The sequence below is a fragment of the Modicisalibacter sp. genome (assembly GCF_055145905.1).
This window is the reverse complement of sequence record NZ_JBSREH010000025.1, coordinates 112,514-157,840: the sequence shown is the minus strand read 5'-3', so window position 1 is coordinate 157,840 and position 45,327 is coordinate 112,514. Positions and strand designations below refer to the sequence as shown.

The 45,327-nt window shown below is 65.0% G+C and carries 47 protein-coding genes and 4 tRNA genes (1 of these 51 running past the window's edge); 26 read left to right on the top strand and 25 right to left on the bottom strand.

From position 1 onward, the window contains the following. A partial coding sequence (locus ACTCB7_RS09035) for an Rpn family recombination-promoting nuclease/putative transposase (protein ID WP_463006395.1) occupies positions 1-324 on the bottom strand: 324 nt, incomplete at its 3' end. A gap of 249 nt (positions 325-573) precedes the next feature. On the opposite strand from ACTCB7_RS09035, the gene ACTCB7_RS09030 reads away from it, so the two are divergent. The 4 genes from ACTCB7_RS09030 to ACTCB7_RS09015 all read left to right on the top strand — a co-directional run bounded on the left by ACTCB7_RS09030 (position 574) and on the right by ACTCB7_RS09015 (position 5,105). Continuing rightward, entirely contained in the window at positions 574-1,233 is a 660-nt protein-coding gene (locus ACTCB7_RS09030) for a hypothetical protein (protein ID WP_463006394.1), read from the top strand. A gap of 14 nt (positions 1,234-1,247) precedes the next feature. Then, on the top strand, positions 1,248-1,793 hold the full coding sequence (locus ACTCB7_RS09025) for a FlgO family outer membrane protein (protein ID WP_463006393.1): 546 nt from the start codon (positions 1,248-1,250) through the stop codon (positions 1,791-1,793). Positions 1,794-1,921: 128 nt separating this feature from the next. After that, positions 1,922-2,296 (top strand): flagellar protein FlaG, encoded by a 375-nt coding sequence (locus ACTCB7_RS09020; protein WP_463006392.1) that lies wholly within the window; start codon positions 1,922-1,924, stop codon positions 2,294-2,296. 16 nt (positions 2,297-2,312) lie between these two features. Beyond that, on the top strand, positions 2,313-5,105 hold the full coding sequence (locus tag ACTCB7_RS09015; RefSeq protein ID WP_463006403.1) for a sensor domain-containing phosphodiesterase: 2,793 nt from the start codon (positions 2,313-2,315) through the stop codon (positions 5,103-5,105). A 109-nt stretch (positions 5,106-5,214) separates the two neighbouring features. Here ACTCB7_RS09015 and fliE read toward each other — a convergent pair whose 3' ends face one another. Further along, on the bottom strand, positions 5,215-5,544 hold the full coding sequence (gene fliE, locus ACTCB7_RS09010; RefSeq protein ID WP_463006391.1) for a flagellar hook-basal body complex protein FliE: 330 nt from the start codon (positions 5,542-5,544) through the stop codon (positions 5,215-5,217). A gap of 341 nt (positions 5,545-5,885) precedes the next feature. Here fliE and fliF point away from each other — a divergent pair, with 341 nt between their 5' ends. From fliF to fliR, 13 genes are all read left to right on the top strand, one after another. Further along, positions 5,886-7,700: a flagellar basal-body MS-ring/collar protein FliF gene (gene fliF / locus ACTCB7_RS09005; protein WP_463006390.1), complete on the top strand. Its 1,815-nt coding sequence runs from the start codon at positions 5,886-5,888 to the stop codon at positions 7,698-7,700. After that, entirely contained in the window at positions 7,697-8,692 is a 996-nt protein-coding gene (fliG, locus tag ACTCB7_RS09000) for a flagellar motor switch protein FliG (protein ID WP_463006389.1), read from the top strand. Before fliF ends, fliG begins: the two co-directional genes overlap by 4 nt. Continuing rightward, complete coding sequence (gene fliH / locus ACTCB7_RS08995; protein WP_463006388.1) at positions 8,685-9,455, top strand: flagellar assembly protein FliH; 771 nt, start codon at positions 8,685-8,687, stop codon at positions 9,453-9,455. Before fliG ends, fliH begins: the two co-directional genes overlap by 8 nt. After that, positions 9,452-10,870, top strand: a complete 1,419-nt coding sequence (gene fliI / locus ACTCB7_RS08990) for a flagellar protein export ATPase FliI (protein ID WP_463006387.1) — start codon at positions 9,452-9,454, stop codon at positions 10,868-10,870. The genes fliH and fliI overlap by 4 nt, the downstream gene beginning before the upstream one ends. Before the next feature lie 27 nt (positions 10,871-10,897). Continuing rightward, positions 10,898-11,368, top strand: a complete 471-nt coding sequence (gene fliJ, locus ACTCB7_RS08985) for a flagellar export protein FliJ (RefSeq protein WP_463006386.1) — start codon at positions 10,898-10,900, stop codon at positions 11,366-11,368. 17 nt (positions 11,369-11,385) lie between these two features. Then, the gene (locus tag ACTCB7_RS08980) at positions 11,386-12,801 is read left to right on the top strand and encodes a flagellar hook-length control protein FliK (protein ID WP_463006385.1); all 1,416 of its coding nucleotides are present in this window, start codon (positions 11,386-11,388) and stop codon (positions 12,799-12,801) included. A 156-nt stretch (positions 12,802-12,957) separates the two neighbouring features. Beyond that, positions 12,958-13,446, top strand: a complete 489-nt coding sequence (gene fliL, locus ACTCB7_RS08975) for a flagellar basal body-associated protein FliL (RefSeq protein ID WP_463006384.1) — start codon at positions 12,958-12,960, stop codon at positions 13,444-13,446. Positions 13,447-13,449: 3 nt separating this feature from the next. After that, on the top strand, positions 13,450-14,490 hold the full coding sequence (fliM, locus tag ACTCB7_RS08970; RefSeq protein ID WP_463006383.1) for a flagellar motor switch protein FliM: 1,041 nt from the start codon (positions 13,450-13,452) through the stop codon (positions 14,488-14,490). Continuing rightward, positions 14,483-14,992 carry a flagellar motor switch protein FliN gene (fliN, locus tag ACTCB7_RS08965; RefSeq protein ID WP_463006382.1) on the top strand — a complete coding sequence of 170 codons (510 nt, stop codon included), beginning with the start codon at positions 14,483-14,485 and terminating at the stop codon, positions 14,990-14,992. Before fliM ends, fliN begins: the two co-directional genes overlap by 8 nt. Then, positions 14,989-15,399, top strand: a complete 411-nt coding sequence (gene fliO, locus ACTCB7_RS08960) for a flagellar biosynthetic protein FliO (RefSeq protein WP_463006381.1) — start codon at positions 14,989-14,991, stop codon at positions 15,397-15,399. Before fliN ends, fliO begins: the two co-directional genes overlap by 4 nt. After that, the gene (gene fliP, locus ACTCB7_RS08955) at positions 15,396-16,169 is read left to right on the top strand and encodes a flagellar type III secretion system pore protein FliP (RefSeq protein WP_463006380.1); all 774 of its coding nucleotides are present in this window, start codon (positions 15,396-15,398) and stop codon (positions 16,167-16,169) included. Before fliO ends, fliP begins: the two co-directional genes overlap by 4 nt. 40 nt (positions 16,170-16,209) lie before the next feature. Then, positions 16,210-16,479: a flagellar biosynthesis protein FliQ gene (gene fliQ, locus ACTCB7_RS08950; RefSeq protein ID WP_463006379.1), complete on the top strand. Its 270-nt coding sequence runs from the start codon at positions 16,210-16,212 to the stop codon at positions 16,477-16,479. Positions 16,480-16,495: 16 nt separating this feature from the next. Continuing rightward, positions 16,496-17,281, top strand: coding sequence for a flagellar biosynthetic protein FliR (fliR, locus tag ACTCB7_RS08945; RefSeq protein WP_463006378.1), 786 nt, complete (start codon positions 16,496-16,498; stop codon positions 17,279-17,281). 98 nt (positions 17,282-17,379) lie between these two features. On the opposite strand, the gene flgL is transcribed toward fliR, so the two are convergent. The 11 genes from flgL to flgB form a co-directional block, all read right to left on the bottom strand. Continuing rightward, positions 17,380-18,600: a flagellar hook-associated protein FlgL gene (flgL, locus tag ACTCB7_RS08940; RefSeq protein WP_463006377.1), complete on the bottom strand. Its 1,221-nt coding sequence runs from the start codon at positions 18,598-18,600 to the stop codon at positions 17,380-17,382. Between the two features lie 23 nt (positions 18,601-18,623). After that, positions 18,624-20,252, bottom strand: coding sequence for a flagellar hook-associated protein FlgK (flgK, locus tag ACTCB7_RS08935; protein WP_463006376.1), 1,629 nt, complete (start codon positions 20,250-20,252; stop codon positions 18,624-18,626). 82 nt (positions 20,253-20,334) lie between these two features. Next, entirely contained in the window at positions 20,335-21,408 is a 1,074-nt protein-coding gene (flgJ, locus tag ACTCB7_RS08930; protein WP_463006375.1) for a flagellar assembly peptidoglycan hydrolase FlgJ, read from the bottom strand. Beyond that, positions 21,408-22,541, bottom strand: a complete 1,134-nt coding sequence (locus tag ACTCB7_RS08925) for a flagellar basal body P-ring protein FlgI (RefSeq protein ID WP_463006374.1) — start codon at positions 22,539-22,541, stop codon at positions 21,408-21,410. The genes flgJ and ACTCB7_RS08925 overlap by 1 nt, the downstream gene beginning before the upstream one ends. 19 nt (positions 22,542-22,560) lie before the next feature. Further along, positions 22,561-23,196: a flagellar basal body L-ring protein FlgH gene (locus ACTCB7_RS08920; protein ID WP_463006402.1), complete on the bottom strand. Its 636-nt coding sequence runs from the start codon at positions 23,194-23,196 to the stop codon at positions 22,561-22,563. An 86-nt stretch (positions 23,197-23,282) separates the two neighbouring features. Next, positions 23,283-24,065 (bottom strand): flagellar basal-body rod protein FlgG, encoded by a 783-nt coding sequence (gene flgG / locus ACTCB7_RS08915; protein WP_463006373.1) that lies wholly within the window; start codon positions 24,063-24,065, stop codon positions 23,283-23,285. A gap of 26 nt (positions 24,066-24,091) precedes the next feature. Then, on the bottom strand, positions 24,092-24,847 hold the full coding sequence (flgF, locus tag ACTCB7_RS08910; RefSeq protein ID WP_224421031.1) for a flagellar basal-body rod protein FlgF: 756 nt from the start codon (positions 24,845-24,847) through the stop codon (positions 24,092-24,094). A gap of 69 nt (positions 24,848-24,916) precedes the next feature. Further along, complete coding sequence (flgE, locus tag ACTCB7_RS08905; RefSeq protein WP_463006372.1) at positions 24,917-26,257, bottom strand: flagellar hook protein FlgE; 1,341 nt, start codon at positions 26,255-26,257, stop codon at positions 24,917-24,919. Between the two features lie 48 nt (positions 26,258-26,305). Next, a complete protein-coding gene (gene flgD / locus ACTCB7_RS08900; protein ID WP_463006371.1) occupies positions 26,306-26,992 on the bottom strand; it encodes a flagellar hook assembly protein FlgD in 687 nt (228 codons plus the stop codon). A 35-nt stretch (positions 26,993-27,027) separates the two neighbouring features. Further along, a complete protein-coding gene (gene flgC, locus ACTCB7_RS08895; RefSeq protein WP_224421028.1) occupies positions 27,028-27,435 on the bottom strand; it encodes a flagellar basal body rod protein FlgC in 408 nt (135 codons plus the stop codon). Positions 27,436-27,439: 4 nt separating this feature from the next. Further along, entirely contained in the window at positions 27,440-27,853 is a 414-nt protein-coding gene (gene flgB, locus ACTCB7_RS08890) for a flagellar basal body rod protein FlgB (RefSeq protein ID WP_463006370.1), read from the bottom strand. A gap of 159 nt (positions 27,854-28,012) precedes the next feature. Between flgB and flgA the strand changes: the two genes are divergently transcribed. From flgA to ACTCB7_RS08875, 3 genes are all read left to right on the top strand, one after another. After that, positions 28,013-28,729, top strand: a complete 717-nt coding sequence (flgA, locus tag ACTCB7_RS08885; protein WP_463006369.1) for a flagellar basal body P-ring formation chaperone FlgA — start codon at positions 28,013-28,015, stop codon at positions 28,727-28,729. Between the two features lie 109 nt (positions 28,730-28,838). Then, on the top strand, positions 28,839-29,111 hold the full coding sequence (gene flgM, locus ACTCB7_RS08880) for a flagellar biosynthesis anti-sigma factor FlgM (protein WP_463006368.1): 273 nt from the start codon (positions 28,839-28,841) through the stop codon (positions 29,109-29,111). 35 nt (positions 29,112-29,146) lie between these two features. Then, positions 29,147-29,596, top strand: coding sequence for a flagella synthesis protein FlgN (locus ACTCB7_RS08875; RefSeq protein ID WP_463006367.1), 450 nt, complete (start codon positions 29,147-29,149; stop codon positions 29,594-29,596). A gap of 65 nt (positions 29,597-29,661) precedes the next feature. On the opposite strand, the gene ACTCB7_RS08870 is transcribed toward ACTCB7_RS08875, so the two are convergent. Next, the gene (locus ACTCB7_RS08870) at positions 29,662-30,072 is read right to left on the bottom strand and encodes an SRPBCC family protein (RefSeq protein WP_224415061.1); all 411 of its coding nucleotides are present in this window, start codon (positions 30,070-30,072) and stop codon (positions 29,662-29,664) included. A 370-nt stretch (positions 30,073-30,442) separates the two neighbouring features. Between ACTCB7_RS08870 and queC the strand changes: the two genes are divergently transcribed. From queC to ACTCB7_RS08850, 4 genes are read left to right on the top strand one after another with little or no spacing between them, the layout of a single operon-like run. Then, entirely contained in the window at positions 30,443-31,135 is a 693-nt protein-coding gene (gene queC / locus ACTCB7_RS08865) for a 7-cyano-7-deazaguanine synthase QueC (protein WP_463006366.1), read from the top strand. Between the two features lie 2 nt (positions 31,136-31,137). Further along, positions 31,138-31,788, top strand: a complete 651-nt coding sequence (queE, locus tag ACTCB7_RS08860) for a 7-carboxy-7-deazaguanine synthase (protein ID WP_463006365.1) — start codon at positions 31,138-31,140, stop codon at positions 31,786-31,788. Then, positions 31,788-32,633, top strand: a complete 846-nt coding sequence (locus ACTCB7_RS08855) for a 6-carboxytetrahydropterin synthase (RefSeq protein WP_463006364.1) — start codon at positions 31,788-31,790, stop codon at positions 32,631-32,633. Before queE ends, ACTCB7_RS08855 begins: the two co-directional genes overlap by 1 nt. Continuing rightward, the gene (locus ACTCB7_RS08850) at positions 32,630-32,926 is read left to right on the top strand and encodes a YkgJ family cysteine cluster protein (RefSeq protein ID WP_463006363.1); all 297 of its coding nucleotides are present in this window, start codon (positions 32,630-32,632) and stop codon (positions 32,924-32,926) included. Before ACTCB7_RS08855 ends, ACTCB7_RS08850 begins: the two co-directional genes overlap by 4 nt. 76 nt (positions 32,927-33,002) lie before the next feature. Here the strand turns inward: ACTCB7_RS08850 and ACTCB7_RS08845 are convergent, their stop codons facing one another. From ACTCB7_RS08845 to ACTCB7_RS08795, 11 genes are all read right to left on the bottom strand, one after another. Next, positions 33,003-34,436, bottom strand: a complete 1,434-nt coding sequence (locus tag ACTCB7_RS08845) for an NAD-dependent succinate-semialdehyde dehydrogenase (protein ID WP_463006362.1) — start codon at positions 34,434-34,436, stop codon at positions 33,003-33,005. Between the two features lie 228 nt (positions 34,437-34,664). Continuing rightward, positions 34,665-36,500, bottom strand: coding sequence for a SurA N-terminal domain-containing protein (locus tag ACTCB7_RS08840; protein ID WP_463006361.1), 1,836 nt, complete (start codon positions 36,498-36,500; stop codon positions 34,665-34,667). 187 nt (positions 36,501-36,687) lie between these two features. Continuing rightward, on the bottom strand, positions 36,688-36,960 hold the full coding sequence (hupB, locus tag ACTCB7_RS08835; RefSeq protein ID WP_463006360.1) for a nucleoid-associated protein HU-beta: 273 nt from the start codon (positions 36,958-36,960) through the stop codon (positions 36,688-36,690). A gap of 178 nt (positions 36,961-37,138) precedes the next feature. Further along, positions 37,139-39,547: an endopeptidase La gene (lon, locus tag ACTCB7_RS08830; protein ID WP_463006359.1), complete on the bottom strand. Its 2,409-nt coding sequence runs from the start codon at positions 39,545-39,547 to the stop codon at positions 37,139-37,141. Positions 39,548-39,711: 164 nt separating this feature from the next. Then, positions 39,712-40,989 carry an ATP-dependent Clp protease ATP-binding subunit ClpX gene (gene clpX / locus ACTCB7_RS08825; protein WP_163649402.1) on the bottom strand — a complete coding sequence of 426 codons (1,278 nt, stop codon included), beginning with the start codon at positions 40,987-40,989 and terminating at the stop codon, positions 39,712-39,714. 67 nt (positions 40,990-41,056) lie between these two features. Next, positions 41,057-41,677 carry an ATP-dependent Clp endopeptidase proteolytic subunit ClpP gene (clpP, locus tag ACTCB7_RS08820; RefSeq protein WP_163649401.1) on the bottom strand — a complete coding sequence of 207 codons (621 nt, stop codon included), beginning with the start codon at positions 41,675-41,677 and terminating at the stop codon, positions 41,057-41,059. 112 nt (positions 41,678-41,789) lie between these two features. Further along, positions 41,790-43,142, bottom strand: coding sequence for a trigger factor (gene tig, locus ACTCB7_RS08815; RefSeq protein ID WP_463006358.1), 1,353 nt, complete (start codon positions 43,140-43,142; stop codon positions 41,790-41,792). Positions 43,143-43,392: 250 nt separating this feature from the next. After that, positions 43,393-43,467: transfer RNA gene (locus tag ACTCB7_RS08810), tRNA-His, on the bottom strand. Between the two features lie 31 nt (positions 43,468-43,498). Then, positions 43,499-43,573 (bottom strand) — tRNA-His (locus tag ACTCB7_RS08805). Positions 43,574-43,631: 58 nt separating this feature from the next. After that, positions 43,632-43,708 (bottom strand) — tRNA-Arg (locus ACTCB7_RS08800). A 75-nt stretch (positions 43,709-43,783) separates the two neighbouring features. Beyond that, a tRNA-Pro gene (locus ACTCB7_RS08795) sits at positions 43,784-43,860 on the bottom strand. Between the two features lie 198 nt (positions 43,861-44,058). On the opposite strand from ACTCB7_RS08795, the gene folD reads away from it, so the two are divergent. Continuing rightward, the gene (gene folD / locus ACTCB7_RS08790) at positions 44,059-44,928 is read left to right on the top strand and encodes a bifunctional methylenetetrahydrofolate dehydrogenase/methenyltetrahydrofolate cyclohydrolase FolD (RefSeq protein ID WP_224415067.1); all 870 of its coding nucleotides are present in this window, start codon (positions 44,059-44,061) and stop codon (positions 44,926-44,928) included. A 56-nt stretch (positions 44,929-44,984) separates the two neighbouring features. After that, positions 44,985-45,327: the 5' portion of an S-ribosylhomocysteine lyase gene (locus ACTCB7_RS08785; protein WP_463006357.1), read on the top strand. Its footprint extends 125 nt past the window's final position; 343 of the gene's 468 nt are visible here — the first part of the coding sequence; its start codon is at positions 44,985-44,987; its stop codon lies off the right edge, out of view.

The window sequence follows — 45,327 nt, the reverse complement described above, 5'->3', positions numbered from 1 at the left end:
CTTGAGCAGCTCGCTGTAGAAGCAGGCCACGTAGTGCATCAGCCGGATCGGCATGGTGCGATCCACCGACGACTGGAACTCGAGCAGGATGTACAGGAAAACCCGCTGGGTGATGCCCTGCCAGGTGATTTCCACCGACCACACCACATCCTCGAACTTCTCCTCGAACAGCGGTGTGATGTAGTTGCCGCTGTGGTTCTTGAGGGTGGTGAAATCCATCAGGCCGGCGATCTCGCCGGGTGCGAAGCCTTCGATCAGCTGCTGGACGAACTCGGGGTGGCTGAACAGCTCCTTGTAGCCGGTGTCGTGATGGTTGGTGGCCATGCGCCCTCCTGTCGCGGGCTTCACAGTCTACCAGAAATCACTGATGCACTGGCGCCGCCTCCCAGGCTTCGATGGCATATCATCACTCACTCGCTTGCTGCTGCGGCTCTCTACCAGACCAGTCTTTTCAGGAAACGTGAATATTAGGTAACGGGCAAGGTAAAGTTCACCCGCCACCCGCCGATAACCAGCCAAGGAAAACGAAAACCGGCGACCCCACGAACTCGCCCTTCACCACAAGGCTTGCCCATGTCACGCAGATGGATCCTTGCCACCCTCGGCAGCGCGCTGTTGCTGAGCGGCTGTTTCGCGGTCAACACCACGCAGGTGCCAATGGCCGACACCTACCCCTACAGCACCCAGCGCAAGATGCAGGCCGCCCACCACTGGGATGTGCTGGCCGCCAACGAGGCGCAGGGCATGCTGCGCAGTCGGGCGCTACGCGGCAAGGCGCTGTATATCGACCCCAACGGCGAGAACTCGACGTTCGCGCAGAGCTACCAGGATCTGCTGACCAGCCGGCTGGTCTCGCAGGGGGCACTGGTGCGCACCGCACCCGGCAACACCGCCCGCGTCACCTTTGAGGTGCAGACGGTCGAACACCGCGCCCGTCGCGATGCCCGCGCACCACGCGGCACCTGGACCGCCCTCTCCGCCGGCATCGCGGTGGCGACCCTGCCGATCAACCAGTGGGGGGAGCCCGCCCTGGCGCTGATCCCCGCGGCGGGGCTGGTGGACCTGTTCAGCGGCAGCTGGGAGTCGGTCAGCAACCACGAGGTGATCATCACCACCAAGGTCACCGAGGACGATCGCGTGCTCTATGCGTCGTCCAACCTGTACTACATCAACGGCGATGACGCGGGCCAGTATGCCTCTTCGCGGCCGCTGCCCGTCTCCAACACCTGGTAAAGAGGAGCATGACCATGCGACGCGCCCTGCTACTGCCCGCCCTGCTGGCCCTGCTCGTCTCGCTGACCGGCTGCGCCACCTCCGGCGGCAAGCGGATCGGCAATGCCGAGGACACCGTCGACGTGATCGCGCGGGTCCAGGCCACCGCCACCGACCTGCTGGCCAATACCCGCGGACTGGACCCGGATCAGCCGGTGGTAGTAGCCACCTTCGTCGATGTCGATGACCTGCACGAATCCTCGACCTTCGGTCGCACCCTGGCCGAGCTGTTCGCGTCGTCGCTGACCCGCGCCGGCGTCGACATCATCGAGGTCAAGATGCGCAAGAGCCTGTTCATCGAGGAGCGTACCGGCGAGCTGATGCTCTCACGCGATATCCGCCGGCTCAGCGCCTCGCACAACGCCCAGGCGATCCTGGTCGGCACCTACGGACGCGGCCGGACCACCGCTTACGTCAATGTCCGGCTGGTGCGCACCCGCGACAACCGCGTGCTCGGCGCGGCCAGCACCGCCATCCCGCTGGATCGCAATACTCGCGCGATGCTGCCGGCTCAGTGGTAGAAGAATCGTTCAGCGATCCGGCTCAAGTTCCATCGGCAACGGCCGATATGCTTAAGACGCGCTTATCCCTATATCGACAACAATGACGCAAGCGCTGCATCGCCGCGGCGCTTCCGGGGAGTTCGAGCATGAGTACACCGCTGACCGACGTGGCCGCCACCTTGGCCGGCAAGGCCTCGCCCGTGACCGATGCGACACCCCAGCAGCGTCTCGAGCGCGTGCTGGCCAACCTGGCGCCCCAGCCCGGCGCCTCGCCGGATGAGGAAAGCCAGGCGTCCGCGGCCACCCGCAGCGACCTTGCCGAACCGCTCCAGCGTGTCAACGCGGCGATGAAAAACTACGGGATCGAGTTCGACCTGCACGAGTACGAAGGCCGTATCGTCACACGCATCATCGACCGGGAAAGCGGCGACGTGATTCGCCAGATTCCCAGCGAGGAACTGCTGCGTGTCGCCTCCAGCCTGTCGGAAATGCAGGGTCGCCTGATCCATATCGAAGCATGAGGCTTTCTTGATCACCATGTGGCACCCCCGGCACGGCAACGACGACCAGCCCCCTACTCGGGATCGTATCCGCGATCCGCGACGCCTGGCCGCGCTGAGAGCGGTGCAACTGCTCGACACCGACGATGAGGAGCGCTTCGACCGGCTGACCCGCCTGGGCTGCCGCCTGCTCGAGGTGCCCATTGCACTGGTCAGTCTGGTCGATGAACGGCGCCAATGGTTCAAGTCGGCCTGTGGCACCACCCTGCGCGAAACGCCCGTCGAGCATGCTTTCTGCGGCCACACCATCAACCGGCAGGACACCCTCGTCGTCGAGGACGCCCGACAAAACGACGACTTCATCGACAACCCGATGGTTTCAGGGCCGCCTCACATTCGCTTCTATGCCGGCGCCCCCATCCACGGCCCTGACCATCAGATACTGGGCACGTTCTGTGTCGTCGACACCCAACCACGCGTATTCGGCCCCCGTCAGCGCGATATCCTCGAAAGCCTGGCCCGCCTGACCTCGCTGGAGATCGCCCGCCGGCAGGAAACCCACCGCCTTTCGGGCGGGGCGGCAGCCGGCACACCGCACCGGATTTCCGCGTCGGCCCTTCTCGGCGACCTGCTGCGTCACATCGAGCGGCGTCATATCGCCGGCGATGCGCCACGGCTGATCCTGGCCGAACTGCTCGACGACGTGCTGCGCTGCCTCCAGGGCGAGTACGGGCTGGTCGGCGTGATGCAACCCGCCGACGCCCCCGACCCCGAGACGCTGGAGATCATCGGCCTCTCGCTGGGTGAGGTCACGACCGACATGCACGACTTTTTCCTGCATGGCGGGCGCAGCCTCGACCTCACGCGACTCGACACCATGACCGGTGGCGGGTTCCGCCGGCCGATGGTCCAGTACCTGGCACCGCCGGACATGCGAGCCATGGATCATTCCCACCTGCCGGCCAGCCATCCACCGCTGCGCAACGCCCTGCTAGTGCCGTTTCTGCGCAACGAGCGCGTCATCGGCACCCTGGTCGTCGCCAATCTGGCCCATGCGCCGGACAATCCGACCCTGAGCGCCCTGGCCCCGCTGCAACAGCTTGGCGGGCGCATGGTGCGGGCCTTCCACGATGCCCGCCAGCGCGATCGCCTGCAGGCCGCGCTCGAGGAATTCCGTGCGACGCTGGATGCCACCCTGGACGTGATTCTCATCGTCGACGAGGAAAGCCGGCGCTTCAGCTACTGCAACCAGGGCGCGCTGAATCAACTCGGCTACAGCGAATCCGACCTGCTCGCCATGCACAGCGACCGGCTGAACCCGGCGCTGGCAATCGACGCCCTGCACAACCGGCTGCATTCTCTGGATGCGTCCACTCGTTCGCTGCGATTCGAGCTCAACCTGTGCTGCCGGGACGGCGGCGAGATCCCCGTGCAGGCGGTCATCCAGCGCATCGCTCACCATGCCACCGGGCGCAGCAACTACATCATCGTCGCCCGCGACCTGCGCGACAGCCTCCAGGCCCAACGCGAGATCGACTGGATCAGCCGGCACGACATCCTGACCCGGCAGCTCAACCGCTACGGTTTTCTGCACGCCCTCGCTCACGCCGGCGACGAGGTCGATGCCGACCGGCCGCTGCGCCTGGTCGCCGTGTATGGCACCGACCGCTTCAAGCGGCTCAACGAGGCCCACGGTACCCAACGGGGGGACGCCACCCTGCAGGAGCTGGCCCAGGTGCTGGACCGGCTGACCGGCGCCCAGCCCGGCGCGTTGCTGGCCCGCGTGGGTGGCGACGAGTTCGCCGTCGCGATCCGGGTGGCGGAAAGCCACGAAGCCGTCGCCCTAACCGAGCGCTGGCGCAAGACCATCGAGAATCACGCCTTCCAGGCCATCGAGGGGTTGCAGCTGACGGTCAGCACCGGACTCGCCATCGACTGGCAGGGCGACCTGTCGCCGGAGGAGCTGCTGCGACGCGCCAATGCCGCCCTGATGCGTGCCAAGCAGGGGGGGCGCAACCGCTTCCGCCAGTACCTGTCGGGCATGTTCGATGAGATCAGTCGTCATGAAACCATCGAGCGGCGGCTGGCCGGGGCCTTCGTCCGGCAGGATTTCTTTCTCACCTTCCAGCCGCAATGGGCGCTGGGGGATCTCTCGATTCCCTGTGGTGCCGAGGTGTTGCTGCGCTGGCACGACGCGGAGCTGGGCAGCATCACGCCGGACGTCTTCATTCCGGTACTCGAGGAAAGCGGCATGATGCTGGAGGTGGGCCGCTGGATCATCGAGAGCGCGCTGGACAGCGTCGCCGCGGCCCGCGATCAGCTGCCCGCCGGCTTCTTCATCAGCATCAACATCAGCGCCGTTCAGCTGATGGACGACAAGGAGCTGCCCGAGTTCATCGTGCATGCCCTCGCCGAGCGCGACCTGCCGCCTGAGGTATTGGAAGTGGAGGTGACCGAAACCGCTCTCATCCAGTCACCCAAGCGGGTCGGCAAGCAGCTCGAGCGGCTGCATCGCCGCGCGATCGCCATCGCGCTGGACGATTTCGGCACCGGCTTTTCCTCGCTTTCGCACCTCAAGCAGTTTCCCTTCGACACGGTCAAGATCGACAAGTCCTTCATCGCCGGACTGCCCAGCGCCACGGAGGACCGCGCCATCGTCGAATCCCTGCTGACGCTGTGTCACGGCTTCGGGCGACGCGTCTGCGCGGAAGGCATCGAAACGCCCGCCCAGCTCGATTTCCTCAGACGACTGCGTTGCCAGCGGGCCCAGGGCTACCTGCTCGCCAGGCCGGAACGCACGCTGCGGTTCGGCCCGCCGGCAGGCCGTTGACGCCGCCGGTACAGAGACGAGAAAAACCGCGAGCAAGCGAGGCATGGAAATGAAAAGGCCGCGCCCGGCATGGTCTGCCGGACACGGCCTTCTCGCAGGCTGGCGGCACCTACACCTGCATATTCATCACTTCCTTATACGCCGACACCATACGATTACGCACCTGAGTGCCCATCTCGAAGGCGACGCTGGCCTTCTGCATGTCGACCATGACGTCGTTGAGCGACACGCCGGGCTGACCGGCCTGAAAGGCCCGGGAGCTTGCCTTCGAGGTCTGCTGCAAATGATTGATGCGTTCGAGCGAGGACTGCAGGGCATCGGCGAACCCGCCCTGCCCGACCGTGGTGTCGACACGGCGGCCGGCCGACGGGGCTCCGGCCTGGGCGGCCAGGCTCTTCATCTGCTCGAGTGCCGATTGCATGGCAGGCGTGCTGCTCATGGAAAACCCTCTCGACGGGAAATTGATGCCGCAAGCCTATCAACCCGCCGCCTTCCGGCATGGCGGCAAATGACGGGCAAAAACCGGGCTTTTCTCGCCTTTAGGGTGACAGTGGCTCCGGATAATGACCTCCATCAAACGACCGCCCTGATTTTGCCGCCCCCCGTGCGCCACGCCCGGCGACAGCGACGACATCATTACACCGGCAAGCAGGCCGCGGGCAGAAACAGGATGCTGGAGCCGAATCCGATTATGCGACTTGCAGCGCCCCGGACACGCCGGGCCGACCATCACGCCCCCTCCCCGAGCCTGACGAGCGGAATACCGACGCGGAGGCTCGCATGAGCGACGCTGCCACGCCGTCCTCTTCCGGTACGCGCCCTGCTGCGGGGGCCGGCGCCGCCTCGTCCACGGGGTGGCTCGACAAGCTGCGCGGCAATCCGCGAATCCCGCTGATCATCGCCGCGGCCGCCGCGATCGCCCTGATCGCGGTAATGCTGTTGTGGGCCCAGAGCCCCACCTACCGTGTGCTCTACAGCAACCTGACCAACGCCGACGGCGGACGCATCGTCGGCGAGCTGGACAAGCGCGGCGTCCCCTACCGCTTCAGCGACGGCAGCGGCGCGATCATGGTCCCCGCCGACCAGGTCCACCTGCTGCGCCTGCAGCTCGCCGAGCAGGGTCTGCCCAAGGGCGGCAATGTCGGCTTCGAGCTGATGGACAACCAGGCCTTCGGCATCAGCCAGTTCGCCGAGCACGTCAACTATCAGCGCTCGCTGGAAGGCGAACTGGCCCAGTCGATTCAGGAGCTGGGGCCGGTTTCCGCGGCCCGCGTGCACCTGTCACTGGCCAAGCCATCGGTCTTCGTGCGCGAACGCGAGCCCGCCAAGGCGTCGGTGGTGCTGACCCTGGAGCCGGGCCGGGTGCTCGGCGAGGGCCAGGTCAACGCCATCGTCCACATGGTTTCCAGCAGCGTCTCCGACCTGGCGCCCGATGCGGTCACCGTGGTCGATCAGGACGGCCGCCTGCTGTCGCGCAGCGACGGCGACGCGAGCGGTCTCGACGGCACCCAGCTGGACTACATCCAGAAGGTCGAGCAGAACTATCGCCAGCGCATCGAGCGTATCCTGACGCCGATTCTCGGCGCCGATAACGTGCGCGCCCAGGTCTCCGCCGAGATCGACTTCTCCCGGCGCGAGCGCACCGCCGAGCACTACGGGCCCAACCAGCCCCCCAACGAGGCAGCGGTACGCAGCCGTCAGGTCGATGCCACCTATTCCGGCGGCAGCGAACTGGCCCAGGGCGTACCGGGCGCGCTGACCAACACCCCGCCCGGCTCGGTCGCCTCGCCGATCGACAACGGCAACAACACGCAGAACGGCAACAACGGCCAGGGCAACGGTACGCCCAATGCCGGCCAGAACCCGGCGGCCAACAACAACGCCGCCAACGCTCAGGGGCCCAACGGCCAGGCCGCGGGTAACACGCAGGGCAACAACCCGACACGCCGCCTGCAAAGCAGCGACACCATCAACTACGAGGTGGATCGCCAGGTCGATCACGTCAAGTTCGAGCGCGGCAACATCGACCGCCTGTCGGTCGCCGTGGTGGTCAATTACCGCAACGTGGTCAACGACAAGGGCGAGACGGTTCGCAAGCCGCTCAGCGACCAGGAAATGGCCAGCATCAATCGGCTGGTACGCCAGGCCGTGGGCTTCTCGGCGACCCGCGGCGATGCCGTGGAAGTGGTCAACTCGCCGTTCACCCAGCGTGACACCAGCGTGCCGCCGACGCCCTGGTGGCAGTCACCCGAGGTCATTCAACTGGCGATGACCCTGGGCCGTTACCTGCTGGTGGCACTGGCGGCGTTCTTCCTCTGGCTGCTGATCCTGCGCCCGCTGATCAAGCGCCAGACGGCACAGCCGATCGCCGAGGGTACCCAGGGCGCCGCCCTGCGCACGCCCAGCGCAGCCGAGACGGCACTGGAGTCCGGCGGCGAGACGGGCGATGACGAAACCGCGGCCGAACCGGTCCAGGCGCGCCGTCGCCGGCAGGCGTCGGCCTACGAGCAGAACCTCAAGGATGTCCGCGAGATATCCCAGGAGGATCCGCGGCTGGTAGCCATGATCATCAGAAGCTGGATGAGTGAAGAATGAGCGATATGAGCGGTGCCCGCCGCAGTGCGATCCTGCTGCTCTCGCTGGACGAGGACAGCGCGGCCGAGGTCTTCAAGTTCCTGTCCGCCAAGGAAGTCCAGGAACTCAGCATGGAGATGGCCGGACTCGGCCAGGTCTCCCACGAGGACATGATGAAGGTGCTGGCCGACTTCCACGATGAAGCCGAGCAGTTCAGCGCCATCAACCTGCACTCGAGTGACCATATCCGTTCGGTGCTGACCAAGGCGCTGGGCAGCGAACGCGCCTCGAGCCTGATCGAGGATATCCTCGAGAGCACCAGTTCCAGCTCGGGCATCGACTCGCTGAACCTGATGGAACCCTCGATGGTCGCGGAGATGATCCGCGACGAGCACCCGCAGATCATCGCCACCATTCTGGTCCATCTGGAGCGCCATCAGGCGGCGGACGTGCTGCAGCTCTTCGACGACAAGCTGCGCAACGACGTGGTACTGCGCATCGCCACCTTCAGCGGCGTGCAGCCCGCCGCCCTGCAGGAACTGACCGAGGTCCTCAGCGGCATGCTCGACGGCCAGAACCTCAAGCGCAGCAAGATGGGCGGCGTGAGAACCGCCGCCGAGATCCTCAACCTGATGAACTCCTCGCAGGAAGAGGTGGCCATCGAGAACATCCGCGCCCACAGCGAGGACCTGGCGCAGAAGATCGTCGACGAGATGTTCCTGTTCGAGAACCTGATGGACCTGGACGACCGCAGCATCCAGCTGATCCTCAAGGAAGTCGAAACCAACTCGCTGGTGGTCGCCCTCAAGGGCTCTCCGGACGCCCTGCTCGAGAAGTTCATGGCCAACATGTCGCAACGCGCCGCACAGATGCTGCAGGAAGACCTGGAAGCCCGCGGCCCCATTCGCATCTCCCAGGTCGAGGCCGAGCAAAAGGCGATCCTGCAGATCGTCCGCCGCCTGGCCGACAGCGGCGAGATCGTGCTGAGCGGTGGAGACGATACCTATGTCTGACCGGCTCACCGAGCCCGAACACGACACCGGGGACTGGCAGCGCTGGCAGATGGACGAGCTGGAATCGGCGCCCGAAGGCGCCGATCGCCAGGCTCGCGATCGCGCCCGGCGCGAGGCCATTCGTCGCCGCGCCCTGGAACACCAGGCCCGGCTCGATGCCGAACGTGAGGCGGCGCGTCGGGAGGCCTACGAGGCCGCTTACCAGGAAGGCTTCGCCAAGGGCGAGCAGGAAGGCTACGAACAGGGCCTGAAGGCGGGTCGCGATGCCGGCGATGAACAGATGCGCCAAGAGATCGAGCAGACCCTGCGCCCGCTGCAGCCGCTAGCCGAGCAGTTCCGCGCCGCACTGGACGAGCTCGACCAGACTCTGGCCGAGCACCTGGTGGATCTGGCCCTGGCCACGGGCCGGCAGCTGGCGGGCGAGGCTCTGGAGGCCCACCCGAAGGAGATACTCGACATCGTGCGCGAACTGCTGCATGTCGAGCCCACCCTGTCCGGACGCCCCCGGTTGTGGCTGCACCCGGCAGATCTGACGCTGGTCAAGGCGCACCTGGGTCACGAGTTCGAAGCCGCCGGTTGGCGGCTGCAGCCCGACGACACCATTCAGCGCGGCGGGTGTCGGGCCACCAGTGCCAGCGGCGACCTGGACGCCACGCTCGAGACACGCTGGGAGGCGATCGTCGATCAGGTGCGACGTCGACACGGCGAGTCGGGCGGCAAGCTCGATGACGAATCGCTTCCGGACAGCGAGAGCGATCCATGAGCCCGACGCCGGATACCACCAACCCCTACCAGCAGCACTGGCAGGACGCGCTGACCGGCGTGCAGCGCCGAATCGCCGGCCTGCCCGGCTACCGGGCCAGCGGTCGTATCGTGCGCGCCACCGGCCTGGTGCTCGAGGCCGTGGGGCTGCGGGTGCCGCTGGGCAGTGCCTGTCGTATCGAACTGACTCCCCACGTCGGCGCCCCCGACAGCCGGCCGCAGCCACGCTTCGCCGAGGCCGAGGTGGTGGGCTTCTCGGGCGAAAAGCTCTTTCTCATGCCGCTCGAGGAGATCAGCGGCCTGGTGCCCGGCTCCCGGGTCTTCCCGCTGGGCGAGGGTCAGGATGCCCAGAGCAGCGCCCGTCGCTTTCCACTGGGCGATCATCTGCTGGGACGCGTGCTGGATGGCAACGGCCGGCCGCTGGACGGCAAGGGTCCCCTGTTCGACGTGCCGCACGCGCCCCTGGCCACTCCGCCTTTCAATCCGCTGTCCCGTGCCCCCATCGAGACCCAGATCGACGTCGGCATTCGCGCCATCAACGGCCTGCTGAGTGTCGGCCGCGGTCAGCGCATGGGGTTGTTCGCCGGCTCGGGCGTGGGCAAGTCCGTGCTGCTGGGCATGATGGCCCGCTATACCCAGGCCGATGTCATCGTCGTGGGGCTGATCGGCGAGCGCGGTCGCGAGGTGCAGGATTTCATCAACAATATCCTCGGCGAGGAGGGACGCCGCCGCGCGGTAGTGGTGGCCGCCCCGGCCGACACCTCGCCGCTGCAGCGCCTGCAGGGCGCCGCCTACGCCACGCGCCTGGCCGAGGATTTTCGCGATGCCGGCCGCAACGTGCTGCTGATCATGGACTCGCTCACCCGGTATGCCATGGCCCAGCGCGAAATCGCCCTGGCGATCGGCGAGCCACCGGCCACCAAGGGCTATCCCCCCTCGGTGTTCGCCAAGCTGCCCAACCTGGTGGAACGTGCCGGCAACGGCCCCAAGGGCGGCGGCTCGATCACCGCCTTCTATACGGTGCTGACCGAGGGCGACGACCAGCAGGACCCGATCGCCGATTCGGCCCGCGCCATCCTCGACGGCCACATCGTGCTCTCCCGGGCCCTGGCCGAGGGCGGCCACTATCCGGCAATCGACATCGAGGCGTCGATCAGCCGCGCCATGACCGCCGTCGTCGATGACGACCAGTGGCGCCGGGCCCAGCAATTCAAGCAGATGGTCTCGCGCTACCAGCGTAACCGCGACCTGATCAGTGTCGGCGCCTACACGCCGGGCCACGACCCGCAGCTCGACCAGGCCGTCTCGCTCTACCCGCAGCTGGAGCGCTTTCTCCAGCAACGCATCGACGAACGCGCGAATATCGAGGAAACCCACCAGCTTTTGCAGGCATTGATCCAGACCGGTAACGGGTAGTCTGGGTCATCATCGAGGTGAACCATCATGTCGCAAGCGTCTCCCCTGGAAACCCTGATCTCGCTGACCCGCGAGAAACGCGATACCGCCAGCCTGCGGCTGGTGGAGCTGCGCCGTGCTCGGCAGGACGCCCAGACCCAGCTCGAGACGCTGCAACACTATCGCCAGGAATATCGCGAAAAGCTGCAGACGGCCATGCAACGCGGCATCGGTCCCGACAGCTGGCGGAATTACGAGCAGTTCCTGCGCTCGCTGGATTCTGCCATCGAGCGCGCCCGCCACTCGCTGGCCGAGCGCGAGCGCCAGCTCGGTCAGGGCCAGCAGCACTGGCAGCAGGAGCAGCGCCGGCTGTCCGCCTACGATACCCTGGAGTCTCGTCGCCAGCAGCGCGAGCAGCAGCGCGAGCAGAAGCGCGAGCAACGCCAGAACGACGAGATGGCCAACACCCTGCTGCAGCGACGCGAATCGCGGACCGCGTCCCACGAGTCCAGTCACTGAAGAGGTAATCCCCCATCATGGCTTTGTCAGCACTGACTCCCGTTGCGGGGACGCCCTCCTCCTCCCCCGCCGGCAATGGCGCCAGCGACGCATCCGCGTCCCCGGCCGGCCTGTTCGCCAGCCTGCTCGGCAAGGCCGGCAGTGCCAATGCGCCCGGCCAGCAGCGGATCGCCGGCTCGCCGGGCGTGAACACTGCCGAGCTCTCGGCAGCCCTCAAGCAGCTCGCCGCACAGCTCAAGGGCGACGATTCGGGCCCGGGCTCGCTCAAGGAAGCCCTGAACACCCTGCTGAAGCATCTGGACGATGGCTCGTCGGCCGGGCAGGTTCAGGACACATCGCTCGACACTCTGCTCAAGCGCCTGTCCGCCGATCAGGGCGACAAGCCAGCTGACGGCGAGTCACTGGTCGATCAACTGGCCGCCCTGCTCCAGCCACTGCTGGCGGAAACGGCCGACAGGAAGGCGACGCTCGATCTCTCGGCCCTCCACCAGCGCCTGCCGCGCGAGACTGCCGGTGGCGACGCCACGCTGGATGCCATCCGCCAGCGCCTGGATGCCATTGCCGGCACCCAGGGGCGCTCGCCCGATCAGGCCGACGCCTCGCTGCTCCAAACGGCCAGGAATTCGGCCGACATGCGTAACCCGGCCATGAACGCCATGCCCGCCGACACACTAATGGCCGGCCGCAACCCGGACGGAAAGGTCGACGGCAATACGTCGCCCTCGCTGTTCCAGGCACTGCAGACGGCGGCATCGGCCACCGACGGCAATGCCGCGACACCCCGGACCACAGCCGGGCTTCCATCCTCGTCCACGACCGGCGACGCCAACAGCCATTGGCAGGGCGCCCTGCTGGATGCCGCGCGGGGCGATACCACCCAGGCGCCGCTGAATACCTTCGCCAGCCAGGCCAGCGGCGCGCTCGGCGGCACGGCGGGGCATGCCGCCGGCGCGGCCGCCGCACCGGCAACCGCGACACTGAGTGCCCCCGTGGCCTCCGCCCAGTGGCAGCAGGGGCTCGGCCAGCAGCTGGTTCAGCTGCATCAGCGCGGCGGTCAGCAGGTTCAACTGCATCTTCATCCTGCCGAGCTGGGCCCGCTGTCGGTCCAGCTGAAGATCGATGATCAGCTGGCCCAGGCCCAGTTCCTGTCCCACAACCCGCAGGTCCGGGCTGCCGTCGAGCAGGCCATTCCCCAGCTGCGGGCCGCCCTGAACGAGGCCGGCATCCAGCTCGGCGAGGCCATGGTCGGCGATCAGCCCCAGCCGGGCCAGCAGGATGCATCCGGCGGCTCCGGCCACCCCGCGTCCGGTGCGCCGGGCACCCTGGCTCAGGGCACCACCCGCCTTGATGACGAGGGCGTCGACGGCGAGACCAGGATGACGATCACCGCACCATTGAACTCGCGCGCCGGCGGCGTCGACCTCTACGCCTGATCCGGCGAAGCGGCATGGCCGGTGGACCGACACCATCGGCCGGTTCACTGCCGGCAAAGCGCCGAGTTGACCCCGTATGTACGCCCTTTTTCCGCCATCCCGGGCCCGGCGCAGGACGCATACTCCCCCCACTTGCAATCCACGACGGCGTAAGCAATGGCCAAGACACAGACCGACGGCAAGAGCCGCAAGCCCTGGTGGCTGCTGGGCTTATTGATCATCCTCATCTCGGGTGCCTGCTCGGCCGGCGTCTATTTCCTGCTGGAATCGCGCCTCTCGTCGGCCAGCCAGTCCGATACCGAGGAAGCCGCGGTACAGGAACCGGCCACCCCCATCTTCGTGACCGTCGATCCGTTCACGGTCAATATCCAGAGCGACGACTATTCCCAGCGGCTGCTCTACATCGGCCTGTCTCTCAAGGTGCTCGATGACCAGACCCGAGAGGCACTGCTGACCTACATGCCTCAGGTCCGCAGCCGCCTGCTGATGCTGCTCTCCGGCCAGAAAGCCGGGGATCTGGTGACGCCGGCCGGCAAGCAGGCGCTGTCCAAGGCGATTCTCGCCCTGTTCGACAAGCCGTTCGCGAATGCCCAGAAGCCGCTTCACGTGGAAGACGTGCTTTACACCGACTTCATCGTGCAATAGACCATGGCTCAAGACGATCTCCTGTCGCAGGATGAAATCGATGCCTTGCTCAAGGGCGTCAGCGGCGAAGAGGAAAGCGGTTCGGAAAGCGAGGCGCAACGCGGCAACTCGCGCATCCGCCCGTATGACCCGGCCACCCAGCACCGCATCATCCGGGAACGCCTGCACGCGCTCGACATCATCAACGAGCGCTTTGCCCGCCAGTTCCGGATGAGCCTGTTCAACCTGCTGCGCCGCAGCGCCGACATCACCGTCGAGGCCGTGCGCTACCAGAGTTACAGCGACTTCTCGCGGCATGTGCCGGTGCCGACCAACATCAACCTGATCTCCATGAAACCGCTGCGCGGCACGGCCCTGGTGCTGTTTCCGCCCAACCTGGTGTTCATGGTGGTCGACAACCTGTTCGGCGGCGACGGGCGCTTTCTGACCAAGTCGGAAGGTCGCGAGTTCACGCATACCGAACAGCGCATCATCCAGCGCCTGCTCCGCCTGGCCATCGACGCCTACCAGGACGCCTGGAAGTCGGTCTATCCGCTGGAGATCGGCTACTCCCGCTCGGAGATGCAGGTCAAGTTCGCCAACATCACCAGCTCGCCCAACGAGATCGTGGTCACCAGCACCTTCCATCTGGAAGTCGGCAACCTGTCCAGCAACTTCCAGATCTGCATGCCCTACTCGATGATCGAGCCCATCCGCGACCTGCTGTCCGGCCCGCTGACCGACAGCAACGCCGAGGAAGACCGGGTGTGGGGCGAGCGCATGGCCGACGAGGTCAAGGAGTCGCAGATCGAACTGGTGGCCAACTTCGTCGACATCACCACGACCCTGGGGCGGGTGATGTCGCTGAAGAGCGGCGACGTGCTGCCCATCGAACTGCCGGATATCGTCACCACCAGCGTCGACGGCGTGCCGGTCATGCAGTGCGAGTACGGCAGCCAGCATGGGCAGCGCGCGCTGCGCGTGCGCCGCCTGATCGACCATGTCCAGTCCCACGCCAAATTTGCTCCCGGGCCGAGCGGAGTCAAGGAATCCGAGAATGACTGATCCCAACAAACCCGATCAAAACAGCGCCGACGACGATTGGGCGAAGGCCATGGCCGAGCAGGCCGGCGGCGAGCCGGCGGCCGAGGGCGACCCCTGGGCCGCCGCCTTCGCCGAACAGGCCGAGGCCGAGCACCAGCCCGACGAGCCACCGGAGCCGGCCGCCGACACCAGCCAGGCCCGCGCCGCCGGCGACACGGTCTTCAAGCCGCTGGACGGCGGCAATGACGGACAGTCGTCGATGCGCGACCTCGAGATGATCATGGACATCCCGGTCAAGCTGACCGTGGAGTTGGGTCGCACGCGCATCACCATCAAGCAACTGCTGGAGCTGGCCCAGGGCTCGGTCATCGAACTCGACGGTCTGGCCGGCGAGCCCATGGATATCCTGATCAACGGCTACCTGATCGCCCAGGGCGAGGTGGTGGTGGTCGATGACAAGTACGGCATCCGCGTCACCGAGATCATCACCCCCTCCGAGCGGGTGCAGAAGCTCAACCGATGAGCGCGAGCGATGCGGCACAAGGCGCCACGCCCGGCAGCGACAACCTGCTGGAACTGGCCATGCTGGGCAAGACCGCCCTCGCGCTGGCGGTGGTGGTCGGCATCATCCTGCTGTGCAGCTATGCCCTGCGCCGGCTCAATGCCGGTCGCGGCCAGGCGGGTCGTCACCTGAAGGTCGTGGCCAGCGCCGCGGTCGGCCAGAAGGAGCGCGTGGTGGTGGTTCAGGTCGAGCAAACCTGGCTGGTGCTGGGTGTCGGCGGCGGTCAGGTCAATGCCCTGCATCACCTGCCCGCGCCGGCCGAACCGCCCGAGCCCCCCGCCGCCGCCGATGGCGGCTTCGCCACGCGCCTGGCGAGCGCCCTGCGCCAAGGCAAGGCGCGCTCGGGGGATGACGGAGCGTCGTCATGAGCGCATTCCGACAGGCGCGGCCCTGTCACTGCGGCTGGCTGCGACTCGTTCTGCTCGCGGCGCTGGCCCTTCTACCGCAGGTGGCCCTGGCCCAGTCGATCCCCGGACTGACCAGCCAGCCTCTCGAGGACGGCGGCCAGCAGTGGTCGCTGAGCCTGCAGCTGCTGCTGCTGCTCAGCGCCATGGCCTTCCTGCCGGCCATGCTGCTGATGATGACCAGCTTCACGCGGATCATCATCGTGCTGAGCCTGCTGCGCACCGCCATGGGCACCCAGGCCACGCCGCCCAACCAGGTACTGCTCGGCATCGCGCTGTTTTTGACCTTCTTCATCATGTCGCCGACGCTGCATGATGCCTACGAGCAGGCCTGGGTACCGCTCTCCGAGAAGCAGATCGGCCTGGAGACCTTCGTCGAGCGCGTCAGCGACCCGTTTCGCGAGTTCATGATGGCGCAGACCCGCGAGCCGGATATCGCCCTGTTCGCGAAGCTGGCCAATGTCGGCGAGATGCAGGGCCCGGAAGACGTGCCCATGCGCGTGCTGCTGCCCGCCTACGTCACCAGCGAGCTGAAGACCGCCTTCCAGATCGGCTTCACCATCTTCATCCCGTTTCTGATCATCGACCTGGTGGTGGCCAGTGTGCTGATGTCGCTGGGCATGATGATGGTGCCGCCGGTGACCATCTCGCTGCCCTTCAAGCTGATGCTGTTCGTGCTGGTCGACGGCTGGCAGCTACTGATCGGCTCGCTGGCCCAGAGCTTCCAGTTATGATCCCCGAGCATCGTTCTCTTTCCTCGATGGAGCGCCTGCCATGACACCGGAAATGGTAATGAGCCTGGCCTACCAGGGCATGAAGGTCACCCTCTTACTCGCCGGCCCACTGCTGTTGACGGCGCTGGCCCTCGGCCTGCTGGTGAGCCTGTTCCAGGCGGCCACCCAGATCAACGAGCAGACCCTGAGTTTCATCCCCAAGATGCTGGGCGTGTTCGGCGTGATGGTGCTGGCCGGCCCCTGGCTGCTCAAGCTGATCACCAACTTCACCACCGAACTCTTCCACAACATTCCCTTGATGCTCGGCTAGGGCGCGCCTCCGCACCATGCTCGAGGTCACCTACGACCAACTCCACGCCTGGCTGGTTGCCTTCTTCTGGCCATTCGTGCGCCTGCTCGCCTTCATCATGGCCGCGCCGCTGTGGGGCCACGACAGCATTCCCCGCCAGGCGCGGATTGGCCTGGCGGCGCTGCTCGCCTATGTGATCGCACCCTCGCTGCCCCCGCTGCCCGCGGTGCCCATTATCTCGTGGCCGGGGCTGGGCATCCTCGTCGAGCAGCTGCTGATCGGGGTGGCGATGGGGCTGGTGATGCACGTCACGCTGTCGGTGGTGATGGCCGCCGGCGAGTACATCGCCCTGAAGATGGGGCTCGGCTTCGCCACCTTCTTCGCGTCGGACATCGGCGAGAATACCGTGGTCCTGGCGCGCTTTCTGTACATGATCACCCTGCTGATGATGCTGGCCCTCAACGTGCACCTGGTGGTCATCGAGATCCTCGCCGACTCCTTCACCGCCCTGCCGATCGGCGCCCATCCCCTGAATGCCGACGCCTTCGCCGCAATCGCCCGCTACGGCGGCACCATCTTCCACTCCGGCCTGCTGCTGGCCCTGCCGGTGATCGCCGCGCTGATGATCATCAACCTGTCGCTGGGCATCCTCAACCGGGCCTCGCCGCAGCTGACGATCTTCTCGATCGGTTTTCCGCTGACACTGACGGCGGGGCTGGCCCTGCTGATGGTGCTGATGATGGACTTCAGCCGCTTTCTGGAAAACCTCTTTCAGAATGGCCTGAACATGCTCCAGCAGGTCATTTCGGCCATGGCGGGGTAAGGCAGGCGCCGCTTCGGCCCATCAGCCCCCATCAGCAAGAAAGCCTTCGAGGGTCTCGAAGGCTTTCCATCACTGCGTGAAAGACAGACGTTGCCGGATTACAGCATCTGGAACAATGACATGCCACGCATGTCGACGAAGGCCTTCTGGGAGGCCTGCAGACCGACCTGACGCAGGGTATAGTCGGACACCGCCTTGGCGTAATCCAGGTCGACCAGATCGGACATTTCCGCCTCGTAGTTGACCGAGCGATTGCCGCCGACCTTGTCGAGCACGTCGAGCTCGTTGAGACGCGCCCCGACCGAGGCCCGGGTCGTCAGGACGTTATCCAGGCTGTTGTCCAGCTGGCGGCTGACGGTGGACAGGGCGTTATCGAGGTGCGCCTTGCCGGCCGCCGTCTCCGTCGAGGTATCGAGCGCCTTCATGGCGTTTTCCAGGCTGGAAAAGATATTCTGGTCCTGACCCTTGCTGACTTCGATGGTGTCGCCACTCGCCGGATCACCATCAAGTTCCAGCGAGACACCATTCAACTGAATCGATGCCCCACTTTCCGGGTCATAGGCAATATTGCTCATGCCGGAAACCGCATTGCCGCTCCCGTCCTCGACACTGTACTGCCAGTTATTCGGCGTGCCGGAAAAGACCACGCTGAAGGTCTCGCCATAACCGGCAGCGGAGGTATCCTCGACGACCGGCCCGGAAAAGCTCAGGCTGCTGCTGTCATCGGTCGTTGCCTCGGCGACATAGTCCGCGCCGTGATGAACACCGAAGAAGACTTCACGACCGCTGTTGCCGATCTTCATCTGCCGCGAGGCATCCACCTGCTGATGCCGCACGGTGTCCGCACCATGATATTCCACCTCGTCGCCGGCATTCTTGCGAAACGGCGGCGCATTGTCCTTGATGCCGCCGAACAGGTAACTGCCATTGCCATCGGTGGTGTTGGCCTGGCCGATCAGCGCCTCGTAGATGCCCTGCAGCTGGCTGCGCATGGAAGACCGGTCGGCGTCGCTGAGCGTCTCGTTGCCCGCCTGCACCATCAGCGTCTTGGCGCTGGTCAGGGCATCGCTGACGCTGTTGAGCACGCTCTCTTCCTGCGACATGGCATTGCGTGCCGATACCCGCGAATCCGCGTACTGCTGCGTCACGGCCAGCGACTGGGAGACCCCGACGGCGCGAGACGCCGCCTGGGGGTCGTCCGAGGGCGAAACCACACGGCGCCCGGACGCCATCTGCTTGCCGACCTCCATGAACGCGCCCTGCTGGCGGTTCATGGAAGACAGGCTCGACTCGAACATGGTCAGCGTGCTGATACGCATGACGAAAAACTCCCGTGAACCGGTTAACGAATGCCCAGAATGCTGTCGAAGACCGTGCTGGCGGTCTGGATGACCTTGGCGTTGGCCTGATAGTACTGCTGGAAGCGGATCAGGTTGGCCGCTTCCTCATCGAGGTTGACGCCGGACTCGGACTGCTGGACCTGCTTGAGCTGTTCGGTCAGCGTATTCTGGGCATCCAGGTTGGCCTGGACGACGTTGGTACGGTTGCCCACGTCGCTGACCATCGAGGCATAGGACTCGTTGAGGCTTGCCTTGCCGCCGACAAGATCGGCATTCTGCAGGTTCTGCAGCTTCAGGGCATTGGCATTGTCGCCGGCCGCATTAGTTTCAGCCGCGGCGATCCTGGACGTATCGTTGATCACATTCTCCAGCGTGCCGGCCAGGTTGCGCGTCGGCTGCAGCTGATAGACATCGCCATTCTGCAACTTGGTAGCATCATCCACCGTCAAGGTGACACCATCGAAACTTAGCTCGCCGCTGGTACTGTCCCAGGCGACATCGCCACTATCCAGCTGCGTCCCCGTATCCAGGCGCGTTACGTCAAATGCACTGCCGTCATAACGCAGCTGGTAATCCCCCGGAGTCACCTTCGAGACATCACCGAACACCGCTGACGTGATACTGGCGTTTCCTTGGTTAGTATCTTCACTGAAGACCGTGGGCCCACCGATGGCAAAGAAGTCACCGCCCGGATCACCGTTCAGGTCCTGCCCTGCGCGGTGCTGGTCATTGAAGCCGGCGGCCAGCGACAGCGCCATCTGCCCCAGCTGGTTCTGGGTCTTGTCCAGGGTTTCGCGACGGAAGGTCATCAGCCCGCCGAGGGTGCCGCCCTCGAAGGTCGAGTCCCGCAGCTCGACCTGACTGCCGCCCGGGTCGTTGTAGGCAACCACCGTGCGCGAGGGGTCGGCGGACGACGGCACGGCTTCCAGCGTGTAGCTGCGATTGCCGGCGACCAGCGGCTGGCCATTGCCGAGCATGACGTTGTAGGTGTCGCCGTCCTGCACGCTCAGCGAGACATCCAGCCGCTCGCTGAGCGTGGCCACCATATGGTCGCGCTGATTGAGCAGGTTGTTGGGAATGTCGCCGGTCTTGGCCTTGGTCAGGGAGATCTGGCGATTCAGCTTGGCGAGCTGGTCGGCCGTGTTGTTGATCTGGGTGACCTCGTCGCGAATCTGGCCGTTGATGCCCGACTGCATGTCGTCCAGGTAGCTGTCGAAGGCACGGAACTGACCCGTCAGGGTATCCGCGGTGCCGATGACACCTTGCCGTGCGGCCGGATCGGACGGTGCACCGGCGAGGTCCTCCATCGAGGAAAAGAAACTTTGCATCAGCGGCGCCAGGCCGGAATCACTGTCCGCCAGCAGATTGTCGATCTGACTCGCCTGGGTATTGTAGGTCTCGAGCGCGCTGGAACGGCTGGTGGCCGCATTGAGCTGCGAGGCGATGTACTGGTTGAACTGACGTTCGACATCGTTGACCTGAACGCCCCCGCCCGCCGGCTGGGTTTCACCCAGCTGGGTGACCTGACGGTTGTAGCCCGGCGTATAGACGTTGCTGACGTTGGTGCCGGCGGTCTGCAGGGCCACCTGGGCGGCATTGAGACCACTGAGGCCGGTGGAAAAGAGGCTCATGTTGCTATCCCGATCTGGCTATTGTCAGAGATATCGGCCGAGCGCCGAAGAACTTGAGCATCATGTCTCGGCCCGTGGTGGATCAGAAAAGACGCGTGGGCACCTGCTCCAGGCTGAAGGGGTCAAGTGTCGTGGACGCGGGCTGCGAACCCACTCGCGCCACCGCCTGTGCTTCGGCATCGCCGCCCGGCTGCCGCAGGCTGCGCATCACGGCAATCAGCTTGTCGGCGTAGTGCGGGTCGGTGGCGTAGCCGCCCGTCTGCAAGGCGCGCGCGGCCTGGTCACCACTTGTTGCGGTCACCACGCCAGCATAACGCGGGTTATCGCCGATCAGGCGAGCGTAATCGGTGAAGGCCGCCTGGTAGTCGTCATAGACGCGGAAGCGGTCCACGCGCTGTTCCGGGCGGCCGTCGACATATTCGGTGGTAACGATATCGGTGGTCTCGCCGCGCCACTGGCTGCCGGCCTTGATGCCGAACAGGTTGTGGCTGTTGCCACCCTCGGCGGTGGGAATCTCGTAGCGCCCCCAGCCCGTTTCCAGCGCGGCCTGGGCCAGAATCAACTCGGCCGGAACGCCGGTTTGCCGTGCCGCCGCCTGGGCCGGGCCGCGCAACGTGTCGACGAAGCTCGCCACGTGTGCCGGGCGTGTGTCCTGGCTCTCCGGCGATGCCGCCGAGGCCCCGGAGCGGGAAGCAGCCCGACTCGCCGCTTGTGCATCCAGCGCATCGAGAAAGCCATGGCCCCGGGCCGTCGAGGCAGTGGCCGCCATGCTCGCGTCACTCTTCAGCACACGCGGCGTGCCTCGCGGGATGCCGGCGATCAACGGCTCGCCCGCGCGCTCCCCGCCGGGAACCATGCCGCTGTTCTGGAGCTGGTCGACCAGTTTCTCCGCCAGGCCGAAGCCCTTCCCGGACAGCTCCTGCGCCCATTGCTTGTCGAGCATTTCCGTATAGAAGCGGGCCTGCTGGCTGTCGAGCAGCCCCGACTGGGGGGTGGCCTCGCGCATGCTCTTGAGCATCATGCGCAGGAAGATCGCCTCGAAGTCCTTGGCCGCCGACTTCAACCCCTCCTGCGGGTTCTGGCGAGCGGTATGCTTGAGCCGCTGCAACCCCTGCAAATCGAGCGCAAACTGGCTGCCCAGATTGTTGACCGTCATCAGATGATCTCCAGCTTGGCGCGCAGCGAACCGGCCGCCTTGAGGGCCTGCAGAATCGACATCAGATCCTGGGGCGTGGCACCCAGCGCATTGAGCGCACTGACCACCTTCGCCAGGTCCGCGCTGGTCTGCACCATCTGCAGCGAGCCGCCTTCCTGGGAAACCGACACGTTGGCATTGGGCACCACCGCCGTCTGGCCCTGGGAAAACGCATTGGGCTGGCTGACCTGCGGATTGGAGTTGATGGTGACCGACAGGTTGCCATGCGCCACGGCCGCCTGGTGCAGCGTCACACTGCTGTTCAACACCACCGAGCCGGTCCGCGAGTTGATAACCACCTTGGCGGGCTCCTGGCCGAGCGCCAGGTCGATGTTCTGCACCCGCGCCATGAAGCGCACGCGATCGTTGCTGTCGGCCGGCGCCTGCAGGCGGATGACCCGCCCGTCGACCGCCGAGGCCACCGGCGCACCGAATTCACGGTTGATCGCCGCCACGGCACGCTGAGCGGTATCGAAGCTGTACTCGTTCAACTGCAGGTCGAGCGTGCCGTCACGTCCCAGGGCCAGCGGCACCGCTCGCTCGACGGTCGCCCCGCCGTTGATGCTGCCGCCGGCCTGCTGATTGATCGAGACACTGCTGCCGGCGGCCTGGGCACCGGCACCGCCGACGAAGACATTGCCCTGGGCCATGGCGTACACCTGCCCGTTGGCCCCTTTCAGCGGCGTCATCAGCAACGTGCCACCACGCAGGCTGCGGGCATTGCCCACCGACGACACCACGACGTCGATCGCCTGCCCCGGGCGCGCGAAGGGCGGCAGCTCGGCGGTGACCATGACCGCCGCCACGTTCTTGAGCTGCATGTTGGTGCCCTCGGGCACGCTGATCCCCAGCTGATTGAGCATGTTGGTCAGGCTCTGGGTGGTGAACGGCGCCTGGGTGGTCTGGTCACCCGTGCCGTCGAGGCCGACCACCAGCCCGTAGCCCACCAGGGCGTTGTTGCGTACGCCGGCGAACGACGCCAGGTCCTGCAACCGTTCGGCACGGGCCGGCAGCGCCAGCAGGCAGGCCAGCAGCATGCCGAGACACCACAGCCACGGCCTGATGATGTCGGAGGAATGGGTCTGCGTTTTCATAGCCCGTGCCTTCCTTCGCTCAGAACGGCGATATGTTGAGGAAGAAGCGCTGCAACCAGCCCATGGTCTGCGCCTCGTTGATATACCCCTTGCCGACGTATTCGATACGTGCGTCGGCCACCTGCGTGGACATCACGCTGTTCTGGCCGCTGATGTAATCGGGGTCGACCACGCCGGCAAAACGAATGAACTCGGTGCCCTGGTTGATGGCGATCTGCTTCTCGCCCTGCACCTGCAGATTGCCGTTGTAGAGCACATCGGTCACGGTCACCGTGATGGTGCCGGTAAAGCTGTTGTTCGCCGACGCCCCGCCACTGCCGGAAAAGTCGCTCTTGCCTTCGACATCGAAGCCGTACTTGCTCAGCTTTTTCAGCCCTTGCGGCAGGGCGTTCAAGCCCAGGGTGGCGCTGCCGTCGCGCCCGGCATTGGCCGAGGAACTCTTGCTGGCACTGACCTTCTCGTCGAGCACAATGGTCAGCACGTCGCCGACCTGACGCGGGCGGCGGTCCTCGAACAGCGGCTGATAGCCACTCGCCGGCTGATAGATGGCCCCGTTGGGCACCGGCGGCGGCGGGGGCTGCAGGGCGATCTTTTCCTGCTCGCCGACCACCGACGGCCGCGGCAACTGGGCACACCCCGTCAGTATCATTGCCATCAGCAGCGCAGCGCCGAAGCCGATATGGCGGGTGATTCGCGGTAGCCGGTCACTCATGAGCGTTGGGTCTCATCATGTCGCTGCGTTTACAGCTGGGCCAGGCGCGCCAGCATCTGATCCGACTTCTCGACGGCCTTGCTGTTGATCTCGTAGGCCCGCTGGGTCTCGATCATGCCGACCATCTCCTCCACCACATTGACGTTGGAGGTTTCGACATAGCCCTGATACAGCACCCCGGCACCGTTGTTGCCGGGCAGGTTCTGTGCCACCGGGCCCGAAGCATCGGTTTCCAGATACAGGTTTTCGCCGACGCTCTCGAGCCCCGCCGGGTTGCTGAAGTTCGCCAGCGCCAGCTGCCCGACCTGCGTCGACTGAGTCGTACCAGGCTGGGTCACGGAGACGATACCGTCGCGGCTGACCGATACCGACAGCGCGTTCTGCGGAATGAAGATGGCCGGCTGAATGGGGTAGCCACTGGCGGTGACCAGCTGGCCGTTCTGGTTGACCTGGAAGCTGCCATCCCGGGTATAGGCGGTACTGCCGTCCGGGCGCTGGACCTGGAAGAAGCCCTTGCCGTTGATGGCCAGGTCCCGGGAATTCTCGGTGTTCTCCAGATTGCCCTGGGTGTGCAGGCGCTCGGTTGCCACCGGGCGCACCCCGCTGCCGACCTGGAAGCCGGATGGCAGGTTGTCCTGCACGGTCGACTGGGCACCGGGCTGACGCAGGTTCTGGTAGAGCAGATCCTCGAAGACCGCCCGCGAGCGTTTGAAGCCGTTGGTGCTGACGTTGGCCAGGTTGTTGGAAATCACGTCCAGCTGGGTTTGTTGCGCCTCGAGACCGGTCTTGGCGGTCCACAGCGATCGAATCATTTCGTTGGCTCCCTGGAAATCGATACTCAGCTGGTGACGGACAGCAGACTGTTGGCCCGCTGTGCATTCTCGTCGGCGCTGGAAATCACTTTCATCTGCATGTCGTAACGGCGCGCGCTGTCGATCATCGCCACCATGGCCTCGGTGGGGCTGACGTTGCTGCCCTCGAGCGCGCCACTCACCACCCGCACGGTGTCATCGGCCTGCAGGGCCGCCGGCGCCTGACCGTTGGCATCGGGCCGGGGGCGGAACAGGCCATCGTCGCCACGCACCAGATCACCGGGCTGCGGATTGACCAGCTTGAGCTGCCCGGCCGGCCCCCGCGCCACCGGGTCTGTCCCCGGCACCTGGGCGCTGAGCGTGCCGTCGCTGCCGATGCGCACATCCGCACCCAGCGGCACCACGATCGGCCCGTTGACGCCCAGCACCGGGCGGCCCTGCACGTTGACGACGCCATTGGCATCGACCTGCAGGTCACCACGCCGGGTGTAGGCCTCGCCATCGGGCGTCTGCACCGACAGCCAGCCATCGCCGTCGATCGCCACGTCCATGGGCCGACCGGTAGTGTTCAGCGGCCCGGCTGAAAAGTCGCTGCCCGGCGTGGAGGCCATCACGGAAGCCCGCGTGGGCAGGCCCTCGCCCTGCACCGGCACGGCGCGCATGGCGTTGAGCTGGCCGCGAAAGCCCGTGGTCGTCACGTTGGCCAGGTTGTTGTTGATCACCGCCTGCTGGTCCATGCTCTGGCGGGCGCCGCTCATGGCGGTATAGAGAAGACGATCCATGCTGTTGGGTTTCCGGCTGGACAGTTGCTCCCCCGGGCCGGCAAGGCGCCGGCCCGGCGGCCCACGACATCAGCGCAGCTGCGCGATCTGGTCCATCACCTCGGACTGGGTACGGATCGAGTTGGTGTTGGCCTGATAGTTGCGCTGGGCGATGATCAGGTTGACCAGCTCTTGGGTCAGGTCGACGTTGGACTGCTCCAGGGTTTCCGGTGCAATGCCGCCAAACTGACCGACGCCGGCGGTGCCCAGCACCTCGGCCCCCGAGGACTCAGTTGCTGCCCACATGTTGTCGCCGGAAGCCTTGAGGCCTTCCGGGTTACGGAAGTTGGCCATGGCAATCTTGCCTGCCGCTACCGACTTCTCATTCGTGTAGTTGCGCATGACTGTACCATCATCAGCCACACTGACACCGATCAAAGAGCCCGATGTATAACCATCCTGGACCAAGGAATTTTGGGTAGAATCATTGGCGAACTGGGTCGTTCCCGCTAAAGAAAAATCAAAGTTTAACTGGTCCGCGCCGCCTCCAAGCTGGTCACTATTGAATGTTATAGAAGGAGTGGCAGCAGGAGTCGTAAGTGTTCCGTTTTGCAACACTCCGGCCAACGACCCGTTGGGGTCAAAGTTCATTGTGAATTGATTGTTAAGCTGGGCCGTATCATTCACACCATCGCCATTACTATCTGTAAAGCTACTGGCTGACAAGACCCCATCTACTGCCAAGGTACTTTGCCAAGTGTTATCCCCAGATTTCTTGAAATAGACGGTAGCATTACGCTGATTACCCAGTGAATCATAAAGAGTAAAGCTGTTTGAATAATTATAATCAACGGGGACGTCCAGCTTTTGCCCCGAGTTGTCATCCAGCTGCGCAGTGAGATTGACAGTGCTCAGAGCGGAACTGTCATTCTGATCAACACTGGCGTCCAGGTTGTAGACGGCCTTGACTCCAGTATCCACTCCAGTCGCCTGAGCCGGCATATCGTCAGACGGGATGTTCAATGCAACCGGCTGCCCGCCGGTCACGACCTTCGAAAAAGGACCACCCGAAAGGCCATAGCCCATCAACTTAGCGCCCTGAGCGTTGACCAGATCCCCATCGGCGGTCATGGTCAGCTGGCCGTTGCGAGAATAACCGACCTGGCCATCCTGCTCGAAGCGGAAGAAGCCGCTGCCGGTGATCGCCAGATCCAGATTGCGTCCAGTGGATTCCAGATTGCCGTTGCTGAAGTCCTGCAGAACGCCGGAGACGCGGGTCCCCAGGCCAATCTGGCTGTTTGCGAACACGTCGGCGAACTGCACCGACGAGCTCTTGAAACCCGAGGTCTGCGAGTTGGCGATGTTGTTGCCGACGACGTCGAGCTGCTGAGAGGCCGCACCGACCCCGCTGAGTGCCTGTGAAAAACCCATGATTGCCTTCCCCTACGTATACCGAATGTTCTGTTTTAAAAGGGTGACTCAAAGAATCTGGCGGACTGCATCCAGCCCGACCTGCCCGCGAATCGCGCCCAGGTCGAGCCGCGGGCCGCTGTCGGTGGTGACTACACCGTTGACCTGGGCATAGTTCAGCGCGGTGACCGGCACGGCCTTGTCGTCCTGGGTAGCCTCGACACGCACGCGATAGGCGCCGTCCGGTGCCGTGGTGCCGTCATTGCGGGTGCCGTCCCAGACGAAGGATTGGGTGCCGGCCTGCAGGGCGCCCACCTGTTGCGGGTCGATGGTGCGCACCACCTCGCCGTTCTGGCCGACGATGGACACCTTCACGGTGTCCGCCGGGCTGTCCAGCTCGACGCCGAAGGGCGTGGTGGCGTCGTCCTTCTTGAGCACCTGATCCCCCGGCACCAGCACGCCCTGGCCGATCAGCGCGGCCGCCTGCAGCGACTGGCCGGTATCGATCTGGCTGGTGAGGCTATCCAGGGTGTCGTTGAGCTGGTTGATGCCGTTGACCGTGTTGATCTGCGCCAGCTGCGAGGTCATTTCGGCATTTTCCATGGGCTTCATGGGATTCTGGTTCTTCAGCTGGGTTACCAGCAGGGTCATGAAGCTGTTGCTGAGGTCTTCGGTCGAACCCGATCCCGCCGCCTTCTTGGCGGCGGCGCCGAGGTTCATGTTGTTGAGCACGCTCGGGTCGATGGTGTTGGCCATGCGGGGCCTCCTGACAATGGACGAAACCGGGCCGATCAGTTGTCGCCCAGACTCAGTGTCTTGAGCATCAGTGACTTGCTGGTATTCATCACCTCGACGTTGGCCTGGTAGGAACGCGAGGCGGAAATCATGTTGACCATCTCGTCGACCGGTTCGACGTTGGGCATGGTGACGTAGCCCTGATCGTCGGCCATGGGGCTGTCGGGCCGATACTCGCGCCGCATCGGGCTGGGATCATCGACCACCCGGCTGACCTGTACCCCGCCGACGCCGCTGGTGACGTCCGAGCGTGTCTCGAAGATGACCTGCTTGGCGCGATAGGGCTCGCCGTCCGGCCCGGCCACGCTGTCGGCGTTGGCCAGGTTGCTGGCGGTCACGTTCATGCGCTTGGACTGGGCGCTCATTGCCGAGCTGGAGATATCGAAGATGCTGAACATGGACATCGGCTTACTCCGGTTGCATGGCCGACTTGAGGCCCTGAATCTGGCGTTTCATGAAGGTCAGCGCCGCCTGATAACGTACCGAGTTGTCGGCGAAGGCCGCCCGTTCCCGGTTCATGTCGACGGTATTGCCGTCCAGGCTGGGCTGGTCCGGCACGCGATAGCGCAGATCCAGCGACGTCGCGGCGGGCGCATGGGCCGGAATGTGACGGCTCGAGGTGCGCGACAGCGACAGGCCGCCATCATCGCCCCGGCCCTGCTGCATGACGCGCGACAGCTCGCCGGCAAAGTCAAAGTCGCGTGCCTTGTAGTTGGGCGTATCGGCGTTGGCGATGTTGCTGGCCAGCACCTTCTGGCGCTCGGCACGCAGGTTGAGCGCCTCCTGGTTGTAGCGCAGCGCCCCCTCGAGCTGATCGATCATGTCCGGCCCCTGCCTTGGATGGGGAAATTTCAGCCTGCGAGAATAGACGCCCCCTTGTCATGACAAAGGCCGAAACAGCCCCCGGTTTGGGCACCATTTCCGCGCTTGATCGCTGGTGTCGGGGCCTAGAATCTGGCGGCAACGATCAGGGGGGAAGCCATGCGCCAATCAATCCGGCAGCGGCAGGTCTGGCCACGGGGGACAATCTTCTTCGCCCTGATATTCGGTCTGCTGTTTTCCGGGGGGGCCGATGCCACCAGCGATGTACTGACCCAGCGCGTCACCCAGCTACTGACCCGGCAGGCCGGCGAACTCGGCGAAGTGGCCGGCGTCAAGGTCCATACGCCGTCGGCCGTCTTCAGCCACTGCGATGACCCGCAGCCCTTTCTGCCCGACAACGGGCAACGGCACTATGGGCGAGTCTCGGTGGGCGTGCACTGCGAGGGTCCCGGCGGACGCCGGCAGACCCGCTACCTGCAGGCCGATGTGTCGGTGCGTGTACGCTACGTGACCGTCGCCCATGACCTGGACCGTGGCAGCGTTATCGCCCGCAACGACCTGCAGCTCGCGGAAGGGCGACTCGAGAAGCTGCCGAGGGACATCGTTCGCGATCCCGGGGCCATCGTCGGCCAGGTCGCGACGAGCCGGCTGCAAGCCGACAGGCCGCTGCGCGCCTACCAGCTGCATCCCAGGGACCTGGTCAAACGTGGACAACGCGTCACGGTGATCGCCAGAGGGCCCGGCTTCGAAGTGAGTCGAGAGGCCGAGGCGCTGGACAACGGCGCCATGGGCGAGCAGGTTCGCGTGCGCGCCGGGGATCGAAAGATCCTGAGGGGACGCGTCATCGGCCCGCGCCGACTCGCCATCGACTTATGAGGGACCGCACCACTACACTGATGGCACGCCCAGTCGCAGCCACGGGCTAAAGTTTTCCCGCCGTCCGTCGATAAACAGGGAAAGCCGATGCCCAAAGAGAGTGTGCCCCGTGAAGATCGATGGTTCTCATCCCCTGCAGCGCCCCACCCAGAGTGACGCCACCCGGACCGGCAAGCCGTCGCGCGCCGAGGACGGCGATACCCGGGGCGCCAGCGCCACCTCGGTGGCACATCTGAGCGACAGAACCCAGGATGCCACCCGCGACATCGATACCGCGCGCGTGGCCGAGGTGCGTCAGGCGATCAGCGAGGGACGGCTCGAGATTCGGCCCGAGCGCATCGCCGACGGCCTCATCCAGAGCGTACGCGACCTGCTCGACTGACGTCGCGGCGCCCCTTTGAACTCCGGAGACCGAGCATGAGCCTGGCCCAGCATCTCGAACGTGAACTCAAGCATCTCGACGCCTTTATCGAGCTGCTGGAAACCGAGCATCGCTCGCTGTCTCAGGCCGATGTCGACGGCGAGCAGCTGCAGCAACAGGCCAGCGACAAGCAAGCTCACATGGCGCGTCTGGAATCACTGGAAACCCAGCGTCGCAATGCTATGAAAACCCTCGGCTACGGCGACACCCGCCGCGCTTCGGAACAGGCGGCCATCGATGCCGGCTGCCAGCCGACGTGGCAGCGTTTCCTGGAACGCGCCCTGCACGCCAAGCAGCTCAATCAACGCAACGGCATACTCATCGAAGCGCGCATGACCCAGAACCATCGCATCCTGCGCTTTCTCAACGACACCGCGAGCAAGAGTCTCTACGGCCCCAACGGCCAGGCCCGCCCGGGGAGCCGCGGCATCAGCTCCCGGGCCTGAGACACCGCCACGCGCTCGGCATCGGCCACACGCCGCCGGCAGGCCTACTACCTGCTGACGCGCCTCTACAGCCGCGCCTCCACACGTGACAGGATCTGGCGACTGACCTGATTCACCAGCGGGGTCGCCGCCTTGTCGACCGCCTTGGCCAGCCACCGGTTGCCCAGTTGATAGCTGACGCACAGTTCGACCCGCGTACCCTCGGGCACGGCAACCAGTGTGTAACGCCCCTGGTTGGCCACCCCCGCAAGTGACTCCCAGGCCAGCACGCGGGGCTCGTGACGCTCGACCACCTGCACATCGAACTGCCAGTCACGCCCGATGACATGAAGTTGCCAGCGATAGCGATCCTCGCCGAGCGGCTCGATCGAGGTGATCATGTCGGAATAGTCGACGAAGTTCTCGACCCGGGCGAGCAGCGGATAGACGCGCTCCGGCGGCGCCGGCAATACAGCGCTGTGTTCAATGATCGGCATGCCTGTCCCTGTTTGCGGTGAAAGCTCTCGCCCGAGGGTACGCATTGCCGGGGACCAGTGCCAGCCCGACGCCCACGGCTGTAAGGCTATCGCAGTTAGGCAGGGCGAGGAGCGCCGGGGGCAGGTCGAGGAGGGGGTCCGACGCCACGGATGGCGTCGGTAGCGCCCAGGGAAGGGTTCACAGCGCCCCCTCGCAGGCCTGCCGACGGATCAGTCCCGAGCCGACGACTAACTGCGATAGCCCTGCCCACGGCTGGAGCCGCGAGCGCCCTGCCGTTACAATGCCGCCCTGCCGCCCGCGGGCGGCCATCCGGACGCCCGGACCCCGGAACCGTGACCCACGGCCATAAATTCTCCGGCAGGACCCCAAATGACCCGAACTACCCTATCGACGCCCGCCAGGGCCGTCGTCATCTATTCCGGCGGCATGGACTCCTACACCGTGCTGCACCACGCCCTGCGCCAAGGCTTCGAGCTTCACGCGCTCTCCTTCCATTACGGCCAGCGCCATGACCGGGAGCTGGACGCGGCGCGGCGCGTCTGCGAGCAACTGGGCATCGCCCATCAGGTCGTCGATATTCAGGCCATCCACCCGCTGATCGACAACTCGGCGCTCACCGATGCCGAGCGCGCCCTGCCCGACGGCGACTACGCCGAGGACAACCTGACCGCCACCGTGGTGCCCAACCGCAACATGATCCTGTTGTCGCTGGCTATCGCCAAGGCGGTCAACATCGGTGCCGAGGTGTGCTTCTACGGCGCGCACGGCGGCGACCATGTACTCTATCCTGATTGCCGCCCCGAGTTCCTGGCACGCATGAACGATGTCGCGGCCATCGCCAATTTCTCGCCGGTGACGATCGAGGCGCCCTACCTGCATGCCGACAAGGCCGATATTCTCGCCGACGGCCTGGCCATGGGGCTGGATTACGCCGAGACCTGGACGTGCTACCAGGGTGGCGAGACCGCCTGTGGCGAGTGCGGCAGCTGCCGGGAACGCCTCGCGGCCTTCGCCGCGCATGGACAGGTCGACCCGTTGCCCTACGCCGCCACGGGGCGCTGATCATGTACAGCGTCAAGGAAGCCTTCTATTCACTGCAGGGCGAAGGGGCCCGCACGGGGCGCCCCAGCGTGTTCTGCCGCTTCACCGGCTGCAATCTCTGGTCGGGCCGGGAGCGCGATCGAGCCGGCAGCCTCTGTCGCTTCTGCGATACCGACTTCATCGGTACCGACGGCCAGAACGGCGGGCGCTTTGCCGATGCCGAACAGCTGGCGACGCACCTGGCTGAACTGTGGCCTGACGGCACCGAGCGTGCCGTCCCGTACGTGGTCTTTACCGGCGGCGAGCCGCTGTTGCAGCTCGATCCCGCCCTGATCGCTGCCATGCATACACTGGGCTTCGAGATCGCCGTGGAGACCAACGGTACCCTGCCGGCCCCCGAGGGAATCGACTGGCTGTGCGTCAGCCCCAAGGGCCGGGCCGAACTGACGATCACCCGGGGCGACGAACTCAAGCTGGTCTATCCGCAGCCGGACGCGCCACCGGCACGCTTCGCCGATCTCGCCTTTCGACATTTCTACCTGCAGCCGATGGATACCCGTCCCGCCGGCATGGCGAATGACGAATCCCCGCTGGCGGCCAGCCTGGCCTTCTGCCTCGCGCACCCCCAATGGCACCTGTCGCTGCAGACTCACAAGCAACTGGGAATCGACTGATGACCCTGTTCGTCAACGGCCTGAGCCATCTGGATGCCTCGCTGTGGAGCCCGGAGCGCGGCCTGATCGGCGTCAGCTGGCACGTCGACGTCGCCCTCCACGGCAAGCTCGGCGAGGATGGCATGCTCTTCGACTTCGGCGGCGTCAAGCCGTGGATCAAGACCGTCATCGATGACGGCCCCGACCATACCCTGCTGGTACCGACCGCAGCCGCGGGCGTCACGGTGAGCGAATGCCGCGAGGGGCTCATGGTCCGCACCACCGCCCCCTACCCGATGGAGATCCGCGCACCGCGCCAGGCCTATACCCTGCTGCCCTGGGCACGCATCGATCGCGAACGGCTGGCCACCCACCTGAGCGAGCAGCTGACGCGACATGCCCCGCCCCGCGTCGATGGTGTGGAGGTCATGCTGCGCGACGAGATAATCGATGCCGCCGGCGCCTACACCTACAGCCACGGGCTCAAGCACCACGACGGCAATTGCCAGCGCATTGCCCACGGCCATCGCTCACGGCTGCACATCTGGTGCGCTGGCCGGCGGCGTCCGGACCTGGAGCACCACTGGGGCGAATACCTCGACGACCGCTATCTGCTGCACGCGGAAGACTGCGAGCCCGACAGCGAGGCAGGCAGCACCGCGATCCGCTATTCCGCGCGTCAGGGGCATTTCTATCTGCGTCTGCCTGCCGAGCGCTGCGAGATCCTGCCGACCCCGACCACCGTCGAGCATATCGCCCGCTGGGTGGCCGAGCAGACCGCCCGGCACCATGCCCCCGGCCAGCGGGTGCGCGTGCAGGCCTTCGAGGGGATCGACAAGGGCGCCCTGGCGGAGGCCGGGCCATGAGTCGCTCGCCCGCCATGACACCCGGCAACCCGGCTGAACAGGACGCAGCCTGTCGCCCCGGCTGCGGTGCCTGCTGTATTGCCCCGTCGATCAGCTCGCCGATTCCCGGCATGCCCGGCGGCAAACCGGCAGGCGTGCGCTGCGTGCAGCTCGACGAGCACAACCTGTGCCGCCTGTTCGGCGATCCGGTGCGCCCGGCGGTCTGTCGGGACTTCACCTTCGATGTCGATGTCTGCGGCAGCGAGCGCCACGACGCCCTCGAGCGCATCACGTTGCTGGAAACGCTCACCTGAACACGCCCGCCAGTACCGGACACAAGAACCCAGGCGATAGCGCCGGGGTCGGAAGGTGGTCAGGTTTGGAGCGAGTTCAGCGTGCCGCCTGGGTGACGAAACGGGTATCCAGGTAAGCTTCGATCGCCTCGCTGCCCCCCTCGGTGCCGTAGCCGGACTCCTTGATGCCGCCGAACGGCGTTTCCGGCAGCGCCAGCCCGATATGATTGATGGTCAGCATGCCGCTCTCGATATCGCGTCCCAGTGCCGTGACGGTGGCATTGGCTCGGGAGTAGGCATACGCCGCCAGGCCATAGGGCAGACGGTTAGCTTCCTTGACCGCCTCTTCATAAGTGGAGAACGGCATGACCAGGGCCAGCGGGCCGAACGGTTCCTCGTGCATCACCCGCGCTTCCATGGGCACGTCGCTGAGCACCGTCGGCTCGAAGAAGAAGCCCCTGCCGTCACGACGCTTGCCGCCGAGACGCACCTTCGCGCCCTTCTCGACCGCATCGTTGACGAAGCGCTCCAAGGACTCCAGCCCGCGCTGGTGCGCCATCGGCCCCATGGTCACCCCCTCCTCGAGGCCGTTTCCGACCCTGATCTCGCGGGCGGCGGCCACGAACTTGTCGATGAAGGTCTCGTAGACACTTTCATGGACCAGGAAACGGGTCGGCGAGATGCAGACCTGGCCGGCATTGCGGAACTTGGCACCGGCAAGCTCCCTGGCGGCGGCATCGAGATCGGCATCGGCGAACACGATGGCCGGCGCATGGCCACCGAGCTCCATGGTCGCGCGCTTCATGTACTGTCCGGCCAGGGCGGCGAGGTGCTTGCCGACCGCGGTGGAACCGGTGAAGGAGATCTTGCGGATGGCCGGGTGTGGTATCAGGTACTCGGAAATCTCCGCCGGCACCCCGTAGACCAAGTTGAGCACACCGGCCGGCACACCGGCATCGGCGAAGGCGCGCACCAGTTCGGCAGGCGCGGCAGGTGTGTCCTCGGGGCCCTTGACGATGAACGAGCAGCCCGCCGCCAGGGCTGCCGACAGCTTGCGCACCACCTGATTGATCGGGAAGTTCCAGGGCGTGAACGCCGCCACCGGGCCTACCGGCGTCTTGATGGCAAACTGCTGCACGTCGGACTGACGCGACGGAATCACCTGACCGTAGGTACGCCGTGCCTCCTCGGCAAACCACTCGATGGTATCGGCCGCGCCCAAGGTTTCACCGCGCGACTGAGCCAGCGGCTTGCCCTGCTCGAGCGTCATCACCTGCGCGATGTGATCGGCCCGCTCGCGCAGCAGCTCGGCCGCCCGGCGCAGAACCTTGCTGCGCTCGAACGGCGAGGTTGCCTTCCACGTCTGAAAGCCGCGCTCGGCCGCCGCCAGCGCCAGATCGAGATCCGCCTGCTCGGCGTGCGCGATATGGCCGATGACTTCCTCCGTCGCCGGATTGATCACGGGCAGCGTCTTGCCGGCGACGGCATCGCGCCATTGACCATCGATATGGAGCTGTACATCGGAATACATGGCGTTTCCTTTTGACGAAATGGAACGGACCGGGGCCGATAACCCCGTCACCTGACAAATAAAGTTAGGGTGTTAATGAGCATTTTCAAGCCGTCACCATGAACACCCGACGGATCCGGGGCTGAAACCCGACGGCCATATGCAAGCAGGGGGGCGCGACCTGATCGCGCCCCCCTGCTTGTCTACCATTGAGCCCCGATCAGGGACGCTCCGTTCGAGGATGAACCATTAGAGACGTTCGATAGTCGCCTTCTCGCGCAGGGATTCCAGCAGCCCCTGGATGGCGGCCTGGGCTCGCAGGCGCTCTGCCAGCCGCGCCGCCAGTGCCGCCTGACGATCCGAACTATCCTGGCCATCCGGTGTGGTCACCTGATTCAGGGCGATCAGTGCCACGCCCGAATCGCGCACCGCCCGACCATAGACCGGCTGGCCGGTCTCGCCCGGCCGCGGCAGACGAAACACCTGATCGATGACCGCCTGCGGAACCTCGGTATTCTGGGGGCGACGTGTCATCGAGTCGACCGTCTGCCAGTCCAGCGCCGGCGCCTTCCCGGCCTCGAGCGCACCGGCCAGCTGAGCGGCCCGCTCGCTCAGGGCGTTCCGGGTCTTTTCCGTGGTCACCGCGCTGCGCACCCGGTCGCGAACGTCATCCAGCGGCAGCGTCGTTGCCGGACGGTGATCGGTCACGCGCAATACCAGGCGGCGCTGGTCATCCAGCTCGATCACGTCACTGTTGTAGCCCTGCTCGAGCACGTCGGGCTTGAAGGCCGCATCCATCACGCCCGGCTCGGCCAGCACGCCATCGGCCGAATCGCGCGATACCCAGTTGCTGTGCTGGAGTTCGAGCCCCAGATCCTTCGCCACGCTGGCCAGATCGTCGGCAGAGAAACTTTCGTCGATCAGCTGCTGGGCCTTCTCGTTGAAACGCTCCTCGGCCTTCTGCATGGCTAGCTTCTGGCGCAGCGAGTCACGCATCGCGTTGAAGTCGGGGATATCGATGCCCGTCGCCTTGAGCAGGTGCAGGCCATTGTCCGTGGCAACGATGCCGGATATCTGGCCCGGCTTCAGGGAGAAGGCGGCATCCTCGAACGCCTTGCCGAAAATGCCACGGCTGATCACGCCCAGCTTGCCGCCCTTGTCGGCGGTGGTCTTGTCATCGGAGTACTCGGCGGCCAGCTTGGCAAAGCTTTCGCCCTGCTCGAGACGCTGACGCACCTTTTCCAGACGCGCCTTGGCCTCTTCTCGGGTACGCGCATCACCGAAGCTCACCATGATGTGCGCGATGCGACGCGGCGCCTCGCTCTTGCGCTGCTCGTAGGCCTGACGCAGCGCCTGGTCATCGACCTTGACGTCGTCGGCCAGCGCCGACTGGTCGAGCACGACATAGTTCAGCTGAACCTGCTCGGGACGCTTGAACTGCGCCTGATGCGCCTGGTAGTAATCCTCGACTTCCTGAGCGGTGACGGTCACCGGCTGCTCGAGATCATCGGGCGTGAGCGTCACGTAGCGGAAACTGCGCGTCTGGTTCTGCAGGGCGACCAGCTGACGGCGCTCCGACGGCAGCAGGAACTCGCTCTCGGCCAGCCCCTGCTGGATCTGCTGGCGTTGCAGGTCCTGCTTGAGCTGGCGGCGAAACGCCAGGGGCGTGTAGCCGGCACGGGCCAGCCGGTTGCGGAACAGGTCGGCGGAGAACTTGCCGTCCTGATCCTGGAACTCGGGACGATTGACAATGACCTGATCGAGCTGACCATCGGACAGATAGAGGCCACCGTCAGCCGCGTACTGATCGAGCAGCGACTGGCTGATGAGCTGCTCGATGACCTGCTTGCGCACGTCGCTTTCCTGATCCGCCGGCACCTGGCCTGAGCGAATCGCGCGTTGCACCTCCGTCTCCACCGCCTGCCGGCTGATGCCTTCGCCATTGACCTCGGCGACGTTGTCGGAGCCTTGCGTGAACAGGTTGACGAGGGACTCGATACCGAAAAGGGCGAGCGCGACGATGACGGCCCCGACGATAACCTTGGCGATCATGCTCTGAGAGCGGTCCCGGATTTGTTGCAGCATGCTGGCCTCGGATGCAGTGTTATTCGACAAGTTCACTAACGAAAAAGGCGCATCGCGGATGCGATGCGCCTGACAACGGATACCGGGAAACCACTTCTGGCCCAAGGGGGATGCTGAGCATCACAAATCAATCATCCGCGCACTGATCTGGCCGCTGTCCCCGGCGTCATTCCGTGGAAATCGGGACTCAGTTGACCGAGTCCTTGAGCGCCTTGCCCGCCTTGAAGCTGGGCACCTTGGCGGCATTGATTTCGATCGGCTGGCCGGTTTGCGGATTGCGACCGGTGCGTGCGGCACGCTCCTTGACGGTGAAGGTACCGAAGCCCACCAAGGCCACGGAGTCGCCTTTCTTCAGGGAGTCGGTCACGGTATCGATCATTGCATCCAGGGCACGACCGGCCGCCGCCTTGGGAATATCGGCGGAAGCAGCGATGGCTTCGATCAGCTCGGATTTATTCACACTTCACCCCTTGACTGTTTCGGAAATTACTGGAAATCGGCGCGATTAAGCGGGTGGCCTTGCACGATCACAGCAAAAAGCAATTTATAGCAACGTGCAGGAACGACTGTCAACCAACCTTCGGCGCCAAGGCCCGCCATACCGGGCTTTCCGCACCGGCATGACGGCTTAAATCGGCTTAATGCGTGCTTATCATGCTGCGGGTGGACGAGGTCTCTTCGACACGACCTTCGTCGCTATCACCACCGGACACATCGACCAGAGCAATGTCGAGAACTTCATCGATCCAGCGTACAGGCCGAATGTCCAGGGCATCCTTGACATTATCGGGAACTTCCTTGAGATCCCGACGATTCTCCTCTGGAATCAGCACGGTCTTTATACCACCGCGCCGTGCCGCCAGCAATTTCTCCTTGAGACCACCGATCGGCATGACCTCGCCACGCAGGTTCACCTCACCGGTCATCGCCACGTCGCAACGAACCGGACGCTCGGTGTAGGCAGAGACCATGGCCGTCACCATGGCAATACCGGCACTCGGTCCATCCTTGGGGGTCGCCCCTTCGGGCACGTGGATGTGCAGGTCTTCCTTCTCGAAGCGCTCCGGGTCGATTCCCATGGGTACGGCCCGTGCGCGCACCACGGTGTGCGCAGCATCGACCGATTCCTTCATGACATCGCCCAGCGACCCGGTCTTGTTGACACGCCCCTTACCTGGCGTGACCACCGACTCGATATTGAGCAGCTCGCCCCCGACCGAGGTCCAGGCCAACCCGGTGACACGCCCGACCTGATTCTCCTGATCGGCCAGGCCGTAGCTGTAGCGACGCACCCCGGCATAGGACTCAATGTCCGCGGCGGCCAGCAGCTGCGGCGCCTGCGCCCCTTCCTTGGCTTCCTTCTCGAGGCGCTCGCGCAGCACCTTCCGGCAGACCTTGGCGATCTGGCGCTCGAGTTCGCGTACCCCGGCCTCGCGGGTGTGGTAGCGAATCAGCTCGAGCAGCGCCTCGTCGGAGAAGCGCAGCTCCTCGTCCTTGAGGCCGTTGGCCTTGAGCTGCTTGGGCACCAGATAGCGCTCGGCGATGGCCCGCTTCTCGTCCTCGGTATAGCCCGGCAGACGAATCACTTCCATGCGATCGAGCAGCGGGCCGGGGATGTTCATCGAGTTGGCCGTGCAGATGAACATCACGTCCGAGAGGTCGTAGTCGAGCTCCAGGTAGTGATCGCTGAAAGTGTTGTTCTGTTCCGGGTCCAGCACCTCCAGCAGCGCCGAGGAGGGGTCGCCGCGGTAGTCGGCACCCAGCTTGTCGACCTCGTCGAGCAGGAACAGCGGGTTGCGAACGCCGGCCTTGGTCATGCGCTGGACGACCTTGCCCGGCAGCGAGCCGATGTAGGTCCGCCGGTGGCCGCGGATCTCCGACTCGTCGCGCACGCCACCCAGCGCCAGGCGCACGTACTTGCGGTTGGTCGCCCGGGCGATCGACTGCCCCAGCGACGTCTTGCCCACCCCGGGCGGGCCCACCAGGCACAGCACCGGCCCCTTGAGCTTCTTGACCCGTTTCTGGACCGCCAGGTACTCGAGAATGCGCTCCTTGACCTCTTCCAGGCCGTAATGGTCCTCGTCGAGCACCTTCACCGCATGGGCCAGGTCATGCTTGACGCGGGTCCGCTTCTTCCACGGCACGGCCACCAGCCAGTCGAGGTAGGAGCGCACCACGGTCGCCTCGGCCGAGGTCGGCGCCATCATCTTGAGCTTGCCGAGCTCCTGATTGGCCTTTTCGGCAGCCTCTGCCGGCATGCCGGAATCCTTGATCAACTGCTCGTACTTCTCTGCCTCGTTGGGCACATTCTCGAGCTCGCCCATCTCCTTCTGGATGGCCTTCATCTGCTCGTTGAGATAGTACTCGCGCTGGGACTTCTCCATCTGCTCCTTGACCCGGGAGCGGATGCGCTTCTCGACCTGCAGCAGATCGATCTCGGACTCGATGAGCGCCATCAGGTGCTCGATGCGATCCCGCACGCGATCCATCTCGAGCAGTTCCTGCTTGTCGCCGATCTTCAACGACAGGTGCGCGCAGATCGTGTCGACCAGCCGGCTCGGGTCCTCGATGCCCTGCAGCGAGCTCAGTACCTCGTTGGGCACCTTCTTGGAAAGCTTGACGTACTGCTCGAACTGGTTGAGCAGCACCCGCACCAGCGACTCCTGCTCACGCTCGGTCAGCGGCTGACTCTCGCGCAGAGTGATCTCGGCAATGCTGTAACCGCTTTCCGCCTGGCCGAGCTGGCGAATGTCGGCCCGGGAGGCCCCCTCGATCAGTACCTTGACGGTGCCGTCCGGCAGCTTGAGCAGCTGCATGATGTCGGCCACGGTCCCCACCGCAAACAGATCACCGGCATCCGGATCATCCTGCCCGGCCTCGCGCTGAGCGACCAGCAGGATCCGCTTGTCGGCTTCCATCGCCGCCTCGAGGGCCTGAATGGACTTCTCGCGACCGACGAAGAGCGGGATCACCATCTGCGGGTAGACAACCACATCCCGCAGCGGAAGAAGGGGCAGACTCTGTGTCTGTTCGGTGTTCTGCTGCATTGCAGGCAGTTCCTCACGAATCGGATGGTTGGGCCGCCTGAGCGGCTCATGGCTGGAATGAACAATGGGGGCGGCGCGACCACTTTGCAACCGGGACGGCGGCTGCCGGGACGCGGGAAACGAAAAGGGGGCCTGGCGGCCCCCCGTTCGGAAACAGCCTCGACTCAGCCGTCCTTGTTGGCGACCTTGCCTTCCTCGGAGGAGGAGTAGATGAGCAGCGGATCGCTCTCGCCGGCGATCACCGACTCGTCGATCACCACCTTGGTCACGCCTTCCAGCGAAGGTACCTCGTACATGGTATCAAGCAGCACGGACTCGAGAATCGAGCGCAGGCCCCGGGCGCCGGTCTTGCGCGCCATCGCCTTGCGAGCCACGGCACGCAGGGCGTCCTCGCGGAAGTCGAGCTCGACGTTCTCCATCTCGAAGAGCTTCGCGTACTGCTTGATCAGCGAGTTCTTCGGCTGGGTGAGGATCTGGATCAGGGCATCCTCGGTGAGCTCGGTGAGCGTCGCGATGACCGGCAGGCGCCCGACGAACTCGGGGATCAGGCCGAACTTGACCAGGTCCTCCGGCTCCACGCCGGTGAGGATGTCGCCGACCCCCTGATCGGAGTCCTTGCTCTTGACGGCGGCATTGAAGCCGATGCCGCCCTTCTCGGCCCGATCGCGGATCACCTTGTCCAGGCCGGCGAAGGCACCGCCGACGATGAACAGGATGTTGCCGGTATCGACCTGCAGGAACTCCTGCTGGGGATGCTTGCGCCCGCCCTGGGGCGGCACCGAGGCCGTCGTGCCCTCGATCAGCTTGAGCAGCGCCTGCTGAACCCCCTCGCCGGACACGTCACGGGTGATCGACGGGTTGTCCGACTTGCGGGAGATCTTGTCGATCTCGTCGATGTAGACGATGCCCTTCTGCGCCTTCTCGACATCGTAGTCGCACTTCTGCAGCAGCTTCTGGATGATGTTCTCGACATCTTCCCCGACGTAGCCCGCCTCGGTCAGCGTGGTGGCGTCGGCGATGGTGAAGGGCACGTTCAGCAGCCTCGCCATCGTCTCGGCGAGCAGCGTCTTGCCGCTGCCGGTCGGCCCGATCAGCAGGATGTTCGACTTGCCGAGCTCGACATCGTCGGACTTGCCGCCGGCCCGCAGCCGCTTGTAGTGATTGTAGACGGCCACGGAAAGCACCATCTTGGCGCGATCCTGACCGATCACGTAGTCATCGAGGGTGTCGCGGATCTCGCGCGGAGCCGGCAGGCGATCCTCGTCGCCCTCGGCGTCGGCCTCGAGGACTTCCTCGCGAATGATGTCGTTGCACAGATCGACACATTCGTCGCAGATGTAGACGGAGGGGCCAGCAATCAGCTTGCGTACCTCGTTCTGATTCTTGCCGCAGAACGAGCAGTACAGCAGCTTGCCCTCGTCCTTGCCTTTGCCGTCGGCCATTCGCGTACCTCTTTACGGCGACGGCCCCTGGCGGGCCGCCTGGATATGCAGGGTTGGATTTACGCTATCAGGATACCGGCCGCTTCTCCAGCATCTCGTCGATCAGGCCATAGGCCACCGCCTGCTCCCCGTCCATGAAATTGTCGCGGTCGGTATCCTTGGCGATGGTGTCGATGTCCTGACCGGTGTGATCCGCCAGAATGCGATTGAGCTTGTGACGGATATTGAGAATCTCCTTGGTGTGGATCTCGATATCCGAGGCCTGGCCCTGATAGCCGCCCAGCGGCTGGTGAATCATCATCCGCGAGTGCGGCAGGCAGAAACGCTTGCCCCTGGCGCCACCGGCGAGCAGCAGCGCCCCCATGCTGGCCGCCTGCCCCAGGCAGACGGTGGAAACGTCCGGCTTGATGAACTGCATGGTGTCGTAGATCGACAGCCCCGCGGTCACCGAGCCACCGGGCGAATTGATGTACAGGTGGATGTCCTTGTCCGGGTTCTCGGACTCGAGGAACAACAGTTGTGCCACCACCAGATTCGCCATGTAGTCTTCCACCGGACCCACCAGGAAGATTACACGCTCCTTGAGCAGGCGGGAGTAGATGTCGTACGCCCGCTCGCCGCGCGCGCTCTGCTCGACCACCATGGGGACCAGGCCGCCGGCGTTTTGAATATCGAACTCATTGCCCATTGCGTGACACCCTTAACATCCGGTGATTGGGATAATCCTGGCTTGCCGACCGACAGTCGCAGTGACTAGAGACCCGGCACTCGGCCGGGTCCGTGCTGCCTGCTTGTCGGCCTCAAGCCGGGTCGTCGGCCTTCTCGTCATCGGCGTCGTCCTCGCCACCCTGCTGCTGGGCGGCCTGGAGTGCCTCTTCGTAGGACATTTCGACGTCTTTAACCTGTGCCTGCTCGAGCAGCTTGTCAACCGCCTTCTCCTCGAGCACGGCAGACTTGACCTGATTCTTCATCTGCTCGTCCTTGAGGTAGTACTCGATGACCTGCTCGGGCTGCTGGTACTGCTGGGCCAGCTCCTCGACCTTGGCCTTGATCTCGTCGTCGCTGGCCTCGAGGCCGTTGTCCTCGATGACCTGGCCGAGCAGCAGGCCGACCTGAACGCGGCTCTTGGCCTGATCGGCGAACAGCTCGTCGGGCAGCTGGGAGACGTCGAAGTCCTCGCCCAGGCCGAACTGCTGGGCCGCCTGGCGCTTGAGCGCGTCGGTTTCCTGGCTGATCAGCGAGGCCGGGACCGGGATGTCGTTGGCGCGCTGCAGCGCCTCGAGCACCTGCTGCTTGACCCGGTTGTCCACCGCCTGCTTGATCTCGCGCTCCATGTTCTTGCGGACCTCGGCCCGGAACGCCTCGAGATCGCCGCCCTCGACACCGAAGCGCGCGATGAAGTCGTCGTCGATCTCGGGCAGCTGCTGGGCGCTGACCTGATGGACCTTGACCTTGAAGGTCGCTTCCTTGCCGGCGAGGTGCTCGGCCTGGTAGTCCTCCGGGAAGGTGACCTTGATCTCGGGCTCGTCGCCGGCCTTGGCACCAATCAGCTGCTCCTCGAAACCGGGGATGAAGCTGTTGGAGCCCAGCACCAGATCATGACCCTCGGCCTGACCGCCCTCGAAGGCTTCGCCGTCGATGAAGCCCTGGAAGTCGATCTTGACCTGATCGCCCTCGGCGGCCTCGCGCTCGACGACCTCCCAGGAGGCGTTCTGCTTGCGCAGGGTGTCGATCATCTGATCGATGTCGGCGTCGGTCACCTCGGCGACCGGGCGCTCCACCTCGGTCCCCTCGATGCTGCTGAGCTCGACCTGCGGGTAGACCTCGAGCGTCGCCACGAACTCCAGATCCTTGCCAGCTTCGTCGACCGTCGGCTCGATGGAGGGATAGCCCGCCGGGTTGAGGCTGTGCTCGGTGATCGCGCGCACGTAGTGCTGGCGCATCACTTCGCCAACCACCTCGTTGCGCACGTCACGGCCATAGCGCTGCTTGACGACGGCCATCGGCACCCTGCCCTGACGGAAACCGTTCAGGCGCACCCGCTTGGCGGTGTCCTGAAGACGTTCGCTGACAGCCTGATCGACCTCCTCTGCCGGTACCTGTACCGTGACGCGGCGCTCGATCGGGGAAGTCGTTTCGACGGAAACTTGCATGAATGGTCCTCTACCGACTAGGGCTGTTTGGAGTACGTTCAAAAGAGATGGATTCTAAGAATCCCGGGGCGACCTGGCAAGTTCGCCCGCTTTCCCCGATACATGGGGGCTGTACCGAAGCTTTGCAAGGGGCTCGCCGACACTCCAGGCCACCTGACGACGAATCGCGACCGGAGCCGGAGAGAAACCGCCGGGGAAACGGAGAACATGCGAGGAACGAGCGAGACTGCAGGATCGGGAAGGAATGAAATGGGGTGGATGATGGGGATCGAACCCACGACCACCGGAGCCACAATCCGGGGCTCTACCACTGAGCTACATCCACCATTTCATGAACTGCATTGCCGACGTCGACGTGGGGTGGATGATGGGGATCGAACCCACGACCACCGGAGCCACAATCCGGGGCTCTACCACTGAGCTACATCCACCACTGTCGTGTCGACTCGCTTGACGCCCTGCCCGAGAGCCTGCCGCCGGACTGCAGCATGGCGCGCCCAGCAGGACTTGAACCTGCAACCCACGGCTTAGAAGGCCGTTGCTCTATCCGGTTGAGCTATGGGCGCCGAACTGTTACGGCCCAGCCACTGCCACAGCCGCGACGAGCAACGCAACCCATCCGAGACGTCGCAGCCTGCGGATGGTCGGGGTAGAGGGATTTGAACCCCCGACATCCTGCTCCCAAAGCAGGCGCGCTACCAGACTGCGCTATACCCCGCCGGCGAGACATACGGCCTTGACGCTTGCCTCCGGGCCTCGTCAAGCGCTGCATATTCTACGCAACATCCTCCGCGAGTCAAGCCCTTAGCATCACCACCTGCCCCCCGGCGCTTTGACTGCGGGGTATTGCATGCGAAAATCGACGTCACTTCTTTTTTCCCGCATCACTGATTGCCGCGAAGCAAAGGAACTTTCGATGACCGCCCAATTGATCGATGGCAAGGCCATCGCCGCGCATGTCCGACAACAGGTCGCCCGCCAGGTGGAGGCTCGCCGCAGCGAGGGCGCCCGCGTGCCCGGGCTTGCCGTGGTATTGGTCGGCCACGATCCGGCATCCGAGGTCTATGTCCGCAACAAGCATCGCGCCTGCGAACAGGCCGGACTGCTCTCCTTCCGCCATTCGCTGCCCGCGGAGACCTCGCAGGCCGAGCTCGAGGCGCTGGTCGACCGCCTCAACGACGACCCGGCGGTGGACGGCATCCTCGTCCAGCTGCCGCTGCCGGGGCATCTGGATGCCCGCCCGATTCTCGAGCGCATCCGCCCGGACAAGGACGTCGACGGCTTTCACCCGTACAACCTCGGCCGCCTGGCCCAGCGTCTTCCCGTGCTGCGCCCGTGCACGCCCAAGGGGGTCATGACCCTGCTCCAGGAATCGGGCATCCCGGTACGCGGCCTCGACGCCACCATCGTCGGCGCCTCCAACATCGTGGGCCGGCCGATGGCCCTGGAACTGATGCTCGCCGGCTGCACCACCACCGTCTGCCATCGCTTCACCCGCGACCTAGAGGCCCACGTGCGCCGCGCTGATCTGCTGGTGGTCGCGGTCGGCGTGCCGGGCCTGGTCAAGGGCGAGTGGGTGAAGCCGGGGGCCATCGTCATCGACGTGGGCATCAATCGCCAGCCGGACGGCAGCCTGGTCGGCGACGTCGAATACGCGCCCGCCGCCGAGCGCGCCAGCTACATCACCCCGGTGCCCGGCGGCGTGGGCCCGATGACGGTCGCCTCGCTGCTCGAGAACACCCTGTTCGCCGCCGAACTGCATGACGCCATGCACGGCAACGGCTGAGCCGATATAATGCGCGCCCAACAACGCACCATTCAGCAACACATCAGGAGACCTGAATGAGCGAGACGCCGATGAACGTCGAGAGCTTCAACCTCGACCATACCCGGGTCAAGGCCCCCTACGTGCGCCTGGCCGGCATCAAGACCGGCGAGAACGGCGACAGCATCCACAAGTACGACATGCGCATCTGCCAGCCCAACAAGGGGCACATGGAGATGCCCGCCCTGCACTCGCTGGAACACCTGATGGCGGAACTGTCGCGCAATCACAGCGACAAGGTCGTCGACATCAGCCCCATGGGCTGCCAGACCGGCTTCTACATCGCGATGATCAACCACGACGACTACGACGGCGTCCTGGCCCTGATCGAGAAGACGCTGCAGGACATCCTCGTCGCCG

Coding starts and splice junctions, on each gene's coding strand:
- ACTCB7_RS09030 (WP_463006394.1), top strand. CDS start 574: ATGTCACGCAGATGGATCCTTGCCACCCTCGGCAGCGCGCTGTTGCTG.
- ACTCB7_RS09025 (WP_463006393.1), top strand. CDS start 1,248: ATGCGACGCGCCCTGCTACTGCCCGCCCTGCTGGCCCTGCTCGTCTCG.
- ACTCB7_RS09020 (WP_463006392.1), top strand. CDS start 1,922: ATGAGTACACCGCTGACCGACGTGGCCGCCACCTTGGCCGGCAAGGCC.
- ACTCB7_RS09015 (WP_463006403.1), top strand. CDS start 2,313: ATGTGGCACCCCCGGCACGGCAACGACGACCAGCCCCCTACTCGGGAT.
- fliE (WP_463006391.1), bottom strand. CDS start 5,544: ATGAGCAGCACGCCTGCCATGCAATCGGCACTCGAGCAGATGAAGAGC.
- fliF (WP_463006390.1), top strand. CDS start 5,886: ATGAGCGACGCTGCCACGCCGTCCTCTTCCGGTACGCGCCCTGCTGCG.
- fliG (WP_463006389.1), top strand. CDS start 7,697: ATGAGCGATATGAGCGGTGCCCGCCGCAGTGCGATCCTGCTGCTCTCG.
- fliH (WP_463006388.1), top strand. CDS start 8,685: ATGTCTGACCGGCTCACCGAGCCCGAACACGACACCGGGGACTGGCAG.
- fliI (WP_463006387.1), top strand. CDS start 9,452: ATGAGCCCGACGCCGGATACCACCAACCCCTACCAGCAGCACTGGCAG.
- fliJ (WP_463006386.1), top strand. CDS start 10,898: ATGTCGCAAGCGTCTCCCCTGGAAACCCTGATCTCGCTGACCCGCGAG.
- ACTCB7_RS08980 (WP_463006385.1), top strand. CDS start 11,386: ATGGCTTTGTCAGCACTGACTCCCGTTGCGGGGACGCCCTCCTCCTCC.
- fliL (WP_463006384.1), top strand. CDS start 12,958: ATGGCCAAGACACAGACCGACGGCAAGAGCCGCAAGCCCTGGTGGCTG.
- fliM (WP_463006383.1), top strand. CDS start 13,450: ATGGCTCAAGACGATCTCCTGTCGCAGGATGAAATCGATGCCTTGCTC.
- fliN (WP_463006382.1), top strand. CDS start 14,483: ATGACTGATCCCAACAAACCCGATCAAAACAGCGCCGACGACGATTGG.
- fliO (WP_463006381.1), top strand. CDS start 14,989: ATGAGCGCGAGCGATGCGGCACAAGGCGCCACGCCCGGCAGCGACAAC.
- fliP (WP_463006380.1), top strand. CDS start 15,396: ATGAGCGCATTCCGACAGGCGCGGCCCTGTCACTGCGGCTGGCTGCGA.
- fliQ (WP_463006379.1), top strand. CDS start 16,210: ATGACACCGGAAATGGTAATGAGCCTGGCCTACCAGGGCATGAAGGTC.
- fliR (WP_463006378.1), top strand. CDS start 16,496: ATGCTCGAGGTCACCTACGACCAACTCCACGCCTGGCTGGTTGCCTTC.
- flgL (WP_463006377.1), bottom strand. CDS start 18,600: ATGCGTATCAGCACGCTGACCATGTTCGAGTCGAGCCTGTCTTCCATG.
- flgK (WP_463006376.1), bottom strand. CDS start 20,252: ATGAGCCTCTTTTCCACCGGCCTCAGTGGTCTCAATGCCGCCCAGGTG.
- flgJ (WP_463006375.1), bottom strand. CDS start 21,408: ATGACGGTCAACAATCTGGGCAGCCAGTTTGCGCTCGATTTGCAGGGG.
- ACTCB7_RS08925 (WP_463006374.1), bottom strand. CDS start 22,541: ATGAAAACGCAGACCCATTCCTCCGACATCATCAGGCCGTGGCTGTGG.
- ACTCB7_RS08920 (WP_463006402.1), bottom strand. CDS start 23,196: ATGGCAATGATACTGACGGGGTGTGCCCAGTTGCCGCGGCCGTCGGTG.
- flgG (WP_463006373.1), bottom strand. CDS start 24,065: ATGATTCGATCGCTGTGGACCGCCAAGACCGGTCTCGAGGCGCAACAA.
- flgF (WP_224421031.1), bottom strand. CDS start 24,847: ATGGATCGTCTTCTCTATACCGCCATGAGCGGCGCCCGCCAGAGCATG.
- flgE (WP_463006372.1), bottom strand. CDS start 26,257: ATGGGTTTTTCACAGGCACTCAGCGGGGTCGGTGCGGCCTCTCAGCAG.
- flgD (WP_463006371.1), bottom strand. CDS start 26,992: ATGGCCAACACCATCGACCCGAGCGTGCTCAACAACATGAACCTCGGC.
- flgC (WP_224421028.1), bottom strand. CDS start 27,435: ATGTCCATGTTCAGCATCTTCGATATCTCCAGCTCGGCAATGAGCGCC.
- flgB (WP_463006370.1), bottom strand. CDS start 27,853: ATGATCGATCAGCTCGAGGGGGCGCTGCGCTACAACCAGGAGGCGCTC.
- flgA (WP_463006369.1), top strand. CDS start 28,013: ATGCGCCAATCAATCCGGCAGCGGCAGGTCTGGCCACGGGGGACAATC.
- ACTCB7_RS08875 (WP_463006367.1), top strand. CDS start 29,147: ATGAGCCTGGCCCAGCATCTCGAACGTGAACTCAAGCATCTCGACGCC.
- ACTCB7_RS08870 (WP_224415061.1), bottom strand. CDS start 30,072: ATGCCGATCATTGAACACAGCGCTGTATTGCCGGCGCCGCCGGAGCGC.
- queC (WP_463006366.1), top strand. CDS start 30,443: ATGACCCGAACTACCCTATCGACGCCCGCCAGGGCCGTCGTCATCTAT.
- queE (WP_463006365.1), top strand. CDS start 31,138: ATGTACAGCGTCAAGGAAGCCTTCTATTCACTGCAGGGCGAAGGGGCC.
- ACTCB7_RS08855 (WP_463006364.1), top strand. CDS start 31,788: ATGACCCTGTTCGTCAACGGCCTGAGCCATCTGGATGCCTCGCTGTGG.
- ACTCB7_RS08850 (WP_463006363.1), top strand. CDS start 32,630: ATGAGTCGCTCGCCCGCCATGACACCCGGCAACCCGGCTGAACAGGAC.
- ACTCB7_RS08845 (WP_463006362.1), bottom strand. CDS start 34,436: ATGTATTCCGATGTACAGCTCCATATCGATGGTCAATGGCGCGATGCC.
- ACTCB7_RS08840 (WP_463006361.1), bottom strand. CDS start 36,500: ATGCTGCAACAAATCCGGGACCGCTCTCAGAGCATGATCGCCAAGGTT.
- lon (WP_463006359.1), bottom strand. CDS start 39,547: ATGCAGCAGAACACCGAACAGACACAGAGTCTGCCCCTTCTTCCGCTG.
- clpX (WP_163649402.1), bottom strand. CDS start 40,989: ATGGCCGACGGCAAAGGCAAGGACGAGGGCAAGCTGCTGTACTGCTCG.
- clpP (WP_163649401.1), bottom strand. CDS start 41,677: ATGGGCAATGAGTTCGATATTCAAAACGCCGGCGGCCTGGTCCCCATG.
- tig (WP_463006358.1), bottom strand. CDS start 43,142: ATGCAAGTTTCCGTCGAAACGACTTCCCCGATCGAGCGCCGCGTCACG.
- folD (WP_224415067.1), top strand. CDS start 44,059: ATGACCGCCCAATTGATCGATGGCAAGGCCATCGCCGCGCATGTCCGA.